This window comes from Lysobacter yangpyeongensis, from assembly GCF_042655745.1.
Taxonomy (GTDB): domain Bacteria; phylum Pseudomonadota; class Gammaproteobacteria; order Xanthomonadales; family Xanthomonadaceae; genus Agrilutibacter; species Agrilutibacter yangpyeongensis.
In genome coordinates this window covers 1-55,897 of record NZ_JBHSNM010000007.1, presented here as the reverse complement: position 1 = coordinate 55,897, position 55,897 = coordinate 1, and the positions used below count along the sequence as shown (strand labels likewise).

Genomic DNA, 55,897 nt, shown 5'->3' with positions numbered 1-55,897 from the left:
CGCTCACCCACCCAGGGCGAGGCTGACCCCCACCGCGACGAGGAACGCCGCGAACACCCGCTTCAGGCTGGCACCGTCGAGGCGATGGGCCAGGCGCATGCCGTACGGCGCGGCGAACACGGACGCCGCCGCCACGCCGATCGCCGCGGGCAGGTACACGTAACCGAGCGCGAATTGCGGCAGCGCACCATGCGGTGCATGCAGCGCGTAGCCCACCGCACTGGCCAGGCCGATTGCCACGCCGCAGGCGGACGAGGTGCCCACCGCACGCACCGGCGCCACGCCTCGCCACACCAGCAGCGGTACGGTCATGCTGCCGCCGCCGATGCCGACCACCGCCGAAACCGCGCCGATCGCGGTGCCGGCCAGCGTCATCGCCGCGCCGCGCGGCGCCGGCACGGGGCCGTCGGCGGGCGCACGGGTACGGCCGAACAGCAATTGCGCGGCCGCGAGCAGGCAATACCCCGCCACGATCCAGCGCAGCGCGTCGCCATCGATGCGCACCGCGATGCCGCTGCCCAGCCAGCCGCCGACCAGCAGGCCCGGCACCATCCAGCGCACCGTCGGCCACAGCACGCTGCCGCGCCCGTGGTGCGCGCGAGCGGAGGCCGCCGCCGTCAGGACGATACTCGCCAGCGAACTGGCCAGCGCCGCATGCATCGCCGCTTCCTGCGGCACGCCGACGCCCGGCAGCAGCCAGGCCAGGGCCGCGACCAGCACGAGCCCGCCACCGACGCCGAGCAATCCGGCGAGCACGCCGGCTACCGCGCCGAGCGCGAGGAACAACAGCAGCGACAGCAACATGGCCACTCCATCATCGAATCGCGGAAGGCCGGCGATCGTAACGCGCGACGCGCGTGCATCGTCGGTACGCGCGGCCGACGGCGCCGTAGTGCGCGCTGCAGCGGGCACCGCGCATTCACATCGCTCCGCTATAGTCGGTCGCCATGTCCCCCCGCATCCTCTCCACCACGCTGCTGGTCGTGGCCGGAGCCCTGCCCTCCGTATCCGGCACCGCACTGCGCTGGAATCCGCAGGCGCAGGCCGCGCCGATGGCCGCCACCATCGTCGACGCCGATCCGCAACTGCTGCGCGTGCGCGCCGCGATCGAAGCGGCCGAGCGCGGCGACTTCGATGCCGCGCAGTACGCCGATCTCGCACGGCATCCGCTCTACGCCTGGATCGAATACGCGAACCTGCGCCGCAACATCGACGATGTCGGCGCGCAGCAGGCGCAATCCTTCCTCACGCGCTACGACGGCCAGGCCGCGGCCGAAGCCTTCCGCGAAATCTGGATCGCCGAAACTTCGCGACGCGAGGACTGGGCCGCGCTGCTCGCCGCCTGGAAGCCGTCCGTGCGCCGCACCGAGTTGCGCTGCGCGCAATGGCAGGCGCGCCGCGCGCTGGGCCGCGACGATGCGCAATGGACGGAGGAAGTGCAGGCGCTGTGGCGTAGCGCCGACGAGCCGTTGCCGTCCAACTGCGACACGGTGTTCGCCGCGCTCGCCGCCAAGGGCGGTCTGACGCCCGAGCTGCGCTGGCAACGCATCGATGCCGCCGCGGCCGCCTGGCAACCCGCAGTGATGCGCAGCGCGGCCCGCGGCCTGCCCGCCGACGAGGCCGCGCTCGCCAACGACTACGCCGCCTTCCTCGAAGCCATACACACGCGCGCGCTGGGGTGGCCGAAGACCGAGCGCAGCCGGCGCGTGGCGTCGTACGGACTCGCGCGCCTGGCCAAATCGGTGCCGCTGGCGGCCGAGGCGCAACTGCCGCAGTACGCGCAGGCACTCGAATTCACCGAGGAAGACCGCGCCCGCGTGCTGTACCAGATCGCGCTGTGGACCGTAGCCTCGTACGAACCCGAATCGGCGCAGCGCCTCGCCGCGGTGCCGCCGTCGGCGTACGACGAACGCCTGCACGAATGGCGCGCGCGCGAAGCGATGGCGCGTTCGGACTGGCGCGCGGCGCTCGAGGCGATCCGCCACATGGGCGAAAAGCAGCGCGGCGAATCGCGCTGGCAGTACTTCGAGGCACGCCTGGCCGAACTCACCGGCGACAGGCCGACCGCGCAGCGCCTGTACCGCGAGGCGGCGAACAAGCCCGAGTTCCACGGCTTCCTCGCCGCCGACCGCATCGACGCGCCCTACACGCTGTGCCCGTGGCTGCCCACCGATGCCGATGCGCAACGCGAAGCGGTGGCGCGCGATCCCGCGCTGGTGCGGGCGGTCGGCCTGTACCGCATCGATCGCCGCGGCTGGGCCACGCGCGAATGGGACGACGCACTGCGCCGTTTCGACGACACGCAACGCCGTCTGGCCGTGGAAGTGGCGCAGTCGCACGGGTGGTTCGACCGCGCGGTGTTCGCGCTGGGCAAGACGCCGGCGGGCGAAGCGCGACCCGACGAGTCGCGCCTGTACACGCTGCGCTTCCCGCTGCATCACGACGCCACGATCCGTCGCGAAGCGGCCCGCAACCGCCTCGACCCGGCGTGGGTCGCCGCGGAGATCCGCGCCGAAAGCGTGTTCGATCCGCGCGCGCGTTCCGGCGCGAACGCGATGGGGCTGATGCAGATCCTGCCGGGGACGGGCGCGACCGTAGCGCGCACGCTCGGTCTCGACTGGGGCGGCGCGGATTCGCTCTACGACCCGGACACCAACATCATCCTGGGCACCGCGTACCTGCGACAGCTGCTGGACAAGTACGGCGGCCAGCCCTACCAGGCCATCGCCGGCTACAACGCCGGCCCCACCCCGCTGGCGCGCTGGCAATCGCAACGCCCGGGCATGGATCCGGACTTCTGGATCGAGACGGTCAGCTACAAGGAGACGCGCGATTACGTCGCGCGCGTGCTCGCCTTCAGCGTGCTCTACGACTGGCGCCTCAACGGCAATGCGCTGGCGCTGACCGAGCGCATGCGCGGTCGCCTCGACGGTCCGCGCAAGAAGTTCGTCTGTCCGCTCGCTGCGGCGCCGACGCCCGCGCCTGCCACTCCACCTGCATCCACCACACCCGCATCGCCGCGCACGCCGACGAAATCGCGTTGATGCGCCCCGCACGCAGAGGACACCCGCCATGGGCCTGATCGACACCCTGCTCGGCCATGCCAGCGAGAAGGACCTCGGCCGGATCGCCGAGGACTTCGCCCCGCTGCTCGCGCCGGGCGAGAGCCTGCAGCGCGCGTTCGGCCTGGTGCGCGATCTGATCGTGTTCACCGATCGCCGCCTGGTGTTCGTCAACAAGCAGGGCGTCACCGGCAGCAAGGTCGAATACCTCAGCGTGCCCTACCGCAGCATCGTGATGTTCTCGATCGAGACCGCCGGGCATTTCGACCTGGAAGCCGAACTGCGCATCTGGGTCTCCGGACAACCCGCGCCGCTGACGCGCAGCCTGGGCCGCAACGCCGGCGCGCAGGACATCGTCGCGCTGCTCGCGCAACACGCCCCACCGGCGCGCTGACTGCGCCCGCGGCGTGCGGCAACGGCACGCCCGGCGCTTCCCTTAAACTTGCGCGATGGAGATCTATCTCGTCGGTGGCGCCATCCGCGATCGCCTGCTCGGCCTCGGGCACGGCGATCGCGATTTCGTCGTCGTCGGCGAGACGCAGGCGTCGATGGAAGCGGCGGGCTTCAGGACCGTCGGCCGCGATTTTCCGGTGTTCCTGCATCCCGATACCGGCGAGGAGTACGCGCTCGCCCGCACCGAACGCAAGTCCGGGCGCGGCTACCGCGGCTTCGTCGTCGATGCCGATCCGTCGGTGACGCTGGAGCAAGACCTGCAGCGGCGCGACTTCACCATCAACGCGATCGCGCAGGACGCCGGCGGCAACCTCATCGATCCCTTCGGCGGCCAGCGCGACCTCGCGGCGCGGGTGTTGCGCCACGTCGGCTCGGCCTTCGCCGAGGATCCGCTGCGCGTGCTGCGCGCGGCGCGCTTCATGGCCCGCTTCGCCGGACTCGGCTTCACCGTCGCGCCGGAAACCATGGCGCTGATGCGGGAGATGGTCGCCAGCGGCGAGCTGGCCGAACTCACGGCCGAACGCGTGTGGCAGGAACTGCGCCGCGCGCTCACCAGCGCGACGCCGTCGGCGTTCCTGCGCACGTTGCACGAGTGCGGTGCGCTGGAAACGGTGCTGCCGGAAGTCGAGGCGCTGTACGGCGTGCCGCAACGCGCCGAGTACCACCCGGAGATCGACACCGGCGTGCACGTCGAACTCGTCTGCGACATGGCCGCGCGCCTGGCGCCGGGCGACGAACTGGTGGCGTTCGCCGCACTCACCCATGACCTGGGCAAGGCGCTCACGCCCGAACACATCCTGCCCAAGCACATCGGCCACGAAAACGCCGGCATCGCCCCGCTGCGCGCGCTGTGCGAGCGCCTCAAAGTGCCGGTGGAACACCGCCAGCTCGCCGAGTGCGTCTGCCGCGACCATCTCAACGTGCATCGCGTGGCCGAACTGCGCGCCTCGACCGTGTACGAACTGATCGCGCGTTGCGACGGCTTCCGCCGCCCCGAGCGCATCGAGCGCATCGCGATCGCGTGCGAAGCCGACAAGCGCGGCCGCGCCGGCCTGGCCGACGTCGAATACAGCGCCGGTCCGCTGCTGCGCCTGGCGCATGCCGCGGCGATGTCGGTGCGCGCGGCCGACCTGCCGGGACAATTGCAGGGCCCCGAGCTCGGCGAGGCGTTGCGGCAGGCGCGCATCGTCGCGATCGCGTCGGCGACCGGCAAGCGGCCCTGAGCTGAGGCTGCGGCCGCATCCGAAGCGCATTCGCACGCGTTCCGTTCCCGGGGAGAAGAAGTGCAAGCGCCAATTCGCTGTGCTCGCACCCGGCATCTGCCTCCCATCTCGCGTATGCATTCCTCTCCCCGCTCGCGGGGAGAGGTGCCCCGAAGGGGCGGTGAGGGGAGCGAGCGCAGCGAGCGGCTTTGGCTTTTGTTCTCCAAGGGTGAGGAGCAAAAAGCAAAGGCAGCTCGCTGCGCTCGCCGCCCCTCATCTGCCCCCCGATTTAAGCATTCGGGGGCAGGCTCTTCGGGCATCTTCTCCCCGCAGGCGGGGAGAAGAAGAGCAACACCCCACTCGCTGTGCTCGCCGCCCCTCATCTGCCCTTCGGGCATCTTCTCTCCGCGAGCGGGGAGAAGAAGAGCAACACCCGACTCGCTGTGCTCGCACCCGGCATCTGCCTCCCATCTCGCGTATGCATTCCTCTCCCCGCTCGCGGGGAGAGGTGCCCCGAAGGGGCGGTGAGGGGGAGCGAGCGCAGCGAGCTGCTTTGGCTTTTGTTCTCCATCGGGTGAGAAGCAAGAAGCAAAGGCAGCTCGCTGCGCTCGCCGCCCCTCATCTGCCCTCCGGGCATCTTCTCCCCGCAAGCGGGGAGAAGAAGACCAAAAAAACGGGCGGCCGAAGCCGCCCGTCGTTACCACCTTGCAGTCGCTCCGCTCAGAACTCGAAGCCGACCTTCACGTACCACTCGCCGCCATTGAAGCCGTACGGCGACGACAGCGGGTACTGCGCGCCCAGGAAGTTGAGCACGGAGTTGGGCTGCTTGTCGGGGTACTCGTCGAAGATGTTGTTGCCGCCGACGGTGACGTGGGCGCGGTCGTCGAACAGCTTGAACGTCACCGCCAGGTCGAACAGCCACTTGGCGTCGAACGAAGCGGTTTCGCCGAACGTCACGTCTTCCCAGCCGTCGTAGCGGTTGGCGCGCGCGGTCACGTCGAAGCTCCACGGCGAGCGCCAGTCGAAGGTCAGCACCGAGCGGTTGTTCGGCAGCTGGTTCTCCAGGTCGGCGACGCGTTCGCCGTCGAGCACCGGGTTGCCGTCGAACGGATTGGTGTCGACGTGATCGACTTCCTGCTTGTTCCAGCTGTGACGCAGGTCGAAGGTACCGGTGCCCCAGTTGCCGAAGTCGGCCTTGTAGATCGCGACCAGGTCGATGCCCTGCACGGTGCTGTCGAAGCCGTTGGTGAAGTACGACACCTGGCCCGGCAGCGCGGACAGCGGGATGCCGGCGTCGATCAGCGCCTGCTGCTCGGCCGAGCCCGGGGCGATCGCGATGTTGCGCAGCGCGATGCGGTCGTCGACCTTGATGTTGTAGTAGTCGACGGTGAGGCTGAAGTTGTCGCTCGGCGTGTAGACGAAGCCGGCCGAGTAGGCCTGCGACTCCTCCGCCTGCAGCGGCACCGCGCCCAGGGCGATCGCGGCGGGGCTGTTGACCGGGAAGGTGCCCTGCGGGATCAGATTGCCGTTGGAGTCGGCGGTCGTGGTGACGTCGAGCGTGTTGATCTGGCCCGGCGTCGGTGCGCGGAAGCCGGTGTTGACCGTGGCGCGCACGGCGAACGTGTCGGTGGCCTGGAAGCGGCCCGACAGCTTCCAGTCGAAGGTGTTGCCGAACGAGGAGGAATCCTCGAAGCGGCCGGCCACGCCCATCGTGAAGCGTTCGACCACGTCGGCTTCGAGGTCGATGTAGGCCGCGCGGCTGTACTGGCTGAATTCACCCGCTGCATCCGGCGCGTCGCCCTGGAAGCCGTCGGAACCGAAGCCGAACAGCGCCGCGGTCGGACCGATCTGCCACGACGGGAAGTCGCCTTCGGCGATCTTGTAGGTCTCCTCGCGCCACTCGGCGCCGAAGGCCACGTTGATCGGCGAGGCGAAGACCGAGTTCTCCCACGGGAACGAGAAGTCGGCATTGGCGCCGCGCTCGAGCTGGGTCAGGAAACCGGGCTCGAACGTGGTCGGGCTGAGCGCGCCCAGACTCGGGTTGATCGAGTCGATCAGCTTGTAATACACGCGGTTCTCGCCCTGGCGCAGGCTGAGATCCCAGTTCAGGCCGTTGCCGAACTTGCCGCGGGCGCCGAACACGCCTTCGTAGTCCATCAGGTCGGCGGCGATCGTCGGCGTGTAGCCGCCGGGGAACTGCGTGTAGATCGGATTGAGGGCGACGAAGCCGGACGGGCTGGTCGCGTCGGCGGTGAGGTAGTCGTTCGGATCCAGGCCCTGCGCGATGATGCTGTCGACCAGCGCCTGGTCGACGTTGTCGGGCAGGCCGTCGGCATTGGCGTCGACCATCAGCGTGCCGCGCGGCGCGACACCCGGCACGCCCACCGGTGTGCGGTAGAAGAAGCTGGAGTTGTACTTGGTATCGGCGTAGCTGCCGAAGCCGTACAGGCTCACGCTCTCGTTGAGCGGAATCTCGGCGTTGAAGAAGGTGCGCAGGCCCTTGCCGTTGGGATCGCCCCAGCGCTGGCCCAGGCCATCGAACGGCACCTGCTCGCGGCCGATCGCCGCGCCGACCAGCGCCGCGTTCGCCTGCGGAATGCCGCGCGAGGTGAAGTCGCTTTCGAAGTACTCGGCGGTGAGGTTGAAGAAGCCGTCTTCGGTCAGCGGCAGGCCGAGGTTGAACGAGGTGCGCCACTTGTCGCCGTCGCCCTTGAAGGTCGAGCCGTACTGGGTATCGACGCGCACGCCTTCGGCGTTGTCGTTGAGGATGATGTTGACCACGCCGGCGATGGCGTCGGAACCGTACTGCGCCGACGAACCGTCGCGCAGCACTTCCACGCGCGAGATCGCGGCCGAGGGAATCAGGCCGTAGTCGACCGCCTGCGAACCCTGGTTGACCGTGCCGAACGGCTCGGCCTGCAGGTTGACCAGCGCGGAGCGGTGGCGGCGCTTGCCGTTGATCAGCACGAGGGTCTGGTCGGGCGGCAGGTTGCGCAGGTTGGCCGGGCGGATGAAGGCGGTGCCGTCGGCGATCGGGAAGCGCTGGGTATTGAACGACGGCGCCACCACCGACAGCTGGTCGGTGAAGTCGGCCGAGGCCTGGCGTTCCAGGTTGGCCGGGCGGAACACGTCGATGGGGGACAGCGACTGGGTCGGCGAGCGGCCCTGGACGCGGGTACCGGTGACGACGAGCTGGTCGAGCTCGACGGCTTCCTTGGCGGGTGCGGCCTGCGTGGCGGCGGGAGCGTCGGGCTGAGGCGCCGGCGGGGTCTCCTGGGCGAACGCGGGCGATGCGAGGCCGGCGGTCAGCGTGGCGACCACGGCCAGCGCCAGGCGATTGCGGTTGAAGTGCGGCATGGCGGGAATTCCTTTCTTGTAGTGGAGAGGGCTGCCCCTGAAAGCCCCGGCCGAGCTTCATTAATTTTTAACTTTTGCGCAAGCAGTTCTCTCGCTTTGCCGAATCCGGGTGCGGACGCGCATCGCCGCGGGTGCCGTGGTCGCGCGCCAGGCGCGGGAAAAAGACGCGAGTAACCGGTCATCGCAAGCCGGATGGCTGCGACCGGCCGCGCCGCCCGCCGCGTGGTTGCGGCGATGCAGCACGGTCCGCTCAGCGCAGACGGGCGTCCAGGCGCTGCAGCCAGCGCGCGGCGGGCGTCAGCGCCAGCAGCAGCCCGAGCGCCACGCCGGTGGCATTGGCGAGCGCGTCGGCCGGGTCGGCCATGCGCGTGCGGGTGAGCAGCGCCTGCGCGAATTCCAGGGCCACGCCCAGCGCGACCAGGCCCAGTCCCGCGCGCACCTGCCCCCGCCAGCCGGCGAACAGCAGCACCGCGAACGCGGACAGGCCGCCGTAGCCAACCAGGTGTTCGACCTTGTCGAAGTTGCGCGGCACCGACATCGCCGGCGGCGGCGTGAGCGACAGCACCACGACCGCGGCGATCGCCAGACCCCACACGGCCAGCCACAGGCGCGGCCGGCGGAAGGCGCGCAGCGAGGACCCGCGCGCCGCGCTCACAGGCGGAAACTCAGGTCGCCGGCCAGGAAGGCGACGCCGAACTCGACGTCCTTCTCGAAGCCCATCACCTGGAAGCGTTCGCCCATCTCGCTGGGCAGGGTGAGTTTCTTCACCTCGTTGCGCCGGCGCTGCTGCTCGCTCGCGTCGTGCATGCGTTCGATGCGTTCGAGCACGCCGGCCATGCCGTTGCCCAACAGGAAACTGGCCTGCGAGCAGTAGCCGGCGAAATCGAAACCGGCGGCGACCCCCGCTTCGGCCAGTGCGGTGAAATCGACCGAGGCGGTGAGGTCCTGCAGGCCCGGCCACCGCAAGGGTTCGTCGTGCATGCGGTGGCGGTAGTAGGCGCGCAGCGTGCCGTCGCTGCGATCGGCCTGGTAGAACTCGCCGCGCGGATGTCCGTAGTCGACGAACAGCATCGCGCCGCGGCGCATGCCGCCGGACACGGCCTGGACCCAGTACGGCAGCTGCGGCAGCACTTCCGAGCGGTAACCATCGGCGAAGTTGCGCTCCAGGCCGCGTTCGACATGGCGCACGGCATTGGCCAGGAACGCGTCCGCCGGGCGCAGGGTGCGCGCGAACCCGTCGCCTTCGACCGTCACGTATTCCTCGTACACCTCGCCGTCGCGGATCGCGAAGCGCGGCGTCGGCAGCGCATCGATCACCTCGTTGGCGAACAGCACGCCGTCCCACGCGTCCGGCAGCGGGCCGTTCAACCATTCCACCAGTTCGAACAGCGTCGGCGGCAGGTGCTGCTGCAGGCGTTCGCGCTGGCGTTCGCGCAGGTCGGCGCTGGGTTCGAGGATCAGGTAGCGGTCGGGCAATGCGTCGAGTTCGAGCAGCCGCTTGAGCGCGACTTCGGCGAATGCGCCACTGCCGCCGCCGAGTTCGAAGAACAGCGCGCTCGCACCGAGCTGCTGCAACACCGACGCCACGCTCTCGGCGATGCAGGCGGCGAAGATCGGGCCGAGTTCGGGTGCGGTGACGAAATCGCCGCCCTCGCCGAACTTGCGCGCGCCGGCGCTGTAGTAGCCCAGGCCCGGCGCGTAGAGCGCGAGTTCCATGAAGCGCGAGAACGGGATGGCGCCGTCGTTGGCGGCGATTTCCTGGCGGATCAGCGCGGACAGGCGCGCGCTGTGGGCCAGCGCATCGGCATCGGGCGCGGGCAGCGCGGCGGTGGGGTCGGGGGACATGCGGCCGGAAGTCATGCGGCATTATCCCCTGCGCCGCGTGCACAATGCCGCGACCCGAAGGAACCGTCCGGCATGAATTCCGCCCGCCCCGTCGCCCTGGTCACCGGCAGCGCGCGCCGCCTCGGCGCGGCGATCGCGCGCACGCTGCATGGCGCGGGCTACGATCTCGCGCTGCATTGCCGGCATTCGCGCACCGAACTGGACGCGTTGGCCGCGCAGCTGGAACGCGTGCGGCCTGGCAGCACCTTCGTGCAACAGGCCGAGCTCGCCGACTTCGATCGCCTGCCCGAACTGGTCGCGCATACGATCGGCCGCTTTGGCCGCCTCGATGCGCTGGTCAACAACGCCTCGGGCTTCGCGCCGACGCCGATCGGCACGACCACGCCGGCGCAATGGGACGCGTTGTTCGCCAGCAATGCGCGCGCGCCGTTCTTCCTTGCGCAGGCGGCGGCGCCGCACCTGGCGGCGACGCGCGGCGCCATCGTCAACCTCGCCGACATCTACGGCGAACGCCCGCTGCGCGAACACACCGTGTACTGCATGGCCAAGGCGGCGCTGCTGATGCTGACGAAGTCACTGGCACTGGAACTGGGGCCGGACGTGCGCGTCAACGCCGTGGCGCCGGGCGCGATCCTGTGGCCGGAAGACGGCGGCGACGCGAACAAGCAACAGGCGATGCTCGCCCGCACGCCGCTGGGCCGCACCGGCACCCCGGAGGAAGTGGCCGAAGCCGTGCGCTGGCTGCTGCAGGACGCGCACTACAGCACCGGGCAGGTGCTGCATCTGGATGGCGGGCGGTTGCTGAGCTTGTGATGTCTTCCTTCTCCCCGAACGCGGGGAGAAGGTCGAAGCAGGCGACAGCCTGCTGAGGGAAGGGCGGATGAGGGGCGCCGGCGAAGCCGGCGGCTGCTGCAACACGTCCCCTCACCCTGCGTCGCTTCGCGACGCTATCCCTCGCTCTGCCCCCGGCCCTCGCGCACAGCGCGAGGGCGGCGTGCACGCGCCAGTGGCGCGTCAGCAGCACGCTTGCTCCCCGCAAGCGGAGCGAGGGGAGTGGAAGGCGAGTGGTAGGACGACGCCTACTTCGCCTGGAACGCGCTTTCCAACCGCAAAGCGCGGAACGCCGGCGGCGCCTCGCCCTGCGTCGCATAGCGGTACAGCGCGGCCGAATAGATGCCGCTCAAGGCCGCCTGATACACGCCGAGCAGCAGCAGCGCGATCACGAACACCACGCCCACCGCGATCGCCAGCGCCATCGACACCTGCGCGGCCAGGTACGCCAGCAGCGCGCCCACGAGGACGATGCCCAGGCTGATGAAGCCGAACACCAAGCCGATGCCGACGTTGCCGATCGCGTTCTCGCCCCAGGTGCGCCTGAGCAGGCCCGCGCTCTTCTTCAATGCCTCGACCGGCCCGACGTTCTCGGCCACCAGCACCGGCACCACCAGGAACGTGGCCAGCGTCCACGCCGCGCCCAGGCCGCTGCCGAGCAGCCGGACCAGCAGGTTGTCGTCGTCCTTCATGCGCTTGAGGAACAGGCCCACGGTCGCGGCGATCGCCGCATAACCGAGGATCGCCGGCAGGCGCGCCTTCGCCGCATTGAAGCCGTCGGCGAGGGTCGGATCGCCGCCGTCGAGGCGGATCATCGCCGCGCCGACCAGCGCGCAGTTGCAGAACAGGATCACCGCGTACTGGCAGAAGTAGAACGCGAAGACGACCACGGCACCGACCACGCTGAAGCCGTCGGCGAACATGCGCGTCGCCCACACCGGCAACAGGAACGTCGCCAGCACCACCAGCGTCAGCAGGCCCGAGATGATCGGGAACAGCATCAGCTCCTTGTCGGAGCGCAGTACCGCGGCGCTCGCCCGGGCCAGTTCCCAGCTGCGCGAAAACCTGTCGAACATCGTCCTGTTCCCCGTGGATGCCTCATGGCACCGCGCATCCTCGGACCAGAATGCGCCTCGTGCAAGTCGGGCGGCAGCAGCGGCATGGAAGCGCAGCGGGCGCCGCTTCGCCAAGCGCGCGATACCGGTGAGACATCTGAATTTGCACCGTTGCCCGTGCGCCGCAGCCGGGCGTGACCGGTCGTGTGCTGCGCGCCGTCGCGCCAATTCGAGCGGCCCAAGCGCGTACGCCACGCGATTGGCAATGGAACGCGATTGCGGAGCTACAGCTCGATCCGCGCCATCACGGCATGCCGATCCGGATGCGCGTCCCACAGCTGCGCCAGCGTGCGGCCCGTGCCCGGCACCACCGTGTCCGGCGCGATCTCGGCCAGCGGCCGCAGCACGAATGCATGCTTCAGTTCGTCGCGCGGGATCTGCAGGTGCCCTTCACCCTGCAGCACGCGGTCATCGAACAGCACGATGTCGATGTCGAGCGTGCGGTCGCCGAAGCGCGGCCCGCTCCGGTCGCGGCCGTGCGCGTCTTCCAGCGCATGCAGCCAGGCGTTCAGTGCGAACGGATCGAGTGTGGTTTCGATGATCGCCGCGGCATTGAGGAAGTCGCCGCCATCGAAGCCGACCGCGCGGGTGCGATACACCGGCGACAGCACCATCGCGCCGAAGTGCCGGCGCAGCGCGGCGATCGCTTCACGCAGGTGCTGCTCGGGATCGCGATTGCTGCCGAGACTGAGGTAGGCCTTGCTCATCGGTATCCGGGTCTGCGGTTCTCCTCCCTGTTCGCCGCAGGCGAAGGGGAGGCCGGGAGGGGGTGTTGCGGTTGGCGGTTCCGGGCGGGAGTCAAAAGCAAAAGCACCCCTCCCCAACCCTCCCCTGCGCTACGCGCAAGGGAGGGAGTCAAAAGCAAAAGCCCCCTCCCCAACCCTCCCCTGCGCTACGCGCAAGGGAGGGAGTCAAAAGCAAAAGCCCGCTCCCCAACCCGCCCCTGCGCTACGCGCAAGGGAGGGAGCCAAGTCTGGCGCAGCTGCGCGCAAGGGAGGGAGTTGAGTCTGGCTTCGGCGCTAACGGCTGCGCTCGATGATCACGCCCACCGCGCGCGCGCCGCGCACCGCGCCGGGCTTGCTGAGCTTGAGCCGCACGTGCTGCACGCCGAATTCGTCGAGGATGATCGCGGCGACGCGCTCGGCCAGCGTCTCCACCAGGCCGAAGTCCGACTGCGACACGTACTCGATCAGGCGCTTGCTCACCGCCTTGTAGTTCAGCGTGTCCCCGATCGCGTCGCTCGCCGCGGGCACGCGGTTGTCGAAGCTCATCTCGACGTCGAACAGCAGCGGCTGGCGGATGCGCCGCTCCCAGTCGTAGATGCCGATCAGCGCCTCGATCTCGAGGGCTTCGATGAAGACTTTGTCCATGGGGAAAGGCGGAACGGGGAATAGGGAATGGGGATCGCTGCTGTGGAACGGACGCGTGGGAAGGATAGAGGGTCGGTGGATGCGGACGCGCGATGCTGCGGCGTTCCCTATTCCCCGTTCCCTGTTCCCGCTGCTGCCGGCACCGCCGGCAGGCTCGCCATATCCCAGCGCGGCGTCACCCGCACCGCCGCATCGCCGTGCTGGCCGGCCTGCAGGCGCAGCGCGCCGGCGAACGCGATCATCGCGCCGTTGTCGGTGCAGAACACGGGACGCGGGAAGCTGACGCGGCCGCCACGCTTTTCGGCCATCGCCCGCAGTTTCGCGCGCAGGCGCTGGTTGGCGCCGACGCCGCCGGCGATCACCAGGGTGTCGAAGCCGGTGGCGTCCAGCGCGCGTTCGCACTTGATCGCGAGCGTGTCGACCACCGCATCCTCGAAGGCGCGGGCGATGTCGGCGCGGGTCTGCGCGCTCCGGTCGCTGTCGCGCCAGGCCAGCAGCACCTGCGTCTTCAGCCCGCTGAAGCTGAAATCCAGCCCCGGGCGATCGGTCATCGGCCGGGCGAACTTGAACACACCCGCGCGCCCCTGCTCGGCCAGTGCCGCCAGCTGCGGACCGCCCGGATACGGCAGGTCCATCAATTTGGCGGTCTTGTCGAAGGCCTCGCCGGCGGCATCGTCGAGCGTCTCGCCCAGCAGGCGATAGCGGCCGATCGCATCGACCGCGACCAGCTGGGTGTGGCCGCCCGAGACCAGCAGCGCGACGAACGGTGGCTGCGTGCTCGCGTCCTCCATCAGCGGCGCGAGCAGGTGGCCTTCCATGTGGTGGACGCCGATCGCCGGCACGTCCAGCGCCCAGGCCAGCGACCGCGCCACGCCGGCGCCGACCAGCAGCGCACCAACCAGGCCCGGGCCGGCGGTGTAGGCCACGCCGTCGATGTCGGCGACGGACAGGCCGCTCTCGGCCAGGGTCTGGCGGATCAGCGGCAGCAGCTTGCGCACGTGGTCGCGGCTGGCCAGTTCCGGCACCACCCCGCCGTACTGCGCATGCAGGGCGATCTGGCTGTAGACGGCATGCGCGCGCAGGCCGGCTTCGCCGCCGCCCATGCCGGTGCTGTAGACGGCGACACCGGTTTCGTCGCAGCTGGTTTCGATGCCAAGGACGTTCATGGGGGGAAGAGCGTGAACGGGGAGCGGGGAACGGGGGACGGGGAGCGGGGAACTAAAGCGAGGTATCCGAGGGCCTGTGGGCCCTCGGAATATGGGGGTGCCGCCAGTCGCGAACCAATGCCGCGGGAAATGGCCCGGGGTCTCGTCCGGGAAACCTCGTTCCCCGCTTCCGGGTTCCCTGTTCCCCGTTCCCGCTGCTGCCCGCTTGCACCCACCTGCGGGGCGCCGCTATCATACGCGGCTCTTCCGGCCTGCCCGCCCATTCCGGGTGCGCGAACCGGGTCGGTCCCTCAACGAGATTACGTATGCCCAGCGTCAAAGTCCGCGAAAACGAGCCCTTCGAGTTTGCGCTCCGCCGCTTCAAGCGCACCTGCGAAAAGGCCGGTGTCCTGGCCGAGACCCGCAAGCGCGAGTTCTACGAGAAGCCGACGCAGGAACGCAAGCGCAAGGCTGCCGCCGCGGTGAAGCGCCAGGCGCGCCGCACCTCGCGCGACGTCACCAAGCGTCAGCGCCTGTACTGATTGCCCGGCGGGCAGGCCCTTTCGGCCCTGCCGCGCTGCAATCACGCAGAAGCCGGCCGCGCATTGCGCCGCCGGCTTTTTGCATTTCCAGAGCCGGGAATCGGGAATGGAGAATCGGGAATCGCCGCAAGCCCGTCCAGCAACCGACCCAGCCCTTACGATTCCCTATTCCCCACTCCCGATTCCCGGCCATGAATCTCAAGCAACGCCTCACCGACGACATGAAGGCCGCCATGAAGGCCGGCGACAAGGACACCCTCGGCGTGATCCGCCTGATCAACGCCGCGATCAAGCAGCGGGAAGTCGACGAACGCATCGAACTGGACGACGCCGGCGTGATCGCGGTGCTGGAGAAGGCGGTCAAGCAGCGCAAGGACTCGATCTCCCAGTACGAATCGGCCGGCCGCGAGGACCTCGCCGGCGTCGAACGCGCCGAAATGGCCGTGATCGAGCGCTACCTGCCGGAAAAGATGGGCGAAGCCGAAGTGCTGGCCGCGATCGACGCCGCCATCGCCGAAACCGGCGCGAAGGGCCCGGCCGACATGGGCAAGCTGATGGGCGTGCTCAAGCCGAAGCTGGCCGGCCAGGCCGACATGGGCCAGGTCTCGGCCCTGGTGAAGCAGCGCCTCGCCGGCTGACGGTCGCAACGCGTGTTGCGTCGGCTGTTGTCGGGCCTGTTCCGCCGTAGCATCCCGGTCGAGGACCGGGTCTGGATCGACGCGGACGCCCGCACGCGCGGCCTCCGCGCCCAGATCGAACGCAGCCTGCAGCAGCGCACCGCGGTGCTGCTGCTGGTGCGCTCGCAGACCGACCGCGAGGACCTGGCCCGCGACCTCGCAGCGCACGCGCCCCGGATCGGCGGCGACCGTTTCGCCGCCCCCGACCTGCAGCGCCACCTGCGCACGCCGGGTGCCCTGGGCGTGGCCTGCGCCGACGACCTGCGCCCGCTCGCCGCGCTGCCCGGCACCCCGCCCGCCCTCGACATCCACGTGCTGGGCCGCGGCGCCCGCCGCAGCGAGGACGCCGCCCTGATCGCGCTACTGGCCGCCTGGGCCCCGGCGCGGATCGTCTTCCATCCTTCGCTCGACGACGCCCTGCTGCGCCCGCACGCCGGCCGGCTGCAGCCCTTGCTGGAAAAGCTCGGCCTGCGCCGCGACGAACCGATCACCAGCCCCCTGCTCACCCGCGCCATCGGGCGCGCGCAACGGCCCTGACATGACTGCGACTGCTCCGATCGCCACGAACCGCCCCGGCGTCACCCTGCGCCCCGCCACGCGCGAGGACGTGCCGCTGATCCTCGCCCTGATCCGCGAACTGGCCGAGTACGAGCGCGAACCCGACGCCGTGCAGGCGGATGAGGCCACGCTCGCCGCCAACCTGTTCGGCGCGCGGCCCGGCGCCGAAGTCGTGATCGCCGACGCCGACGGCGAGCCCGCCGGTTTCGCCCTGTTCTTCCACAACTTCTCGACCTGGCTGGGCCGGCGCGGGCTGTACCTGGAAGACCTGTTCGTGCGCCCACGCTTCCGCGGCCTCGGCGTCGGCCAGGTGCTGATGGCCTATCTCGCCCGGCTCGCGGTCGAACGCGATTGCGGCCGCTTCGAGTGGTCCGTGCTGGACTGGAACACGCCGGCCATCGACTTCTACCGGCGCCTGGGCGCGGTGCCGATGGACGAATGGACGGTGCAACGCATGACCGGCGACGCGCTGCATGCGCTCGCGGCGAGCTTCGACGCGCCACGCGGCTGAGCGCTCGCGTAGCATCGCCCTGCCATGGCGCGCATTCCCGACGCTTTCATCGATGACCGCGCCGCTGCAGCTCCCGCTCGCAGCGGTCCGCGCCGCGCCGCCGCGCGCCGATCGGGTCGGCGTGCCATGACCTTGCCGCGGAGTCGCTGAGAAGATGGCGCGCATCCCCGACGCCTTCATCGACGATCTGCTCGCACGATCCGACATCGTCGAGATCATCGGCGCGCGCATCCCGCTGAAGCGCCAGGGCAAGGAGTATTCGGCGCGCTGCCCGTTCCACGACGAGCGCTCGCCCTCGTTCACCGTCTCGCCGACCAAGCAGTTCTATCACTGCTTCGGTTGCGGCGCGCACGGCACGGCGATCTCGTTCCTGATGAACTACGAGCGCCTGGAATTCCTCGATGCGGTCGAGGAACTGGCCAAGCGGCTCGGCGTCGAAGTGCCGCGCGACACGCAGCAGCGCAACGCGAATCCGGACACCAACGATCTCTACGGCGCGGTCGAAGCCGCGGCGAAATTCTTCCGCAAGCAACTGGGCGGCAGCGCGAAGGCGCAGGCCTATCTCGACGGCCGCGATGTCAGCGCCGCGATCCGCGAGCAGTTCATGATCGGCTACGCGCCCGACGGCTTTTCCGCGTTGAAGGATGCGCTGGGCGGCGACGAGCGCCGCATGCGCCTGCTCGAGCGCGCCGGCCTGTTCTCGAAGAACGAGCGCGGCCACGTCTACGACAAGTTCCGCGACCGGGTGATGTTCCCGATCTTCGACCGGCGCGGCCGCGTGATCGCCTTCGGCGGCCGCGTGCTGGAGAAGGACGACTCGCCCAAGTACCTCAATTCGCCGGAGACGCCGCTGTTCCACAAGGGCCGCGAGCTGTACGGCCTGTGGCAGGTGCGCCAGGCGAACCAGAAGATCGAGCGCCTGCTCGTGGTCGAGGGCTACATGGACGTGGTCGCGCTGTTCCAGCACGGCGTCACGCAGGCCGTGGCCACGCTCGGCACCGCGACCACGCCGGACCACGCCGAGCTGCTGTTCCGCAACGCACCCGACGTGTTCTTCTGCTTCGACGGCGACCGCGCCGGCCGCAGCGCCGCGTGGAAGGCGGTGGAATCGGTGCTGCCGCGCATGAAGGACGGGCGCCAGGCGTTCTTCCTGTTCCTGCCCGAGGGCGAGGATCCCGACACGCTCGTGCGCAGCGAAGGCCGCGACGGTTTCGAGGCGCGCCTGCGCAATGCGACGCCGCTGTCGCAGTTCTTCTTCGATTCGCTCGGCGCCGACGTCAACCTCGCCACGCTCGAAGGCAAGGGCCGCCTGGCCGAACGCGCCAAGCCGCTGCTCGCGCAGATTCCCGACGGCGCCTTCGGCGACCTGATGAAGCAGCGCCTGACCGAACTCACCGGCGTGGGCGCGCGCGCGGCCGCGCCGGAAACGCACGTGCCCGCGCAGCGCGCCAACGCGCGCATGCCCGCGCCGCAGGCGAACAAGCCCTCGCTGGTGCGCACCGCGATCACCCTGCTGCTGCAACAACCCGCCGTCGCACTCGCGGTGCCGTCGTCGCTGCACTTCGCCTCGCTCGAGCAGCCGGGCATCGACCTGCTGGTGGAGATGATCGAGCTGGTGCAGCAGCGTCCGGACATCTCCACCGGGCTGATCCTCGAACACTTCGCCGACCGCGCCGAAGCGGGTGCGTTGACGAAGCTGGCGATGACCCGCGGCGTGGAATCCACCGCAGTCACCGCGGCCGACGCGCGCCTGTTCGAGGACGAGGAAAAGCATCGCCAGAGCTTCGTCGACAACATCGCCCGCCTGGAGGCCCAGGCGCTCCAGCAACGCATCGACAATCTGCAAAGCCGTCGCCGCGAACTGGTCGAAGCCGAATTGCAGGAGTTGCGCGAACTGTTGATGCTGCGCGCGCAGAACGTGCGTTGACGAATCCGCTGCCGGATGCGCACTCCACACACGCCGGGAGAGGTCCGAAGGATGCCGACGGCTTTTCCCTCTTCCCGGGTGTGCCGGCGAGCTGTTGCCCCTGATCGCGGCAAAAGCAACAGCCAACAGCAACTCACTGCGCTCGCCGCCCCTCATCTGCCCTTCGGGCATCTTCTCCCAGCAAGCGGGGAGAAGAGGAAGAAGGAACGCAGCACGCGGTGGCTCAGCGCGCAGCCCGGGTGAGCGCAGCGCACCCGGGATCGCGGCAACCGTAACTCGCCACAGAGGCGAAAGCCTTTGATCCTGTTCTTGCTTCGACGCTTCGACGCTTCGACGCTTCGACGCTTTAACGCTTTAACGCTTTAACGCTTTAACGCTTCAAAGCAAAGTCACTGGATCCCCGCCTTCGCGGGGATGACGAGCGAGAAGCTTCAAGGAGAGTCACTGCATCCCCCGCCTTCGCGGGGATGACGAGCGAGGAGCTTCAACGCAGAGTCACTGCATCCCCGCCTTCGCGGGATGACACCCGCGTCCGTCAGCCCTGCGCTTGCGGTTCCCGTCCCCGCAGGCGGATATGCCGATCGGCCTGGTGCGCCTCCTTCAAGCGCCGCGCATGCGCCGCAAGCAGGTCGCCGCGGGTGAGGATGCCCTGCAGCGGATGCGGGGCGGTTTCGCCGACCACGATCAGGCGGCCGATGTCGTTGGCGACCATGTGGTCGGCGGCTTCGCGCAGCGAATGGTGGCCGTGCACCACGACCGGTTCGCGCAGCCCCATGTCGCCGATGCGGCGGATGTTGGGGTGCGCCGGATCGAGCAGCGCGCGCCGCGTCACCACGCCGCGCACGCGACCGCTGTCGTCGATCACCGGATAACCCTGGTGTTGCGCTTCGGCCTTGCCCGAGTGCATCCACGCGCGCACGTCGCCGAGCGCATCGGAGGTGCGCAGCGAGATCACCTCGCGCGTGCATGCGTCGCGCACCAGCACCTGTTCGAGGAAGTCGGCCGCGTATTCGCTCGGCACGCGCACACCGCGGCGCGCGATCTTCTCGGTCATGATCGTGTTGCGCATCGACAGCGCCGAGATCAGGTATGCGGCGGTGCAGCCGCCGAGCAGCGGCAACAGGCCCGCGCTCTGGTGCGTGGTCTCGAACGCGAACACCACCGATGCCAGCAGCGCGCGCGAGGCACCGGCGAAGATTGCCGCCATGCCGACCAGGCCGGCGATGCGCGGATCCACGCCCAGCTGCGGCGCGATCGCGACGATGCCCACGCCGACGATCGCGCCCAGCGCGCCGCCGATGGTGAACAGCGGCGCCAGCGTGCCGCCCGACGTGCCGCTGCCCAGCGCGATCGACCACGAGAGAAATTTCATCGCGCACAGGAACACGAGCGCGCCCAGCGCGAGATGCCCGCCGATGATGTCGACGATGTTGTTGTAGCCCACGCCCAGCGTCGCCGGTGCGACGTAACCGACCAGGCCGACCACGACGCCGCCCAGCGCCGGCCACCACATCCAGTGGATCGGCAGCTTCTCGAACGCGTCCTCGATGCCGTAGACGATGCGCGTCACCCAGACGCTGACCAGGCCGATCAGGGCGCCGATCGCGACGTAGCAGGCAAGCGCGGCCAGTCCCGGCTCGGCGACATCGGGCATCGGGAACGCCGGCGCGGTGCCGGCCAGCGCGTAGCGCACGCCGGTGGCGGTGACCGCCGCGAGCGCGACCGGGATGAGCGAGCGCGGGCGCAGTTCGAACAGCAGCAGCTCCACCGCCAGCACCACCGCCGCGACCGGCGTGCCGAAGATCGCGGCCATGCCGCCGGCCGCGCCCGCGGCGAGCAGCACCTTGCGCTCGTTGCCGGTCACGTGCAGCAGCTGCCCGAGCAGCGAACCCAGCGCGCCGCCGGTGGCGATGATCGGGCCTTCGGCGCCGAACGGCCCGCCGGTGCCGATCGCGATCGCGGAGGACACCGGCTTGAGGAAGGTCATGCGCGGCGGGATGCGCGACTCGTTGAGCAGCACCTGCTCCATCGCTTCGGGAATGCCGTGGCCGCGGATCGCGCGCGAGCCCCAGCGCGCCATCGCGCCGACGATGAGGCCGCCGATCACCGGCAGCACGATCACCCACGCGCCCAGCGCGTGCTGCGCCGGCGAAGCCTCGTCGATCGAAAGTCGGCCGAAGAAGGCGAGATTGGTGACCAGCGCGATCAGCGCGACCAGCACTTGCGCGACCAGCGCGGCGACCACGCCCAGGGCGATCGCGAGTGCCGCGATGCGCAGGATCCGCGCATCCACGACGGTGGAGCGGCGCGGCATGCGCGCGGCATCGAGGCTGATGCCCAGCGAGGGCGCGACGGGCAGTGCGTCGGTGCTGCCTTCCTCGCGCAGCTCGGGATGCGGGGTCGCGGTGGTCATCGACGCTCCGGCGGAAAATGCGGGGCCGCCATGGTACGCGGCAGGCGCCGGAATTTCAGGTGCGCTGCGCACGAACCGGCGGAGTTCGCCAACCGTCGCGGCGTGGGGCGCGCATTCGCTCCATCCACCGCAGCGGTAGCCCGCGCGAAGCCGGCGCGTGCCGTGTGCGCGCATCGATGCGCATCGCCTCCATCGCGCAGGCCCGTTCATCGCCTTCCCCAGAACAGGGCCCACCACGCATTCCCACCGATTTCCGACATGTCCCGCCGGACGCTGCCGCGACCTCGTCTTCGCGATCGGACACACATGATCACGGACTCCACGAAATCTCCTGCGGCGCTGGCCAAGGTGCCCGAGATCACGCTGGGCTTCTGGGCCCTCAAGGTGCTGGCGACCACGCTGGGCGAAACCGGCGGCGACGCCGTCTCGATGTCGATGGGCCTGGGTTACCTGGTCGGCACCGGCCTGTTCATGGCGCTGTTCGTGCTCGCAATCGCCGCGCAGGTCGCCGCCCGGGGCTTCCACCCGTTGCGGTACTGGGGCGCGATCATCGCCTCGACCATGGTCGGCACCACGCTCGCCGACTTCGCCGACCGCTCGCTCGGGATCGGCTATCCCGGCGGTTCGCTGCTGCTGCTCGGGCTGCTGCTGGCCACGCTGGCGGCCTGGCACCGCGCGATCGGTTCCGTGGACGTGCGCTCGGTCGGCACGCCCGGCGGCGAATGCTTCTACTGGCTGACGATTCTGTTCTCGCAGACGCTGGGCACCGCGCTGGGCGACTGGACCGCGGATACCGCCGGACTGGGCTACGTCGGCGCGATGTTCGTGTTCGGCGGCTTGCTGCTGATGGTCACCGCGCTCTACGTCTGGAGCCGGATCCCGCGCACCGCGCTGTTCTGGACCGCCTTCATCCTCACCCGCCCGCTCGGCGCGGTCGTGGGGGATTTCCTCGACAAGCCGGTCGCGCAGGGCGGCCTCGCGCTGAGCCGCTACACCGCGACGCTGGTGTTGCTCGGGCTGATCGCCGTGGGCATCGCGCTGCTGCCGCAGCGGGCGGCCCGTTCGGCGCACTAGTCGCGCCGGCGCACGGCTGCGCGGCTAACCCCACACCTCGCCCATCACCCGCGCGAAATTGCGGCCGAGGATCTTCTCGATGCGCGCATCGCTGTGGCCGCGCGCCGACAGCATCGCGGCGAGCACCTCGAAGCGGTTGGGCACGTTGAGATCGGGCGGGAACAGCGTCAGGTGCGGATCGCGGTCCGCGGCGAAGATGCCGTCCTCGATCATGCCCCTGATCTGCTCGAGGTTGTCGCGGGTGAACTCGGGCGTGACCTCGATCGGCGAGATGCCCAGGTCGGTGCCGATGCCGACATGATCCTCGCCGCAAACGTCGATCGCGTGCTCGATGTGGCGGATCACGTCGGCCGCCATCTGCTGGCCCTGCGCGCGGATGTAGGGCCAGAAGATCATCCCGGCGACGCCGCCGCGATCGGCGAGCAGTTTCAGTTCGGCATCCCAGGCCAGGCGCGGCGCGTCGACGAGCGAACGGCAGCCGGTGTGGCCGATCAGCACCGGCGCCTTCGAGGCGAGGATGCCCTCGCGGATCGTGCGCGGCGAACCGTGCGCGAGATCGACGACGATGCGCTGCGCGTTGAGGCGTTCGACCACCTGGTGGCCGTAATTGCTGAGGCCCGCGTTGCCGGGTTCCATGCAGCCGTCGCCGACGAGGTTGCGGCGGTTGTGGGTGAGCTGGATCACGCGCACGCCCTGCTGGTGGAACTGCGCGATGCGGTCGAGGTCCTCGCCCAGCGATTCGGTGCCCTGGAAGGTGAGGATCACGCCGACGCGATGACTGTCGTGCGCCTGCTGCAGGTCGGCGCGATTGCGCACGAGCAGCATCGCGTCGGGATGCCGATCGATGCGCGCCTTCCAGTCGTCGATGCGCTGGCGCGTGGCGTGGTACGCGGCATCGTCGAACCAGAAGCGGCCCTGCGGTGCCGCGGTCATCATCACCGCGGTCAGGCCGCATTCGCGGATGTGCTGCAGCATCGCCGGTGCGGCCGGGTCGTCTTCGGGAACCATCAGGTAATCGACGCCGCCCAGTCCGTCGATCGCCATCGCCTGGCGGTACGGCGGCCAGCGCGGCGGCGCTGCCGCCAGACCCGGCACACCCGTGGCCGCGCTCATCGCGACCAGACCCGCACTCCCGAGAAAACGACGCCGAGTGATCATCCCGATACCTCCCGTGGCCCGCGCGCACTGTAGCGCGGTCGTGGCGAAGCGTTGCGTCGGGAGGCTGGGATTGGGTTCAACGGGGAAGGCCACGGGTTCAAGAAGAAGGCCAACAGCATCTACTACGGCGCAGCGACGATCCTGTTCTGGCAGCAGCACCTGCTGGGCGACGGCGAGCGGCAAGCCATTCCGGCTCCGCCACGACGAACGGCCCGTCGGTGCGGGCCGTTCGTTGTGCGGATTTGCCGCGCCGGCGGCACGGCGGCAAGATGCCGCGCACTACGGGCGGCGGAAGTCAGGCCATGCACACCGTGTACGTGATCGTCGGCGGGTTGATGCTGCTGGGGCTGTTCGTGCTGTTCGCCCGGGCCCTGTCCGATCCGAGGCAGACGCGGCGCCGGTGCCTGCTGCTCGCCTTCGTGCCGGTGTGGCTGGCCTGCGCGACCTGGAACCTGTGGGTCGGCGTGTCGCGGGCCGGCTACGGCCTCGGCGAGGAACTGCCCGTCTGCGTGGTCGTGTTCGCTGTTCCTGCCGCGCTCGCGTTGTGGCTCGCGCACCGCGCCGGCAAGGAGCACGCATGAATACCGGGGCCACGCTGCTGCGCGTGCGCGGCGCGCACGACGGCGACAAGGTGGGCATGGTCGAGCTGTTCTTCGACCTCGTCTTCGTCTTCGCGGTGACGCAGCTCTCGCACACCCTGCTCGCGGACCTGGATGTCGCCAACGCGCTGCGCGTGGCGCTGCTGCTGCTCGCGGTGTGGTGGGTGTGGATCTACACCTCGTGGGTCACCAACTGGCTCGATCCAGAACGCCTGCCGGTGCGCATCGCGCTGTTCGTGCTGATGCTGGCGGGGCTGCTGCTGTCGGTGTCGATCCCGCAGGCGTTCGGCGCCCGCGGGCTGGAGTTCGCCGGCGCGTACGCCTTCATGCAGGTCGGCCGCACGCTGTTCTTCCTGTGGGCGATCCGCGGCAGCGAGCGCGCGCGCGTGCGCAACTTCCAGCGCATCCTGGTGTGGCTGCTGCTGTCGGCGGTGTTCTGGATCGACGGCGGCTTCGCGCAGGGCGATGCGCGGCTGGCGTGGTGGACGACGGCATTGCTGATCGAAGTCGTCGCCGCGCTGGCGTACTTCTGGGTGCCGGGACTGGGCCGTTCGTCCACCACCGACTGGGACATCTCCGGCGCGCACCTGGCCGAGCGCTGCGCGCTGTTTGTGATCATCGCGCTGGGCGAATCGCTGCTGGTGACCGGCGCGACGTTCGCCGAACGCGCCTGGGATGCGGCGACCGTCACCGGGTTCCTCAGCGCCGTGGTCGGCAGCATCCTGATGTGGTGGATCTATTTCGACACGGGCGCGCAGCGCGCGGAGCACCGCATCACCCATTCGGACGATCCGGGCAAGCACGCGCGCCGCGCCTACACCTACCTGCATTCGCTCATCGTCGCCGGCATCATTGCCTGCGCCGTCGCCGACGAACTCGTGCTGGCGCATCCGCACCACGGCGAAACGGCGGCGCTGGTGGTGATCCTCGGCGGTCCCGCCTGCTATCTCGCCGGCACCGCGTTGTTCAAGTGGAGCACCAGCGAGCGGCGCGGGCCGCCGTTGTCGCACCTGGCCGGCCTGTTGCTGCTGGCGCTGCTGGCGTGGGCGACGTTCGCGCTGCACCTGTCGCCGCTCGCGGCCGGCGTCGCTGCCACCGCGGTGCTGGCGGTAGTGGCGACGTGGGAATCGCTGGCGCTGCGGCGCGCGTAGCGCCGCTCAGCCGGCCGGCGCGGTCTCGCAACGCGCGAACAGGTCGCGCGCGGGCTGATATTCCGGCGTGCGCACCTGCAGCAGTCCGAGCACCGAGGAGAACAGGTTGTCCTGGCTCACCGGTTCGGCCGCGTGCGCGCGCAGACACGCGGTGTCGACGCCGCGCGACGCGGCGAAGCGCGGCGACAGCCACACCAGCAGCGGCACGCGCGTCTGCGTTGCCGGCGCGATCGCGTACGGCACGCCGTGCAGATACAGGCCGCCCTCTCCCAGCGATTCGCCGTGGTCGGACAGGTAGATCAGCGCGGTGTCGCGATCGGCCTGCGCCTGCAGGAAGCCGATCGTGCGCGCGAGGAAGTCATCGGTGTACAGCACCGCGTTGTCGTAGGCATTGACGATCTGCTCGCGGCTGCAGCGATTGAGATCGGGCGTGTCGCAGGTCGGCGTGAAGCGGCGGAGCCGCGCGGGATAGCGCGCGTAGTACGCGGGCCCGTGGTTGCCGAGCTGATGCAGCACCACGACCTGGTCGCCCGGATGGGCGGCGATGCGATCGGCCAGGCCGTGCAGCATCGCTTCGTCGAGGCAACCCTCGGCGGTGCACGCGCCCGGCACGGCGCCGTGTTCGAACGACTCGAACGCGAGCCCCTCGCACACGCCCTTGCACCCCGTCTGGTTGTCGCGCCACAGCGTGGGGATACCGGCGTGCTCGAGCACATGCAGCAGCGACTCGGAATGCCTGATCCGGTCCTTGTCGTAACGCGCGCGGCCGTACATCGAGAACATGCACGGCAGCGAGACCTCGGTGGCCGAGCCGCAGGCGGTGACGTCACGGAAATTCACCGGTCCATCCGGCGCCTGCGCGAGCGAGGCGAGCTGCGGCGTGGTCTGGCGCGCATAGCCGTCCAGGCCCCAGTTCTGCGCGCGCACCGTCTCGCCGACGACGAGCACGAGCAGGCGCGGCCGCGCAGTTGCCGGGCGACCGATCACCTTCGCGTGCGTGCCGATCGGTTGCCGGGGCTGGTGGCGATCCCGGTTCGCGTCCTGCGCCACCTGCACCAGCGACACCAGGTAGTTGCCGGGCGTGACCAGGTAGCGCAGTTCGCGATGGTTGCGCATCAGCGCGGCGATGCCCTGGAAGGAGACGGCGAGCGAAGCGGCGGCAATGGCGATGGCGAGCAGAACCAGCGCCGCGCGCGTGGCCAGCGCACGCAACCACGGACGCGACGGCGCCAGACGCACGCGCCACACCAGCACCGAAGGCAACGCGCCGTACCACAGCAGCGAGGGCAATGCCGCCAGCGAAACCAGCTCGTGCGATTCCTTGCCGTCCGTATGCAGGATGTTGCGCAGCATGTCGGCGTCGAAATACACCGTGTACGCGGACGTGAAATAGGCCGCGGCGGCACTGGCCAGCAGCAGCACGATCAGCAGCGGCTTCGCCGTCCAGCGGTTGAACAGCACGCCGAACAACGCCGCATGCAACGCGGCGATGGCGACGAACAGACTCGTTGCCGTCAGCATCCCGCGCGCGCCGTGCAGCGCGCCCGTCGCCGCGACCGCGTGGAAGAAGGCGCGATTGCTGGCCAGCGCGAAATACATGCCGGCAGCGAGCGCCAGCGCCTCCACGCTCAGGACGGGACGCAGACGCAGCAGGCGCGCGCCTTCGCGGGCCAGGCGCGGGAAACGCCCGGCGGAGAGGATGGACACCGCACTCATGGATTCGATCGCGTGACGGGGGGCGCCGCCGCCGCGGGCATGGGCACTCCGGCCCGCCAGAACACGCGCTGCAGCAGCAGCGCGCACGTCCAGCAGATGGCGACGGCGGCCAGGTCGTGCGAGAGGAAGTGCGCACCGCGCAGTTGCTGCGTCACGCCGAACAGCAGGCCGGCACCGAGCCCGATGCCCAGGCCGAGCCAGCGCAGCCGCGGCTTCACCGCCTTCAGGAAGAAGTACAGCGCCAGCCAGGTGTAACCGCCGCCCGCGTGCCCGGCGGGGAAACACACACCGCGGCCCAGGCCCGCGGGGCGCGATTCGAACAGCCCCACGTAGGGACGCGCGCCGCCGTAGCGCACGAGATCCCAGGGGCAATCGACGTTCGACCACGACTTCACCCAGGCCACCAGCAGCGTCGACAGCGCCGTGGCCAGCAGCAGGTACGCCAGCGGCCGCCGCAGGTGGCGCCACTCCGGACGCGCGTGGGCGGCGAACAAGGCGATGCAGGCGGTCAGCCAGGCCGCAATACTGACGTCGCGACCGACCAGGTGGATCAGGTCCTGCGTCACCCAGGTGTGGCGCAGCGCCCACGCGTGGCCTTCCCAGGCATAGAGGCGATCGGCCAGCCACAGGTCGCCGCGCAGCGCGGTCCACAGCGCGAAGACGACGGCCAGCGCCAGCAGGGGCCACAGGTCACCCCGCACGCCGGGTAAGGCGCCTGCGCGGGCCAGGCGCTGCACGATCGGCGCCGCGGGGAGCATACGCACACCGGCGGGCGCAGCGCCCGGCGCCAGGGCCGGCATGGACAGGTCGGAAGCGGTGTGAGGCATGCGGCTCGCGCAGAACTTCGAAGTGCGGCGATGGTCGGCGCCGCGCTGTCGGAGAAGGGTCGGAGCGGCATTGCCAAGGCGTTAAGCGGCGTGCGCGCGTTCACGTTTCATCGCGGCCGCATCGGCGTCAGCCGTCTTCCCCGGTGCTATGGTCGCCTCGCTCCGACGGCGCTCCGACGCCGCCGGCGGCAGACTGGCCGGCCGGCATCGCGGAGCCGGTGCAAACAATGGAAGCCGACGCATGCGCGTGCTGGTGGTGGAGGACAACCGGAATCTGGTCGCAAACCTGTTCGAATACTTCGAGGCACGCGGCTACACGCTGGACGCCGCCCCGGACGGCCCCACCGGCCTGCACCTGGCCCTGACTCAGGACTACGACGCGATCGTGCTCGACTGGATGCTGCCGCGCATGGACGGTCGTGAGGTGCTCGGCGGCCTGCGCGCCGCGGGCCGTTCGACCCCGGTGCTGATGCTCACCGCGCGCGCCGAGCTCGACGACAAGGTCCAGGGCTTCCGCAGCGGCGCCGACGACTACCTCACCAAGCCGTTCGAACTGCCGGAACTGGAAGTGCGCCTGGAAGCGCTGGCCGCACGCGGTGCGGGCCGCGGCCAACGTGTCCTGCAGGTCGCCGACCTGCGCTACGACCTCACCACGCTCGAGGCCACACGCGCAGGTCGGGCGCTGCATCTGTATCCCGCGGGCCGCAAGCTGCTGGAACTGCTGATGCAGGCCAGCCCCGCCGCGGTGTCGCGCGAACGACTGGAACGCGCGCTGTGGGGCGACACGCCGCCCGACGGCGACATGCTGCGCTCGCATGTGTACGAGCTGCGCCGCAGTGTCGACGGCCCCTTCGCCACCAAGCTGATCCACACCCTGCCGCGCATCGGTTACCGCCTCGCCGCGAGCGACGCGGGCGATGGCACGGAGCCCGGCGAATGAGCCCCACCCCGCCCCGTCGGCTGCGCAGCCTGCGCAGTCGCATCCTGCTCGCGCTGTTCGGCTACGTCGTGCTGCTGTCGCTGGTGGTGATCGCGCAGGGCAACCTGGTGCACGAGCGCGCCGAACGGCTGGTATGGCGCACGATGCTCAATTCCGAGCTCGACCACGTCGTCGAGCGCCGGCGCGACGAACCCGGCTACCGCTGGACCGATACCAACACAATGTCCCTGCGCGACGGCAGCGACCCGAAGCTCCCGGCGCCGCTGCGCGCGATGGGCGCGGGCCTGCACGACGACGTGGAAATCGACGGACGCGATTACGCGGTCATGGCGCGCCGCGTCGACGGCCGCATGCTGCTGCTCCTGCTCGACGTCACCGACTTCGAGCAACGCGAGGTGCATACCGCGGTGAACGTCGTCTCGGTGGCGCTGGGCCTGATCGTGCTGCTGGGCCTGATCGTGGCGTGGATGGCCAATCGCCTGGTCGGCCCGCTCAGTCGCATGGCCCAGCAGATCGGCGGCCTGCGCCCCGACCTGCCGGCGCAACGCATCGACCTGCGCGATTCGGCCAGCGCGGAACTGCACGTGATCGCCGACGCGCTCAACGACTACCTGCAACGCAACGCGCACTTCGTCGAACGTGAGCGCGCCTTCATCGCCACCGCCAGCCACGAGTTGCGCACGCCGCTGGCGGTGATTGCCGGCTCGACCGAGATCGCCCTGCAGCAATCCGGCCTGCCGGCGCCCGCGCAGCAGCAGCTCGGTCGCATCCAGCGCACCACGCGTGATGTCGAGCAGCTGATTTCGCTGTTGCTGGTGCTGGCGAAGGACCCGGCGCGGCTGGCGCGGTCCAGCGAACCCGTCGCGCTCGACCGCCTGTTGCCCGGCATCGTCGACGACCATCGCTACCTCACCCGCGACAAGGCGCTGTCGATCACGCTGGCGCCGATGCCGCCGCTGGAAATCACCGCGCCGCTGCCGATCGTGCAGGCCGCGATCGGCAACCTGCTGCGCAACGCGATCGAACACAGCGACGGCGGCGAGATCCGCATCCGCGTGGAAGCCCCGGCGACCGTGGTGATCGAGGATCCGGGCCACGGCATGAGCCCGGAGGAAATCAGCGCGATCTACGCCCGCATGGCCCGCGGCGGCGAAGGCGACCGCGGCGGCGGCATCGGCCTGGAGCTGATCTCGCGCCTGTGCGAGCACCTCGGCTGGCGCCTGAGCATCGCGTCCAACGCGGGCAGCGGGACGACGACGACGTTGACGTTCGGGTAGCAAGGCCCTCTTGCCCGTCATCCCCGCGAAGGCGTGGATGCATGGACTGGCTTTGAAGCTTTGAAGCTTTGAAGCTTTGAAGCTTTGAAGCTTTGAAGCTTTGAAGCTTTGAAGCTTTGAAGCTTTGAAGCTTTGAAGCTTTGAAGCTTTGAAGCTTGACGCTTCTCGCTCGCCATCCCCGCGGAAGCGGGGATCCAGCGACTTTGCTTTTGCCCGTCAGCCTCGCGGCTTTCAACGGACGAATGTCCGGTCAGGCGGGAATCCAGCGACTTAGCTTTTCTCGCCATCCCCGCGAAGGCGGGGATCCATGGACTTGTCCTGAAGTCGTGAAGCTCCTCGCCCGTCATCCCCGCGGAAGCGGGGATCCAGCGCCTTTGCTTTTGCCCGCCATCCCCGCGGCTTTCAACGGACGAATGTCCAGTCAAGCGGGAGTCCAGTGACTTAGCTTTTCTCGCCATCCCCGCGAAGGCGGGGATTCATGGACTTGCCCTGAAGTCGTGAAGCTCCTCGCCCGTCATCCCCGCGGAAGCGGGAATCCAGCGACTTGGCTTTTCTCGCCATCCCCGCGAAGGCGGGGATCCATGGACTTGCCCTGAAGTCATGAAGCTCCTCGCCCGTCATCCCCGCGGACGCGGGGATCCAGCGCCTTTGCTTTTGCCCGCCATCCCCGCGAAGGCGGGGATCCATGGACTTGCCCTGAAGTCATGAAGCTCCTCGCCCGTCATCCCCGCGGACGCGGGGATCCAGCGCCTTTGCTTTTGCCCGCCATCCCCGCGAAGGCGGGGGGATCCATAGCCTTTGTTTTGAAGCCTTGAAGCTTCTCGCTCGTCATTCCTCGGCTTTCAACAGACGAGTGTCCAGTCAATCGGGAATCCAGGGATTTTGCTTTTCCAACAAGCCATCCGCGGCGTGACTGAAAGCGGCGCATAACCGCTCCGGAGGAGGTCACGGAAGAGCCGTCGCTCGCGTGCTTGATCTGTAGAGGCATGTACGGAGCGGGCCAAGGCGCCTCCAATCCATCCTGCCGCTGTCGCCAACGGAAAGACAACGCCCCCGGATCCCCGCCTTCGCGGGGATGACAAGCCAGCGAAGGCGCATTGCCCAGCCGGTTGCTCTTGAAGTTGCTCTTGAAGTTGCTCTTGCAGTTGTTCTTGCTGTTTCTATTGCAGTTGCTCCAGTTGCGCGGTCGCCCTTGTTCTTGTTTTTGACATTGAACTTGCCGGGGCCCCGTAGCGCAGCGGCGGGCGGGACGGATCAGGCCCGCAGGGCGCGCGGCAGGGATGCCGCGCGTTTTTCGACAGGACAGGGATGTCCTGTCGAAAAACCCCGGCCCGTCCGCGGACCCGGAGCGAAGCGTAGGGCGCGTAGCTCCGGGGTGCCCTTTCTTTTGGTTATCTTTTCTTTGGGCAAGCAAAGAAAAGTAACTCGCCCCGCAGGGGCGAAAGCCTTTGATGTTGTTGTTGCTTCAAAGCTTCAAAGCCTCAAGCCTCAAAGCCTCAAAAGCAAAGTCACTGGATCCCCGCGTTCGCGGGGATGACGAGCAAAGGCAAAGCAAAGCCCCTGGATCCCCGCTTGACTTGACATTCGTCCGTTGAAAGCCGCGGGGAGGATGAGCAAAAGCCAAGTCGCTGGATCCCCGCTTCCGCGGGGATGACGAGTAAAGGCAAAGCAAAGCCCCTGGATCCCCGCTTGACCGGACATTCGTCCGTTGAAAGCCGCGGGGATGACGAGCAGAAGCCAAGTCACTGGATCCCCGCTTCCGCGGGGATGACGGGCGAGAAACGCAAAAGCTTCAAAGCAAGGTCACTGGGTCACGCATTCGCTGTAATGGCGAGCAAAGAGCAGGTTCAAAAGCAAACTCACCTTCGCGGGATAACCAACCCATTACTCCCCGCGCGCATCCTTCACCACGTCGCCGCCCTTCATCACGAACGGAACGGCCTCCAGCAACGTCACGTCCTGCGTCGGATCGCCCGGCACCGCGATCAGGTCGGCCAGACGGCCGGCCTCGATCGCGCCGCGATCGTTGCGGTCGAGCGCCTGCGCGGCATTCACGGTCGCCGCCTGGATCGCTTCGGTCGGCGTCATGCCGTACTTCACCATCCAGCGGAACTGCCGGCCGTTGTCGCCGTGCGGGTATACGCCGGCGTCGGTGCCGAAGATCATCTTCGCGCCCGCGGCATGCGCCTTGCGGAAGTTCTCGCGCTGCACATCGGCGATCTCGCGGTCCTTGCGCAGGTTGTCCTCGAGCACGCCGTTCTTCTTCCCTTCCGACTGCGTGTACTCGGTGTTGTAGATGTCCATCGACAGCCACGCGCCGCGCTGCTTTGCGAGCTTGATGCCCTCGTCGTCGATCAGGCTGGCGTGCTCGATGGTGTCGACGCCGGCGCGGATCGCATCCCGGATGCCGGCGGCGCCATGCGCATGCGCGGCGACCTTCATGCTGGCCATGTGCGCCTCGTCCACGATCGCCTTCATCTCGTCGAGCGTGAGCTGTTGCGCGCCTGGTTCGTCGCCGTGCGAGAACACGCCACCGGTCGCGCAGATCTTGATCACCTGCGCGCCGTACTTGCGCAGGGTGCGCACCGCCTTGCGGCCCTCGTCGGGGCTGTCGACGTTGAAGGGTGCCTTCTCGTCCATCGACGGCGGGAAGAAGGTGGAATCGCAGTGGCCGCCGGTCGCGCCGATCGCGTAGGTCGCGGTGACCAGGCGCGGACCGACGACCTTGCCCTCGTCGATGGCCTGGCGCAGGCCGACGTCGTTCCATGCATCGGAGCCGACGTTGCGCACCGTGGTGAAACCCGCCTGCAGCGTCTTCAGCGCATGCGGCACGGCCAGCATCGACCAGAAGCGGTCGCCGTACTGCAGGCCGGTGTAGCCGCCGTAGCTTGGATCGCTGTCGAGGTGCACGTGCATGTCGATCAGGCCCGGCAGCAGGGTCATGTCACCGAGGTCGTAGCGCGGCGTATCGGTGGACACGATGCCGTTGTCGCGGCCCTCGAGCACCTGCGTGATGTGCCCGTCTTCGACCTGCACGGTGACGTCGTGGAGCATGCGCCCGCTGCGCACGTCGAGCAGGCGTGCCGCGGTCACGATCGCGTTGCCGTGATCGAGCGCGTGGGCGGCGCCGACAGGCAGCAGACACAGCAACGACAGCGTCAGGTGGCGCAGAGCGGGCATACCGGTGACCTCGTGGGTGGCGGCCGGCGTCAGCCGACCTTCTGGAATTCGAACGGCGATGCCGGCTGCAGCCACGGCAGCAGCCAGTGGTCGAGCAGCAGGAAGGCGAACAGCGCCATCAGGTACACGATCGAATAGCTGAAGACCTTCATCGCGTACAACTCGTCCGGCGGATTCATCAGCTTCCATGCATGCCAGAGGAACACCGCGCCGAGCACCAGCGCGCCGCCGAGGTAGAACCAGCCGCTCATCCCCGCGGCGAACGGCAGCACCGTCACGACCACCAGCAGCACGGTGTAGAACAGGATCTGCCAGCGCGTGTACTGCACGCCGTGCGTCACCGGCAGCATCGGCACCATCGCCTTGCGGTAGTCCTCGCGGCGGAAGATCGCCAGCGCCCAGAAATGCGGCGGCGTCCACACGAAGATGATCAGCACCAGCAGCAGCGCGTGCGACCAGTCCCATTCGCCGCGCATGCCGGTGATCGACGCCCAGCCCAGCAGCGGCGGCGCCGCGCCGGCGATGCCGCCGATCACGATGTTCTGCGGCGTCGCGCGCTTGAGGAACACGGTGTAGACGACCGCGTAGCCGATCAGCGAGGCGAAGGTCAGCACCGCGGTGATCAGGTTCACCCACAGCCCCAGCACAAGCATCGACAGCACGCCGAGCACGAGGGCGAAGGCGAGCGCCTGCTTCGGCGTGATCTGTCCGGCGACGATCGGCCGCCACGAGGTGCGCGCCATCTTCGCGTCGATGCGCGCGTCCAGCAGCTGGTTGATCGCCGCCGCGCTCGAGGCCGCCAGCCAGATGCCGAGGAAGCCGAGCAGGCCGCGCCGGGTTTCCTCCAGCGTCGGCAGTCCATCGATCGCCAGCAGCATGCCCACCAGCGCGGTGAACACGATCAGCGCGACCACGCGCGGCTTGGTCAGGTCGAAGTACTGGCGGAGGGTGGACATCAGGTGGGCAAGGCGGGAATGGGGAATGGGGAGCGGGAATGGGGAATGAAAGGGCGCGGGCAGCGTGAGCTGTAGACGGCAGCGGGACGTCCGAAAGCGCGGAACGATCGCGATCGGCTCCCGCTCCCCATTCCCCATTCCCCTTTCCCGCTTTTCGCCTTCACATCAGTGCTCCGGCGCCCGCAACCGCGCCAGCAGCGACACCAGCACGAACAGCAGCAGCGCCGCGCCCGCGTTGTGCAGCACCGCCACGGCCAGCGGCAGGCCCAGCTTGACGTTGGCGATGCCCAGCGCGACCTGCGCCAGCACCAGCGTGGCCAGCAGTCCGCCCCAGCCGCGCATGCCCGGCGTGCGCAGCAGCTTCGTCGCGAACCACAGCAGGTACACGAACACGATAACGGCCATCATCCGATGCACCAGCTGGATCGCGATGCGCGACTGGCCATCGAGGATGCCGCCTTCGTAGTCGACGCCGATGCCGCGCCACAGGACGAAGCCTTCGCGGAAATCGTGCGGCGGCCACCAGCGGCCCACGCAGGTCGGGAAGTCGTTGCCGCAGGCGAGCGCGGCGTAGTTGGCGCTGGTCCAGCCGCCCAGTGCGATCTGCAGCGCGAGCACGATCAGGCCGACCACGACCCAGCGCCGCATCGTCTGCGCATCGGCGAGACGGATCGGCTGGTCGGTGGCGCGCCACGCCATCCACGTCAGCAACGAGAAAGTGGTCAGGCCGCCGATCAGGTGCCCCATCACCACGATGGGCTTGAGCAACCAGGTCACCGTCCACATGCCCAGCAGCGCCTGGAACACGATCACCGCGAGGGTCAGCGCGGCGACGCGCGAGAGGTCGAGGTTGTTCCAGCGCAGTGCCGCGAACAGCAGCGCGGCTTCGCCGAGCACGGCCAGCACCGAGGCGGCGGCGTGCTGCCCCAGGATGTAGAGCACCACCGCGATCGCCACGAGCGCCGCGGCGCCGAGCACCTGGACCACGCCGCGCGCGCGGCGGCGCGCCGCCAGCAGCGCGAGGCTGAGCACCAGCAGGCCGAGCACGCCGGCGATCATGCGATGCACCTGTTCGCGCCAGGCCTTGTGCGTCTCGAACGGACGGATCGCGCTCGCGGCGTGTTCGCTCACTTCCTGCGCCGCGGACGGCCAGGTGGCGCGGCCGTAGCAGGTCGGCCAGTCGGGGCAGCTCAGGCCGGCATTGGACAGGCGCACGAAGGCGCCGAACACGATCACGCCCAGCGCGAGCGCGACGGCAAGCCACGCGATGCGGTGGAAGTGGCGATGGAGGACGGTGCGGGTCGGTTTGTTCGGAGCAGTCATGCGCGGCGTGCCTTACTTCAGCTTCAGCAGCTTGGCCAGGTCGGAGCGCAGGTCGCCCGGGTCGGCGCCGGCAGCGTAACGCAGAATCACGAACCCGTTGGGATCGATCAGGTACAGCGGTACGCCGCGGCCGCCGCTCCACGTCACGGCGTCCACGCGCGGCAGCTTCGCGCGCAAGCCCGCATCGGCTTGCAACAGGCGCAGGTTGGGCAGCGGCGGCGCGCCGGCCGGCAGCGCGCACGGCGTCGCTGCGCACAGCCACAGCACATCCACGCGCGTGGCCTCGCGGCCCTGCAGTTCCCACACCTTGTAGAGATCGTTGGCCACCTTTGCGCATTCGGCGGCGCAATCGGCGGGCGGCGCCAGAACGATGCGCCAGGTGCGTGCGACGGGATTCCAGCGGTAGTCGCCGCCGTCGAGCAGCTTCGGCGTGAGCGCGCGCAGGTCCGCGGGCGGCTGCAGCAGTTCGCCCTTGTTCTTCATTCCCGCCGGGCGCCAGCCGGAGAAGCGCAGCACGCCGGCAAAGAACAGGCTGCCGAAGAACAGCGCGAAGATCACCAGCAGCATCATCCGGTTGCGGTTGCGCGTGGCGGTGTCGGGCGCAGCGGAATGTTTATCGGTCATGGCGGGGCTTTCGGAACGTCAGGATCAGGGCGGTCGCCAGCACGGCGGTGGCCAGCGCAAACCACTGCAGCGCGTAGCCGCGGTGGCGTTCGGGCGGCAGGGTGTTGGCGAGCAGTTGCAGGTCGCGCTCGTAGCCGAAGTGCAGCGCGGGATCGAGGCGCAGCACGCGCGGGGCAAGCGGCGTCGACAGGTGCAGCGCGCGCGAGATCGCATCGGTGTCGATGCGCGTGAGCACCCAGCCCTCGCCCTGCGCGGCGATGCCCGCGCCCAGCGCGAGTCCCGACGACGGCGGCGGCGTCAGCAGTCCGCGTACTTCGAGGCGGCCCGCCGGCAACGCGACTGTGGGCATGACCCGGTTGGCGGGCAGCGGCAGCCAGCCCAGATCGACCAGCAGCGGCGGCGCGGCATCGGGGACGAACACGCGGTACGCGTGCACGCCGGCGCGGCCGTTGCGCTGCTGGTTGTCCAGCCACAGCGGACCGCGTGCGGCGAACTGGCCGCGGCCCGCGCTCCAGTCGTAGGCGTGCGTGCGCGCGGCATCGGCGGCCTGCGCCAGCGGCAGCGGGCGGCGCTGCGCGAGCACCTGCGCGACCGCATCGAGCATGGCCTGCTTTTCCACCGCGCGCTGCGACTGCCACAGGCCCAGGCGCGCGAAACCCGCGATCGCCAGCACGGCCAGGGTCCAGCCGACGACGAGGTTGCGCCGGCGGCTCACGCCTGCCTCCGCGCGGACTGCGATAATGCGTGAACGGGTGCGCAGGCCGCGCGCCGGAGCGTCGCCATGAAGACTCTGCTGATCGTCGCCGTCCTGATCCTCATTCTCTGGAACCTCGGTGCCGGCCTCTACTACATGCTCATCGACAAGGGCGAGGGCAAGCGCACGGTGAACGCGCTGACTCGCCGCATCGCGCTCTCCATCGCGCTGATCATCGGCGTCGTCATCGCCGCCAAGATGGGGTGGATCGAATTCCACGGAGTGGGCAGGAGCCCCTGAAACCCTGGATTCGGATTAGGGATTCGTAAAAAGCAAAGAGCGACGGGGGCACCGTCGCTTTTTGCTTTGGGGCTCGTCTTCGCTTCTAACGGATCACGAATCCCGAATCACCAATCCCGGCTTACAGCACGTAGACGAACAGGAACAGCCCCAGCCACACCACGTCGACGAAGTGCCAGTACCAGGCCACCGCTTCGAACGCGAAGTGGTGTTCCTTGTTGAAGTGGCCGCGCGCGCAGCGCAGCCAGATGATCGCCAGCATGATCGTGCCGAGCGTCACGTGCGCGCCGTGGAAACCGGTGAGCATGAAGAAGGTCGAGCCGTAGATGCCCGAGCCGAGCGTCAGGTTGAAGTGCTTGTAGGCCTCGATGTACTCGCTGGCCTGGAAGTACAGGAACAGCGCGCCCAGCAATACCGTCGCGCCAAGGAAGGTCAGCAGCGTCTTGCGCGCACCGGCCTTCAGCGCGTGGTGCGCGATGGTCACGGTCACGCCTGAGGACAGCAGGATCAGCGTGTTGAGCAGCGGCAGGCCCCAGGCCGGCACGGTCTGGAAGGTGCCGCCCACGCCGCCGGGACCATTGGTCGGCCAGCCGGCGGTGTAGCCGTTCCACAGCAGCGCGTTGGTCATCACGCCGTCGCCTTCGCCCGACAGCCACGGCAGCGCGTACTGGCGCGCGTAGAACAGGGCGCCGAAGAACGCGGCGAAGAACATCACCTCCGAGAAGATGAACCACACCATGCCCATGCGGAACGAGGTGTCGACCTGCTTGTTGTAGTTGCCCTTGATCGACTCGCGGATCACGTCGCCGAACCAGCCGAACAGCACGCCCGCCATCAGCGCGATGCCGAAGAAGAACACGGCCTTGCCCCAGCTGACCTGGTTGAACCAGCTGGCCAGGCCGACCATGGTGGTGAACAGCGCGATCGAGCCGAGGAATGGCCAGCGGCTGCTGTGCGGCACGAAGTAATGGTGGGCGTCTGCGTGTGCTTGAGCCATGGCGGGTGTTCCAGTCAGGGTGCTATGCAATGAAAACTCAGGGCGCCGCGTGCGAAGCGGCGGCGCTACCGGCCAGCTTCGACGTCAGCACGTCGTTCTTGAAGAAGGTGTACGACAGGGTGATCGTCTGCACGTCCGGCGGAAGGTTCGGATCGACGATGAAGCGCACGGGCATGTCGCGCGTTTCGCCGGCCTGCAGGGTCTGGGCGGTGAAGCAGAAGCACTCGGTCTTGGCGAAATAACCCGACGCCCGCGCCGGCGCCACCGACGGCACCGCGCTGCCGACGATGGCGCGCGTACTGGTGTTGGTGGCCTTGTAGCTCGCCGAGTACTGCTCGCCCGGGTGCACCTTCATCGTCAGCTGGTTGGGCGCGAACTGCCACGGCAGCTTCGAGTTCACACCGCCGTCGAACTGCACGGTGACCACGCGCGTGTTCGTCGCCTTCGTATCGGCCACGCCCTGCGCCGCGGTGCGTTCCAGGCGGATCCCCAGCACCTTCTCGCAGGCGATGCGGTACAGCGGGATCAGGCTGAAGCTGAAACCGAAGGCGGCGATCGCCACCACCACCATCTTCGCGATGCCGCTGGTCGGCTTGCGCGTCGTGTTGTCCGGTGCCGCGGTCACTTCGACAGTCCCACCATCGCGATGAAGCCGACATAGACCAGCACGGCGATGACCGCGATCCACAACGCGGTGCGGCGCGCGAGCTTGCGGCGCGCGTCGACGTCCCGTGGCGGAAGCTGTTGTGGATTCATCGCGACCGGTCCGGCCTGTTCAGTGCGTGATGTCGCCGTGGGCGAGGTCGCCGTCGCGGATCACCGGCGGCACGCTGAAGGTGTGGTGCGGCGCCGGGCTCGGCACGGTCCACTCCAGGCCACGGGCCGATTCCCACGCGCGCGCTTCGGCCTTGGCGCCGTTGCGCAGCGAGTGCCACAGGATGAAGCCCATCAGGAACGGCGTGACGAACATGCCGAAGGCGCCGATCGAGCTGACGAAGTTCCAGTCCGCGAACACCACGTTGTAGTCCGGGATGCGGCGCGGCATGCCGGCCAGGCCCAGGAAGTGCTGCGGGAAGAACAGCAGGTTGACGAACACGACCGTCCACCAGAAGTGGAACTTGGCCAGCGGCTGGCTGTACATGCGGCCGGTCCACTTCGGCCACCAGTAGTACACCGCGGCGATGATGCCGAACAGCGCGCCGGTGACGAGCACGTAGTGGAAGTGCGCGACGACGAAGTAGGTGTCGTGGTACTGGAAGTCCGCCGGCACGATCGCGAGCATCAGGCCCGAGAAGCCGCCGATGGTGAACAGGATCACGAAGGCGATCGCCCACAGCATCGGCGCTTCGAAGCTGATCGAGCCGCGCCACATCGTGGTGACCCAGTTGAACACCTTCACGCCGGTCGGGACCGAGATCAGCATCGTCGCGAACATGAAGTAGATCTCGCCACCGAGCGGCATGCCGACGGTGAACATGTGGTGCGCCCACACGATGAACGAGAGGAAGGCGATCGCGGCGGTCGCGTACACCATGGCCTGGTAGCCGAACAGCGGCTTGCGGCTGAAGGTCGGGATGATCTCCGACACCACGCCGAAGGCCGGCAGGATCATGATGTAGACCTCGGGGTGGCCGAAGAACCAGAAGATGTGCTGGAACATCACCGGGTCACCGCCGCCGGCCGCGTTGAAGAACGAGGTGCCGGCGTACTTGTCGGTCAGCAGCATGGTCACCGCGCCGGCGAGCACCGGCATCACCGCGATCAGCAGGAACGCGGTAATCAGCCACGTCCAGCAGAAGATCGGCATCTTCAGCAGGTCGACGCCGGGGGCGCGCATGTTGAGCACGGTCGCGATGATGTTGATCGCGCCCATGATCGAGCTGATGCCCATCATGTGGATGGCGAAGATCGCGAAGGCGACGTTGTTGCCGCCCTGCAGCGACAGCGGCGGGTACAGCGTCCAGCCGCCGGCCGGCGCGCCGCCGTCCATGAACAGGGTCATGAGCAGCAGGGTGAAGGCGAACGGCATGATCCAGAAGGACCAGTTGTTCATGCGCGGCAGCGCCATGTCCGGCGCGCCGATCTGCAGCGGCACCATCCAGTTGGCCAGGCCGACGAAGGCCGGCATCACGCCGCCGAAGATCATGACCAGCGCGTGCACGGTGGTCATCTGGTTGAAGAACTCGGGCTTGACGAACTGCAGGCCCGGCTGCATCAGCTCGGCGCGGATGATCACCGACATGGCCGCGCCGATGATGAACATCACGAACGAGAACACCAGGTACAGCGTGCCGATGTCCTTGTGATTGGTCGAGAAGAACCAGCGCTCGATGAAGCCCTGCTTGTGCTCGTGGGCGTGGTCGTCGTGGTGCACGGGCGCGTGCGTGGCTTCGTAATGCGTCGACATGGTCGTGCCTCGGTAACTCGTTCGGATCAGCCGGCGACCGCGGCGGCGGTCGGGGCTTCGATGGCGGCAGCGGCGGGCGCGGCTTCGGCCGGCGCTTCAGCCGGGGCGGGAGCCGCAGGCGCGGCCGGCGTCGCCGGCGCGTTCTTCGCCTTCTGCTCGGCCAGCCACGCGGCGTATTCGTTCTTCGGCAGCGCGCGCACGACGATCGGCATGAAGCCGTGGTCCTTGCCGCACAGTTCGGCGCACTGGCCGCGGTACACGCCCGGCTCGGTCACTTCGGCCCAGGCCTCGTTGACGATGCCCGGGATCGCATCCTGCTTCCAGCCCAGCGCCGGCACCCACCAGGCGTGGATCACGTCGTCGGCGGTGATGACGAAGCGCACCTTGGTGCCGACCGGCAGCACCAGCGCGTTGTCGACGTCGAGCAGATAATTCGAATGGTCGGCGGTCCGCGCGTCGACGCCGCTCTGGCGGATCTCGTCGCTCTTGCGGTCCAGGCGGCTGGTGAAGCTGACGCCCTCGCCGAGGTACTCGTACTTCCACATCCACTGGTAGCCGGTGACCTTGACGGTCATCTGCGATTCGCGGGTGTCGTACATCGCGATCAGCTTGCTGGTGGCCGGGAATGCCATCAGCACCAGCAGCACGATCGGGATTACCGTCCAGATGATTTCCAGCTTGGTGCTGTGGGTGAAATCCCGGTCCGGCACCGCGCCCTGGGAATGGCGGAACTTGAACATGGCGACGAACATGGCGCCGAACACCAGCACGCCGATGCCGACGCAGATCCACAGCGACAGCATGTGCGCCTCGTAGGCGTTGTGCGCCAGCGGCGTGGCGCCCTCGCCCATGTTGAGCTGCCAGCGGTGTGGCGCGTGGGACCATGTATCGCTGGCGGCCTGGGCGAAGGCGAGCAGCGGAGCGGCCATCGCGGCCACGCCCATTGCCCACTGTCCCGCGGTCCGAAGCTTGCTACGACCGGAATTCATCAGTTCGAGCCCCGAAAAGATCAGTTGATTCGTGGTGTCGCTCCGCGGGCTGCCTCGGTCGTGCCGCTTCGGTGCGAAGCGGCGTCGGCTCCGGCGGGGAGCCGCGCGGAACGAGGTGGCTGGCAGGTCCGGACCGGATCGTCGACAAAGTCCGATCGATCGGCCGGAACCCATCACGCCGGAGGCATGCCCAGGCGGGCGGGAGCTTCGCGGACGCTACGGAATAACCGCGAAATGGTAGCGACCGGGCCGCGAGCGGGCAACCCGCGGCACGCACGGCGGCGGACCGGTTCAGGGCGAAAAACCGGCAAATCCGGCACAAAACCGCTCACCCGACCCGCCGGACCGGACGACCCCGGGGCCGCGCGTGCCGGCGCCGAAGCTCTAAACTATGGGGCTCTCCACCGCAGCCGCGGACCCGATGAACCCAGCCACCCCCGCCACCGTCCCGGCGGACGCCGCGCCGCCGGCGCCCGACCAGGTCAACCGCGACCTGATCAGCCCCGAACTTCCCGCCCCGCCGTCCGGGCCGCGTGCCGCGATCACCGCCGGCTGGGTTCGCGACGAGGCCGACCACGTCCGCACGCTGCTCGCGCAGGCCCGCCTGCCCGAATCCGAACGCCTGCAGGCCCAGGCCACCGCCGCCGACCTGGTCCGCCGCGTGCGTGCGCGCGCCAAGGACCAGGGCGCGATCGAGGCCTTCATGCGCCAGTACGACCTGGGCAGCGAGGAAGGCGTGCTGCTGATGTGCGTGGCCGAGGCGCTGCTGCGCATTCCCGACGAGGAAACCGCGGACAAGCTGATCCGCGACAAGCTCGGCGACGCCGACTGGAAAAAGCACCTCGGCCAGTCCGATTCGATCCTCGTCAACGCCTCGACCTGGGGCCTGATGCTGACCGGCCATCTCGTCGATCTCGCCGACGAAACCAAGCGCGACGTGCACGGTGCCTTCAAGCGCCTGCTCGGCCGCGTCGGCGAACCGGTGATCCGCCTGGCCGTGCGCCAGGCGATGAAGATCATGGGCCACCAGTTCGTCATGGGGCGCACCATCGGCGAGGCGCTCGCGCGTTCGCAGAAGGGCGACAACGCGGCCTACCGCTATTCCTTCGACATGCTCGGCGAAGGCGCGCTCACCACGAAGGACGCGCTGCGCTACCTGCAGGCCTACCGCGACGCGATCCACGCCATCGGCAGGAGCGGCGAGTGGACCAGACGCGAGGTCTTCGGCGTGCCGTCGATCTCGGTGAAGCTGTCCGCGTTGCATCCGCGCTACGAGCACGCCAAGCGCGAACGCGTGCTCGCCGAACTGACGCCGCGCGTGCTGGAACTGGCGCAGCTGGCGAAGTCGCACGGCATCGGCTTCACCATCGATGCGGAAGAAGCCGATCGCCTGGAACTCTCGCTCGACGTGATCGCCGCGGCGTATGCCGATCCGTCGCTCGCCGGCTGGGAAGGCTACGGCCTGGCCATCCAGGCCTACCAGAAGCGCGCGCCGGAGGTGATCGACTTCATCGCCGACCTCGCCCGCCGCCACGGCCGCCGCATTCCGGTGCGCCTGGTGAAGGGCGCGTACTGGGACAGCGAAGTGAAGCGCGCGCAGGTCGATGGCCAGCCGGGCTATCCGGTGTTCACGCGCAAGCCGAACACCGACGTGTCGTATCTCGCCAACGCGCGCCGCATGCTGGAGGCGAGCGACGCCATCTACCCGATGTTCGCGACGCACAACGCGCACACGATCGCGACGATCTGGCAGCGCGCGAAGTCGATGGGTCGCGCGAAGCACTTCGAATTCCAGAAGCTGCACGGCATGGGCGACGACCTGTACGCCGAAGTCATTCCGGCCGATCGTCTGGACGTGCCCTGCCGCGTGTACGCGCCGGTCGGTTCGCACGAGGACCTGCTGCCGTACCTGGTGCGCCGCCTGCTCGAGAACGGCGCCAATTCCAGCTTCGTCAACCGCATCACCGACGAGGACATCGCCATCGACGACCTCATCCAGGATCCGGTCGAGACGGTGTCCGCCTTCGAATCCATCGCGCATCCGCGCATTCCCCAGCCGGTCGACCTGTACCGCAGCTACGGCATTGAAAGGAGCAATTCCATGGGCGTGAACCTCGCCAACGACGACCAGCTGCGCGCGCTCGCCGAGCAGGTCAACGCCGCGACGAAGCAGGGCTGGCGCGCCACGCCGCTGGTGCCGGGCGCGAAGGCGGGGGGGCCGGACATCGCCGTCACCAACCCGGCCGACCGCCGCGAAACCGTCGGCCAGTGGCAGGCCGCCGACAGCGCCACCGTCGAGGCTGCGCTGAAGAATGCGGTCGCCGCGTTCGACGGCTGGAATGCCACGCCGGCCGCCTCGCGTGCCGCGATCCTCGAGCACGCCGCGAACCTGCTCGAGCAGCGCATGCCGCAGTACATCGCGCTGTGCACGAAAGAAGCCGGCAAGACCATCCCCGACGGCGTCGCCGAGGTGCGCGAAGCCGTCGACTTCCTGCGCTACTACGGCGCGCAGGCGCGTTCGATGTTCAAGCCCGAAGCCCTGCCCGGACCGACCGGCGAATCCAATACCCTGCAGCTGTCCGGTCGCGGCGTGTTCGTTTGCATCTCGCCGTGGAACTTCCCGCTGGCGATCTTCATCGGCCAGGTCTCCGCCGCGCTCGCCGCGGGCAACACGGTCATCGCCAAGCCCGCCGAGCAGACCAACCTGATCGGCTACTACGCCATCAAGTTGCTGCACGAAGCCGGCGTGCCGGAAGCTGCAGTGCAATTCCTGCCGGGCGACGGCGCCACCGTCGGCGCCGCCTTGACGCGCGATCCGCGCGTGGCCGGCGTCGCCTTCACCGGTTCGACCGACACGGCGCGCGCGATCAACCGCGCACTGGCCGCGCGCGACGCCGCGATCGGCGTGCTGATCGCCGAGACCGGCGGGCAGAACGCGCTGATCGCCGACTCGTCCTCGCTGCCGGAACAGGTGGTCAAGGATGCGATCTCCTCGGCCTTCACCTCCGCCGGCCAGCGCTGCTCGGCCGCGCGCGTGCTGTTCGTGCAGGACGACATCGCCGACAAGGTCACCCACATGCTCGCCGGCGCGATGGCCGAGCTGAAGGTGGGCAACCCCGGCCTGCTCTCGACCGACGTAGGCCCGGTGATCGACGAGGACGCGCTGAAGATGCTGCGCGAGCACGCCGAACGCATGGATCGCGAGGCGACGAAGATCGCCGAAGTGCAGCTCGACGACGCGACCGCCCACGGCAGCTTCTTCGCGCCGCGCGCCTACGCCATCAAGTCGATCGACGTGCTGCACAGGGAGGTCTTCGGCCCGGTGCTGCACGTGGTGCGCTGGAAGGCGGACCAGCTCGACAATGTGATCGATGCGATCAACGGCACCGGCTATGGGCTCACGCTCGGCATCCACTCGCGCATCGACGAGACCGTCGAGCAGATCGCCTCGCGCATCAAGGTCGGCAACTGCTACGTCAACCGCAACCAGATCGGCGCGGTGGTCGGCGTGCAGCCGTTCGGCGGGCAGAATTTGTCCGGCACCGGCCCCAAGGCCGGCGGCCCGCACTACCTGCCGCGCTTCACCACCGAGAAGACCATCACCATTAACACCACCGCCGCCGGCGGCAATGCCTCGCTGCTGACGCTGGGCGACTGAGGGACGCCGCGCGGCGACGCATTCGCATCGCGGCAGAACAGGAAAAAGCCCCGCATTTGCGGGGCTTTTTCGTTATTGCCGTGCGATGGAGCCGATCAGAACTTGAACTGGCCGGCGATGCCGTACAGGTTCGCCGAGCCTTCGGCTTCGCCCACCAGCAGCGAACCGCTGGAGGAGACGACGTTGATGCGAGGGTTGTCGACTTCGATGCGCTGGAAGGCGGCATCGACCGAGAACGCATCCGTGACCTGCCAGGTCAGGCCGATCGAGTACAGCTTGCGATCGTTGTCGGGCAGGCGCGGCGTGCGGGTTTCGTCGTGGGTCGGGGTCTCGTCCATGCCGAAACCGGCGCGCAGCGTGAGTGCATCGTTCATGTCCCACTCGGCGCCGAGCGAATAGAACTCGGTGTCCTTCCAGTCGAACTCTTCGGCACCCAACGAGATGCCGTTGCTGCGACGCACGTCCACCGTGCGCAGCGACGACCAGTCGGTCGCCTGCCAGTCGGCGAGGAGGCGGAAGTTGTCGGTGAAGTCGTAGCGCAGGCTGATGGTGTCGATGCTCGGCGTGGTCAGGTCGGCGCCGCCGGGACCGTCGGCGAAACCGGCCGCAAGCGGGCCCAGGCCGGCCTGGACGGCCGCCGGCACGGTGAAGTCGATGTCGCCTTCGATCTCGTGGTCGATTTCCGAACGGTGCGAGTAACCGATCGTCAGCGAATCGGTCGGCTGCCACTGCACGCCGGCCAGCCAGCCGATGCCGGTGCTGTCGCCGTCGATGCTGATCGCGCCGTCATGGCTCTGCGGATGGAACGGGAACGCCGGGTTGAAGCAGTTCAGCGGATTGCCCGAGCCGGTGCACAGCGCGGTGCCGAAGTCGATCGCCTTGGTCAGGGTGGCGTCGGCGCGCTCGTAGATGAAACCGCCGCCGACCGAGAAGCGCTCGTGCAGCTTGACCGACGCGGACAGGGTGAAGTCGACGGTCTTCACTTCCGACTTCAGCGCGTGGTAGCGGCCGACCCAGCCGTCTTCGTATTCGGTCTTCAGGCCGAACGGCGCACCGATGCTGGCGCCGATGGTCAGGCCTTCGAGGGCACCGTGCATCGGGAAAATCGCGGAAATGTTCGGCACCGGGGTGAGGTCGCCGGCGTCGCCACCGTCACTGCCGGTCAGCGCCGGCGCCGCCGGGCCGAAACCGGCCGCAGCCACGCCGCCGCCCTTGAACTTGAAGCTCAGGTCGATCGCCGTGACGTCGGCGCGCACGGTGGTCTTGTCGAAGCCCGACATCGCGGCGGGGTTGCCCGTCACCACGGTGGCGTCGTCGTTGTTCACCGCGCTGCCGGCGTTGGAGCGACCGAGGTTCTTCACGCTCGATTCGCGCAGCTGGAAGCCGCTGGCGTGCGCCTGGCCCATGGCCAGCACGCCGGCGATGCCGAGCGCGAGCGCGCTGAAGGTGATGCGATTTGCATGATTCATGTGTGTACTCTCTCCGATGGAGTGCGTGTTCTTTTTTGAGTCTTCTTCTTGGTCGTCTGCGCGGCGCCGGCCAGGCCGTGCCGTCGCGCGCCGAGACCCCCTCCCGACGTACGACACCGTATGCACTATAGCGTGGGCATTAACCGGATGCTAACAATGCCAGGACGGCCCGCCGGAGCGTCCGCGACGGCTTGCGCCCCCTTCCGGATCGCGTCCGGGCCATGAGCGTTTTCGTGTCCCTGCCCTCGCGTGACCGGACGCCCCGCCGCTGGGCGGTGGCGCTGCTGTTCGTGCTGCTGTGGGCCTGTTTCCTGGCGTTCGCGACGCTGCCCAACCCGCAGCAGCAGCGGCTGATGCTCGACTGGGGCACGTTGTCCGGCGCGCTGGCCGCGCCCTCGGACTGGATGGCCTGGCTGCGCGACGGCCGCGTCCTGCGCCTGTTCACCGCGCTGTTCCTGCACGCCGACTGGGCCCACCTGCTGGGCAATCTGGTGTTCCTGCTGATCTTCGGGCTGTCCGCCGAGCGCGCGATGGGCCCGTGGCGCCTGCTCGCGTTGTTCCTGTTGGGCGGCGCCGTCGCCAACCTGGCGGCGGCGATCGCGATCGGCACGCCCGACCGCCTGATCATCGGCGCGAGCGGGGCGGTGTCCGCGCTGATCGGCGCCTACCTCGCGCTGTTTCCCGGGGCCAAGCTCGGCGTGGTCGTGCCGCTGGGCCTGTTCCTGCAGTTCGTGAAGGTGCCGGCCGCGCTGCTGATCGGCGTGTGGGCGCTGCTGCAGCTGGTCTTTACCTTCATCGGTCCGGCCTTCGGTGCGGTGGCGTGGTCGGCGCACCTGGCCGGTTTCGCGTTCGGTGGCGTCTTCGCACTGATCGCGAAGGCGGGCATCGCCCGGCGGATGCGGCGCCGGCGCGGCTATTGAGTGCTTGAGAAGCGCCGGATCGGACCCATCGTGGTGAACTGCACGTCCATTGCGTCCCTGCCCCGCCCATGAAGCCGCTCTACAAGGTCACCTTCCACAACGCCGGTCGCATCTACGAGTTGTACGCGCGCAAGGTCGCGTCGGGCGCGCTGTGGGGTTTCACCGAAGTGTCGGAACTGGTCTTCGACGTCCACGACGGCATGGTGATCGATCCGACCGAGGAACGCCTGCGCGACGAGTTCGCCGCGACGCGCGTGCTGCACCTGCCGATGCAGAGCATCGTCCGTATCGAGGAAGTCGAGCGGAAGGGCCAGTCGGCGATCCGCGACGCCACTACGGGCGAGAAGGTGGTGACGCCGTTCCCGATGCCGGGCAAGCCGCGCTGAGCCGATGCGGTTGCGTCCGCAGCGGCAAAGATCGCTGCGGCTGCGCGGCACCATAAATTCTCGCTGTCGATCCTGGGCGCTGATCGGCGCGATCACGCGCACGCCCGACCGCCCAGTCGCGATGCCGCTCAGCCCTTGGGCGGCGTTTCCTTCTGCGCCACGCTGGGCTTCTTCAATTCGCTCAGGGCCGCAGCGATCGGCGCGTCGCCTTCCAGCACTTCGCCCGCGTTGGTGCCCGGCGCGTCGTCCTCGTCGCCGCGCAGGTGGCCGCGCAGGCTGGCTTCGGTGTAATCCGCCTTGCCGCCGTTCTGCGCGTCCTTGCCGGCGTGCAGCTCGACGTCGGGCACGATGCCCAGGGCCTGGATCGACTTGCCGCTGGGGGTGAAGTAGCGCGCCGTGGTGAGCTTGACCGAATCGCCGTTGTCGAGCGGCAGCACGGTCTGCACCGAACCCTTGCCGAAAGTGCGGCTGCCGACGATGCGCGCGCGCCGGTTGTCGTGCAGGGCGCCCGCCAGCACTTCCGACGCGCTCGCCGAACCGGCATCGACCAGCACCACCACCGGCGCGCCGCCGCTGCGATCGCCCGGCGTCGCGCTGAATTCGGCATCGCTGATCGGCACACGGCCGCGCGTGCTGACGATCTTGCCCTTCTCCAGCAGGCTGTCGGCGATCTGCACCGCCGAGGTCAGCAGGCCACCGGGGTTGCTGCGCAGGTCGATGACGAGGCCACGCAGCGTGCCGCCGGCCTGCTCGCGCAACTTGTCGAGCTTGCGGTCGAAATCCGCCGCCGTGTCGGCCTGGAACGAGGCGATTCGCAGGTAGCCGTAACCGGGCTCGAGCATGCGGCTCTTCACGCTGACGATGCGGATGGTTTCGCGCGTGAGCACGACGTCGAACGGCTTGGGCTGGTCCTCGCGCACGATCGTGAGCGTGACCTTGCTGCCGGGCTCGCCGCGCAGCGGTCCGGAGGTATCGCCCTCGTCGGGCTTGAAGGGTTTGCCGTCGATCGCGGTGATGAGATCGCCCGGCTTGATGCCGGCGCGTGCCGCGGGCGTGTCGTCGATCGGCGCGATCACGCGCAGCGAACCGTCGGGCTGACGCTGCAACTCCACGCCGACGCCGCCGTAGGAACCGCGCGAGGCTTCGTCGAATTCTTCCGCGGTGTCGCGTTCCATGTACACGCTGTGCGGATCCAGATCGAACAGCAGGCCGCGGATCGCCGACTGCATCAGCGTCTTGTCGTCGATCGGCTCGACGTAGGCTTCCTTCACCGCGTTGTAGATAGCGACGTAGCGGCGGATCTCGGCCAGCGGCACCTTCGAGGCGCTGGTGTCCTCGGCGTCGGGCGCTTCGATCGGCGCGTGCGCACTGTCCGGCGCGTCCTGGCCCGGCGCGTCCTGGGCGAAGACAGGCGTGGCCGCGAGGGCGAGCGCGAGCGGCAGAAGGCGCAGGGTGGCGCGGCGGACAGGCATGGGGCGGATACTCCGGAGGGCAGCGGACGTTGGACCGCCGGCGGCGACGCGGGTTCGACGGTCGCCCGATTATGGACACATCGCGCCGGCGGCCGGCGAAGGAATCATTAAGTCCGCGGCCGGCGGCGCGCCCTGTTCAGCGCAACCAGGTGTTCGGATTCACCGGCTGGCCGTTGCGGCGCAGTTCGAAGTACAGGGCGGCACGGCCGTGGCCGCCGGAGGTGCCCACGGTCGCCACCGGATCGCCACGCCGCACCTGCGCGCCCACGTCCCGGAGCAGGGCGTCGTTGTGCGCATACAGGCTCATGTAGCCGTTGCCGTGATCGATGATCAGCAGCAGGCCATAACCGGTCATCCATTCGGCGTAGACCACGGTGCCGTCGGCGACGGCCTTGATCGGCGTGCCCGCATTCGCGGCGATCAGCAGGCCCTGGCTGCTGCGTCCGTCCGGCATCGTCCCGCCGTAACCCGCGAGCAGTGCACCCGACAGCGGCCAGCCCAGGCCGCCGACCTGCAACGGCGCAGCGCGCGCGACCACCGGTGGGCGCGTCGCCGCACGGTTGCTGCCGGCGCCGCGCCTGGCCTCGCGCGCCGCCTTTGCCGCCGCCGCGCGGCGTTCGGCCTCGGCACGTGCGGCGGCCGCGCGCAGTTTCGCCAGCAGTTGCTCCAGGCCCTTGGCGTCGCGACCGAGCGCCTGTTCGCGCTGGCGACGGTCCTGGTATTTGCGGTCCAGTTGCGTGAGCAGCGCGGCACGCGAGCGGCGATCGACCTGCAGCTGGCCCAGTTGCGCGCGCAATTGCGCGCGCGTGCGGACCAGGTCGCTGCGCCGGGCGACGATGTCGGCTTCCAGCGCGTCGAGCTCGCGCAACTGCGCCGACAGTTCGGCGATCCGGCGCGCGCGATCGGCCTGCACGTAACGCTGGTAGACGCGCAGGCGGTTGGCGTCGGCGATGCGGTCCTGCGCCAGCAGCGCCTTGAGCGGGCCGGCCTCGCCCTGCGCGTAGGCGGCGCGCAGCAGGCGTGCGAGTTCCTCGCGGCGCGCGCCGAGCGTGGCCTGCGCGGCGGCGCGTTGCTCCTGCAATTGCGCCAGCGCCTGCTCGTCCCGCGTGAGGCGCGATTCGGTTTCGCGCAGCACGCGGCTGGAACGGCCCACTTTCTCGTCGGCGGCGCGCAGCTGCTGGGTCGCGTTGCCGCGCTCGCCTTCGATCCGACGGCGCTCCGCCGCTACTTCCTGCAGTTCGCGCTTGACGCGTTCCAGGCGACGCTCGGTTTCGCCGCGGCTCTTCGTCGCGGATTCCTGCGCAGTCGCCGGCGCGATCGACGCCGGCAGGATCGCGCCCAGCAATGCGGCGAGGACGAAGACGCGGGCGCTCATCCGGCCAGCAGGGTTTCCGCCTGGGCGACGCTGGCCAGCGTGTCTTCGACCAGCAGGCTGCTGCCGGTCATTTCGGCAGGTCGCGGCAGATCGAGGAGGTCGAGGATGGTGGGGGCGACATCGCGCAGGGCGCCGCCGCTGCGCAGCGTGGCCGCGCGCGGCCCGGCGTAGACGAAGGGCACCGGGCCCACCGTGTGCGAGGTGTGCGGCTGGCCGGTTTCGGGATCGCGCATCATCTCGACGTTGCCATGGTCGGCCGTGACCAGCAGCGCGCCGCCGACCTCGCGAACGGCGCGGGCGACTTCGCCGATGGCGACGTCCACGGCTTCGGCGGCGCGGATCGCGGCGGCGAGGATTCCGCTGTGTCCGACCATGTCGGGGTTGGCGATGTTGCAGATCGCCACGTCGATCTCGCCGGAGCGGATCGCGGCCACCAGCTTCGCGGTGACTTCCGGGCAACTCATTTCGGGCTGCAGATCGTAGGTCGCGACTTTCGGGCTGGGCACCAGCACGCGGGTTTCGCCGGCATACGGCTCTTCGCGGCCGCCGCTGAAGAAGAAGGTGACGTGCGCGTACTTTTCGGTTTCGGCGATGCGCAGCTGTTTCAGGCCGGCATCGGCCAGCACTTCGCCCAGCGTGTTGCGCAGGTCGTCGGGCGCGAAGGCGACCGGGGCGGGCAGCTTCGCGTCGTATTCGGTGAGGCAGACGAAACGCGACAGGCGCGGGCGGCGCGCTTCGAACCCGTCGAAGCCGGGCGCGACGAAGGCGGCCGTGAGCTGGCGCGCGCGGTCGGCGCGGAAGTTCATGAACACGATCGCATCGCCGTCGTCCACGCGCGCGCCGGCGCCGATCAGCGTGGGCACGACGAACTCGTCGTTCTCGCCGCGCGCGTAGGCCTCGCGCAGGGCGGTCAGCGCATCGGCGGCGCGGTGTTCGGCGCTGGCCTCGACGATCGCGTCCCAGGCGCGGCGCTGGCGGTCCCAGCGCTTGTCGCGGTCCATCGCGTAGTAGCGGCCGCTGACCGTGGCGATGCGGGCATTGCCGACCCGGTCGCATTCGGCCTGCAGCCGCTCCAGGCTCGGCTGCGCCGACTGCGGCGGCATGTCGCGGCCATCGAGGAAGGCGTGTACCGCGACGCGCGGCACGCCCTCACGGCGGGCCAGTTCGAGCATCGCGAAGATGTGGTTTTCGTGGCTGTGCACGCCACCCGGCGAGAGCAGGCCCATGACGTGCAGCGTCGCGCCCCCGGCCGTCGCGGCGGCGCAGGCCGCGCGCAGTTCGGCGTTGGCGAAGAAGCTGCCGTCCTCGATCGCGCTGTCGATCCGGGTGAGGTCCTGGTAGACGATGCGGCCGGCGCCCAGGTTCATGTGGCCGACTTCGGAATTGCCCATCTGCCCGTCCGGCAGACCGACGAAGCCGCCCTCGGTGTGGATCAGGGTATGCGGATTGGCGGCCAGGAGCGCGCGCCAGTTGGGCAGGGTCGCCTGCGCCAGGGCGTTGTCGGTCGGATCGTCGCGGTGGCCCCAGCCGTCGAGGATCAGCAGGACGACGGGCTTGGGACGCGGATTCGGCGACACAGCGGCTTCCGGTGACTTCGGGCAGGGGCGGATTGTAGCGGAGCGCGGTATTTAGACGGTTCGCCCTGGACGGCGCGACGGCATCTAAACCCGATCCCGCCCCGCCGCATCCGATAGGGCAACCCCCAATGGAGTCCACCATGATCCGTACCCGTATCGCCCTGGCGCTGCTCATCGCCCTCGCCGCCGTCTCCGCACACGCGTCGGAACACGACGTCTCCAAGGTCAACGGCAGCATCACGGTGGCCGAGGGCGAACAGTACGGCTCGCTCGACACCGTCAACGGCGGCATCGAGATCGGCGCCAACGCGCGCGTCGCCAGCGCGGAAACCGTCAACGGCGGCATCGAAGTCGGCGCTCGCGCGCAGACCGGCTCGCTCGAAACGGTCAACGGCGGCATCCACATCGATGAGCACGTCACCACGTCCGGCGGCCTGAGCACGGTGAACGGCGGCATCTTCGTGGGCCGCGGCGGCACCATCAACGGCACGGTGGAAACGGTCAACGGCGCGATCGGCCTGGTCGACACCGATGTGAGCGGCAGCATCGAAACCGTCAACGGCGACGTCACCGTCGGCATCGGCTCGCATGTGCGCGGCGGCCTGCACTACAGCAAGCCGGGACGCTCGTTCATCCTCATCGGCAAGAAGCGGATTCCGCGCGTGATCATCGGCCCCAACGCCCAGGTCGACGGCCCGCTGCGCTTCGAGCGCGAGGTCGTGCTTTATGTGCACTCGACCGCACGCACCGGCGCGATCAGCGGCGCGACCGCGATCCGCTTCGACACGCCGCAGCCGCCGGAGCAGTAAACGGTTTCATCGCCCGAACTGAACGGGACCGCGTCACCGTTCCGCGATCGGGCGTCCAAGCCGGCAATTTCGGCACGGCCGGCCCACCGCGGGCCGTGCCTAGAATGGGACTCCAATGGGTTGGGAGATCCCATGTCACATCGTTCCATCGCCTGCCTGCTGGCCGTTGCAGCACTGGCCGCGTGCAAACCGGCATCCCGCGATGCGGATGTCGCCAACAACGCGGGCCCCGCGTCGGCTTCACCTGCCTACCACGCCGGCATCGATGCCGACGATTTCGCGCAGCATGTGCGAACGCTGGCGTCCGATGAGTTCGCCGGTCGCGGACCGGGGAGCGACGGCGAAACGCGCTCGGTGGCGTACCTGGAAGCGCAGTTCAAGCGACTCGGGCTCCGCCCCGGCAACGGCGACAGCTTTTTCCAGACTGTGCCGATGGTGGAAACCGTCGCCGACGAGAACGTCACGCTGAAGCTCGATGTCGCCGGCAAGCCGCGCGAGCTGCGGTTCGGCAGCGACATGGTCATCGGCACGCGCACCGGAAAACCGGAAGTGCGGCTGGACAACAGCGAACTGGTGTTCGTCGGCTACGGCGTCAACGCGCCGGAATTGGGCTGGAACGATTACGCCGGCGTCGACGTGAAGGGAAAGACGGTCGTGATGTTCGTCAACGACCCCGGATTCCACCAGCAGGATCCGTCGCTGTTCGAAGGCAACCGGATGACCTACTACGGGCGCTGGACGTACAAGTTCGAGGAGGCCGCGCGTCAGGGCGCCGCGGCCGCGCTGATCGTGCACGACACCGAAGGCGCCTCGTACGGCTGGGAAGTCGTGAAGAATTCCTGGAGCGGCGCGCAGTTCGATCTGCGCGCAGAAGATGATCCCGCGCCTCGCGTGCCGTTGCAGGGCTGGATCAGCGGCGAAGCGGCGCGGTCACTGTTTTCCGCGCTCGGCCAGAACCTGGACGCGCTCTACGCCGCGGCCGGCAAGCGCGGCTTCAAGGCGATGCCGCTGGATGCCCGGGCGTCGATCGACCTGCGCAGCCGGATCAGCGAGAAGGCGTCGCGCAACGTGATCGCGCGGCTGGATGGCGCCGCTCATCCGGACGAGGCGATCGTCTACATGGCGCACTGGGACCATCTGGGCGACCACGGGCACGAGGCCGACGAGCACGGTGGCGCGACGCAAGCGCAGTCGGGAGACACGATCTACAACGGCGCCGTCGACAACGCCACCGGCGTGGCCGGCATCCTCGAAATCGCCGACGCCTTCGTCCACCAGCAGCCGCGTCCGGATCGCTCGCTCGTGTTTTTTGCGCCCACGCTCGAAGAGTCCGGACTGCTCGGGTCGCGCTACTACGTCGCGCATCCCGTGGTGCCGCTCGCGAAGACGGTGGCAGTTATCAACCTCGATGCCATGCCGGTAATCGGCAAGGCCCGTGACATGACCGTGGTAGGTTTCGGCAGCTCGCAGCTCGAGGACCTGCTGCGGACGATCGCGCAACGTCAGGGCCGCACGTTGCATGCCGAAGCTACGCCGGAAGACGGCTTCTATTTCCGTTCGGATCACTTCAACTTCGCGCGCGCGGGCGTACCGGCTCTGTACGCCAAGGGCGGAGACGATCTGATCGACGGCGGGACCACCGCCGGCCGACTCGCGCAGGTCGACTATCGCGACCGCCGATACCACAAGCCGACGGACGAATACGACCCGGCGTGGAAACTCGACGGAATCATCCAGGACCTGGAGGCGCTGTACGGAGTCGGCCGCGAACTCGCCAGCAACGGGCAATGGCCCCGCTGGTACGAGCGCAATGCATTCCGGCGTGCGCAGGACCGCTTGCGCGCGGAAGCGACCTCGCGCTGATTCTCCGGAGTTCCAGCGAGTTTTCCATGCCTACCGCGGGGTGACCGACGCGCTCCGCGGTTCATCTTCACCGCAACGGCTTTCCAGTGACATGGCAGCCGTTGCGGAAGGCGCGTCGGGCGCTGCGCCTCCTTGTGGAGTAGGCTGCTTTCAGGCCAACCCGATGGAGACATGCCATGAGTCTCGCGATCGCCTATTGGTGCGTGCTGATCGCCGCCTTGCTGCCCTACGTGTGGGTCACGATCGCCAAGGCGAGCGGCGAGCGCTACGACAACCGCGATCCCCGTGCCTGGACCGCCAGGCAGACCAATCCGCGCGTCCATCGCGCGAACGCCGCGCAGCTCAACAGCTACGAATCCTTTGCTCCATTCGCAGCCGCCGTGATCCTCGCGCAACTGGCGGGGGTGGCAGCGGAGCGGATAGCACTGCTGGCCATGCTGCACGTGCTGTTCCGCATCGTCCATGGCGTGGTGTACATCGCGGGCCTGCCCCACGGGTTGCGCAGCCTGGCGTGGGGCGTCGCGTTCGCCTGCACGCTGTTGCTGGTGGGGCAGGCGGCGGTGCAGGTGGCGTGAGGAGTGTTATGGGTACTCTCGGAAGTTGTGCCAGTTGGAATTTCACTTCGGATGAAAAGCGCATGGCCACGGTTGTCTGCGCGCGAACCGACTTGACCAGGAAACCTTAGGAGAGCGTCATGGTGCTGCATTCGATGCTCGCTCATAGCCCGACTTTTCTTTTCCTGATGTCCGGCCTCCTGCTGGTGCTGTATGTGGTGGCGCGCTTGGTCCGGCGCATGGGGCGGCACATGCTTGAGCGTTTCCGACGGACCTGATGATGCGGCGAGGTGTCGCGCACTAACTGTTCGGCGCGACCTTTTCCCCGAGCGGCCAGCGTTCTCGCGGGATGTAAAGGGGTCGCGATCAGGGGGCCTTTTTCATGTGGCACCTTGCGGGTGCCGAGCGTTGGCCGGCGCCTTGCGGGTGAGGGGCTGCGAATCTCGCGCGATCTCAAGGGGACGCAATCCGGGGAGTTCTTCGTGTGGCACATCACAGGAGCCGAGCGTTGGCCGGCGCCTTGCGATGAGGGCTTGCCGAACGAGTAGGCAAATGCCTTGACGACGTGATTGCGCTCGGCCGCCGGGAGGTATG

Annotated in this window: 48 protein-coding genes; 22 read left to right on the top strand and 26 right to left on the bottom strand. The window is 68.8% G+C overall.

Going from position 1 to position 55,897, the window contains the following annotated elements:
- Positions 1-3: 3 nt before the first annotated feature.
- On the bottom strand, positions 4-804 hold the full coding sequence (locus ACFPN1_RS14725) for a sulfite exporter TauE/SafE family protein (protein WP_386755922.1): 801 nt from the start codon (positions 802-804) through the stop codon (positions 4-6).
- 179 nt (positions 805-983) lie between these two features.
- Between ACFPN1_RS14725 and ACFPN1_RS14720 the strand changes: the two genes are divergently transcribed.
- Genes ACFPN1_RS14720 through ACFPN1_RS14710 form a run of 3 tightly spaced genes read left to right on the top strand, consistent with a single transcriptional unit; the run spans position 984 to position 4,738 of the window.
- A complete protein-coding gene (locus ACFPN1_RS14720; protein WP_386755987.1) occupies positions 984-3,044 on the top strand; it encodes a lytic transglycosylase domain-containing protein in 2,061 nt (686 codons plus the stop codon).
- Between the two features lie 28 nt (positions 3,045-3,072).
- The gene (locus ACFPN1_RS14715; RefSeq protein WP_386755921.1) at positions 3,073-3,456 is read left to right on the top strand and encodes a PH domain-containing protein; all 384 of its coding nucleotides are present in this window, start codon (positions 3,073-3,075) and stop codon (positions 3,454-3,456) included.
- Positions 3,457-3,511: 55 nt separating this feature from the next.
- A complete protein-coding gene (locus ACFPN1_RS14710) occupies positions 3,512-4,738 on the top strand; it encodes a multifunctional CCA addition/repair protein (protein WP_386755920.1) in 1,227 nt (408 codons plus the stop codon).
- Positions 4,739-5,437: 699 nt separating this feature from the next.
- Here ACFPN1_RS14710 and ACFPN1_RS14705 read toward each other — a convergent pair.
- From ACFPN1_RS14705 to ACFPN1_RS14695, 3 genes are all read right to left on the bottom strand, one after another.
- Positions 5,438-8,074 (bottom strand): TonB-dependent receptor plug domain-containing protein, encoded by a 2,637-nt coding sequence (locus ACFPN1_RS14705; RefSeq protein ID WP_386755918.1) that lies wholly within the window; start codon positions 8,072-8,074, stop codon positions 5,438-5,440.
- 250 nt (positions 8,075-8,324) lie between these two features.
- The gene (locus tag ACFPN1_RS14700; protein ID WP_386755917.1) at positions 8,325-8,729 is read right to left on the bottom strand and encodes a VanZ family protein; all 405 of its coding nucleotides are present in this window, start codon (positions 8,727-8,729) and stop codon (positions 8,325-8,327) included.
- Positions 8,726-9,934: a class I SAM-dependent methyltransferase gene (locus tag ACFPN1_RS14695; protein ID WP_386755916.1), complete on the bottom strand. Its 1,209-nt coding sequence runs from the start codon at positions 9,932-9,934 to the stop codon at positions 8,726-8,728. Before ACFPN1_RS14695 ends, ACFPN1_RS14700 begins: the two co-directional genes overlap by 4 nt.
- A 57-nt stretch (positions 9,935-9,991) precedes the next feature.
- Here ACFPN1_RS14695 and ACFPN1_RS14690 point away from each other — a divergent pair, with 57 nt between their 5' ends.
- Positions 9,992-10,732, top strand: coding sequence for a pteridine reductase (locus ACFPN1_RS14690; protein ID WP_386755914.1), 741 nt, complete (start codon positions 9,992-9,994; stop codon positions 10,730-10,732).
- 266 nt (positions 10,733-10,998) lie between these two features.
- Here the strand turns inward: ACFPN1_RS14690 and ACFPN1_RS14685 are convergent, their stop codons facing one another.
- The 4 genes from ACFPN1_RS14685 to tsaD all read right to left on the bottom strand — a co-directional run bounded on the left by ACFPN1_RS14685 (position 10,999) and on the right by tsaD (position 14,401).
- On the bottom strand, positions 10,999-11,826 hold the full coding sequence (locus ACFPN1_RS14685) for a DUF6159 family protein (protein WP_386755913.1): 828 nt from the start codon (positions 11,824-11,826) through the stop codon (positions 10,999-11,001).
- Positions 11,827-12,089: 263 nt separating this feature from the next.
- Complete coding sequence (gene folK, locus ACFPN1_RS14680) at positions 12,090-12,572, bottom strand: 2-amino-4-hydroxy-6-hydroxymethyldihydropteridine diphosphokinase (RefSeq protein WP_386755912.1); 483 nt, start codon at positions 12,570-12,572, stop codon at positions 12,090-12,092.
- A 312-nt stretch (positions 12,573-12,884) separates the two neighbouring features.
- A complete protein-coding gene (gene folB / locus ACFPN1_RS14675) occupies positions 12,885-13,235 on the bottom strand; it encodes a dihydroneopterin aldolase (RefSeq protein ID WP_386755911.1) in 351 nt (116 codons plus the stop codon).
- A gap of 107 nt (positions 13,236-13,342) precedes the next feature.
- Positions 13,343-14,401 carry a tRNA (adenosine(37)-N6)-threonylcarbamoyltransferase complex transferase subunit TsaD gene (gene tsaD / locus ACFPN1_RS14670; protein WP_386755910.1) on the bottom strand — a complete coding sequence of 353 codons (1,059 nt, stop codon included), beginning with the start codon at positions 14,399-14,401 and terminating at the stop codon, positions 13,343-13,345.
- A 305-nt stretch (positions 14,402-14,706) separates the two neighbouring features.
- Between tsaD and rpsU the strand changes: the two genes are divergently transcribed.
- The 5 genes from rpsU (at position 14,707) to dnaG (ending at position 18,595) form a co-directional block, all read left to right on the top strand.
- On the top strand, positions 14,707-14,922 hold the full coding sequence (gene rpsU, locus ACFPN1_RS14665) for a 30S ribosomal protein S21 (protein WP_036170822.1): 216 nt from the start codon (positions 14,707-14,709) through the stop codon (positions 14,920-14,922).
- A gap of 191 nt (positions 14,923-15,113) precedes the next feature.
- Positions 15,114-15,560, top strand: coding sequence for a GatB/YqeY domain-containing protein (locus ACFPN1_RS14660; RefSeq protein WP_386755908.1), 447 nt, complete (start codon positions 15,114-15,116; stop codon positions 15,558-15,560).
- Positions 15,561-15,572: 12 nt separating this feature from the next.
- On the top strand, positions 15,573-16,136 hold the full coding sequence (locus tag ACFPN1_RS14655) for a hypothetical protein (RefSeq protein ID WP_386755907.1): 564 nt from the start codon (positions 15,573-15,575) through the stop codon (positions 16,134-16,136).
- A gap of 1 nt (position 16,137) precedes the next feature.
- Entirely contained in the window at positions 16,138-16,668 is a 531-nt protein-coding gene (locus ACFPN1_RS14650; protein ID WP_386755906.1) for a GNAT family N-acetyltransferase, read from the top strand.
- A 154-nt stretch (positions 16,669-16,822) separates the two neighbouring features.
- Complete coding sequence (dnaG, locus tag ACFPN1_RS14645; RefSeq protein WP_386755905.1) at positions 16,823-18,595, top strand: DNA primase; 1,773 nt, start codon at positions 16,823-16,825, stop codon at positions 18,593-18,595.
- A 535-nt stretch (positions 18,596-19,130) separates the two neighbouring features.
- Here dnaG and ACFPN1_RS14640 read toward each other — a convergent pair.
- Positions 19,131-21,008 (bottom strand): chloride channel protein, encoded by a 1,878-nt coding sequence (locus ACFPN1_RS14640; RefSeq protein WP_386755904.1) that lies wholly within the window; start codon positions 21,006-21,008, stop codon positions 19,131-19,133.
- Between the two features lie 306 nt (positions 21,009-21,314).
- On the opposite strand from ACFPN1_RS14640, the gene ACFPN1_RS14635 reads away from it, so the two are divergent.
- Positions 21,315-22,082, top strand: a complete 768-nt coding sequence (locus ACFPN1_RS14635; protein ID WP_386755903.1) for a COG4705 family protein — start codon at positions 21,315-21,317, stop codon at positions 22,080-22,082.
- Between the two features lie 24 nt (positions 22,083-22,106).
- Here the strand turns inward: ACFPN1_RS14635 and ACFPN1_RS14630 are convergent, their stop codons facing one another.
- Positions 22,107-23,240, bottom strand: a complete 1,134-nt coding sequence (locus ACFPN1_RS14630) for a dipeptidase (RefSeq protein ID WP_386755902.1) — start codon at positions 23,238-23,240, stop codon at positions 22,107-22,109.
- Between the two features lie 302 nt (positions 23,241-23,542).
- On the opposite strand from ACFPN1_RS14630, the gene ACFPN1_RS14625 reads away from it, so the two are divergent.
- Both ACFPN1_RS14625 and ACFPN1_RS14620 read left to right on the top strand, forming a co-directional pair.
- A complete protein-coding gene (locus tag ACFPN1_RS14625) occupies positions 23,543-23,821 on the top strand; it encodes a hypothetical protein (RefSeq protein WP_386755901.1) in 279 nt (92 codons plus the stop codon).
- Positions 23,818-24,990, top strand: a complete 1,173-nt coding sequence (locus ACFPN1_RS14620) for a low temperature requirement protein A (RefSeq protein ID WP_386755900.1) — start codon at positions 23,818-23,820, stop codon at positions 24,988-24,990. Before ACFPN1_RS14625 ends, ACFPN1_RS14620 begins: the two co-directional genes overlap by 4 nt.
- 6 nt (positions 24,991-24,996) lie before the next feature.
- Here the strand turns inward: ACFPN1_RS14620 and ACFPN1_RS14615 are convergent, their stop codons facing one another.
- Together ACFPN1_RS14615 and ACFPN1_RS14610 are read right to left on the bottom strand one after the other, a co-directional pair.
- Complete coding sequence (locus tag ACFPN1_RS14615; RefSeq protein ID WP_386755899.1) at positions 24,997-26,706, bottom strand: phosphoethanolamine transferase; 1,710 nt, start codon at positions 26,704-26,706, stop codon at positions 24,997-24,999.
- Complete coding sequence (locus ACFPN1_RS14610; protein ID WP_386755898.1) at positions 26,703-27,533, bottom strand: phosphatase PAP2 family protein; 831 nt, start codon at positions 27,531-27,533, stop codon at positions 26,703-26,705. The genes ACFPN1_RS14615 and ACFPN1_RS14610 overlap by 4 nt, the downstream gene beginning before the upstream one ends.
- Before the next feature lie 241 nt (positions 27,534-27,774).
- Between ACFPN1_RS14610 and ACFPN1_RS14605 the strand changes: the two genes are divergently transcribed.
- Together ACFPN1_RS14605 and ACFPN1_RS14600 are read left to right on the top strand one after the other, a co-directional pair.
- On the top strand, positions 27,775-28,473 hold the full coding sequence (locus ACFPN1_RS14605; RefSeq protein ID WP_386755897.1) for a response regulator transcription factor: 699 nt from the start codon (positions 27,775-27,777) through the stop codon (positions 28,471-28,473).
- Entirely contained in the window at positions 28,470-29,750 is a 1,281-nt protein-coding gene (locus ACFPN1_RS14600) for a sensor histidine kinase (protein ID WP_386755896.1), read from the top strand. The genes ACFPN1_RS14605 and ACFPN1_RS14600 overlap by 4 nt, the downstream gene beginning before the upstream one ends.
- A 1,884-nt stretch (positions 29,751-31,634) precedes the next feature.
- Here ACFPN1_RS14600 and ACFPN1_RS14595 read toward each other — a convergent pair.
- The 5 genes from ACFPN1_RS14595 to ACFPN1_RS14575 form a co-directional block, all read right to left on the bottom strand.
- A complete protein-coding gene (locus ACFPN1_RS14595) occupies positions 31,635-32,930 on the bottom strand; it encodes a Xaa-Pro dipeptidase (protein ID WP_386755895.1) in 1,296 nt (431 codons plus the stop codon).
- Positions 32,931-32,959: 29 nt separating this feature from the next.
- Positions 32,960-33,889: a heme o synthase gene (gene cyoE, locus ACFPN1_RS14590; protein ID WP_386755986.1), complete on the bottom strand. Its 930-nt coding sequence runs from the start codon at positions 33,887-33,889 to the stop codon at positions 32,960-32,962.
- Positions 33,890-34,051: 162 nt separating this feature from the next.
- Entirely contained in the window at positions 34,052-35,209 is a 1,158-nt protein-coding gene (locus ACFPN1_RS14585) for a COX15/CtaA family protein (RefSeq protein WP_386755894.1), read from the bottom strand.
- A gap of 12 nt (positions 35,210-35,221) precedes the next feature.
- Positions 35,222-35,833: a hypothetical protein gene (locus ACFPN1_RS14580; RefSeq protein WP_386755893.1), complete on the bottom strand. Its 612-nt coding sequence runs from the start codon at positions 35,831-35,833 to the stop codon at positions 35,222-35,224.
- The gene (locus ACFPN1_RS14575) at positions 35,823-36,548 is read right to left on the bottom strand and encodes an SURF1 family protein (RefSeq protein ID WP_386755892.1); all 726 of its coding nucleotides are present in this window, start codon (positions 36,546-36,548) and stop codon (positions 35,823-35,825) included. Before ACFPN1_RS14575 ends, ACFPN1_RS14580 begins: the two co-directional genes overlap by 11 nt.
- A 66-nt stretch (positions 36,549-36,614) precedes the next feature.
- Between ACFPN1_RS14575 and ACFPN1_RS14570 the strand changes: the two genes are divergently transcribed.
- Complete coding sequence (locus tag ACFPN1_RS14570; RefSeq protein WP_386755891.1) at positions 36,615-36,827, top strand: twin transmembrane helix small protein; 213 nt, start codon at positions 36,615-36,617, stop codon at positions 36,825-36,827.
- A 121-nt stretch (positions 36,828-36,948) separates the two neighbouring features.
- Here ACFPN1_RS14570 and ACFPN1_RS14565 read toward each other — a convergent pair whose 3' ends face one another.
- The 5 genes from ACFPN1_RS14565 to coxB are packed head-to-tail and all read right to left on the bottom strand — an operon-like array spanning position 36,949 to position 41,220.
- Positions 36,949-37,824 carry a cytochrome c oxidase subunit 3 gene (locus ACFPN1_RS14565; RefSeq protein ID WP_386755890.1) on the bottom strand — a complete coding sequence of 292 codons (876 nt, stop codon included), beginning with the start codon at positions 37,822-37,824 and terminating at the stop codon, positions 36,949-36,951.
- 37 nt (positions 37,825-37,861) lie between these two features.
- Positions 37,862-38,449, bottom strand: a complete 588-nt coding sequence (locus ACFPN1_RS14560) for a cytochrome c oxidase assembly protein (RefSeq protein WP_386755888.1) — start codon at positions 38,447-38,449, stop codon at positions 37,862-37,864.
- Positions 38,446-38,580, bottom strand: a complete 135-nt coding sequence (locus ACFPN1_RS14555; protein ID WP_386755887.1) for a hypothetical protein — start codon at positions 38,578-38,580, stop codon at positions 38,446-38,448. The genes ACFPN1_RS14560 and ACFPN1_RS14555 overlap by 4 nt, the downstream gene beginning before the upstream one ends.
- Before the next feature lie 19 nt (positions 38,581-38,599).
- The gene (ctaD, locus tag ACFPN1_RS14550; RefSeq protein ID WP_386755886.1) at positions 38,600-40,231 is read right to left on the bottom strand and encodes a cytochrome c oxidase subunit I; all 1,632 of its coding nucleotides are present in this window, start codon (positions 40,229-40,231) and stop codon (positions 38,600-38,602) included.
- Between the two features lie 26 nt (positions 40,232-40,257).
- Entirely contained in the window at positions 40,258-41,220 is a 963-nt protein-coding gene (gene coxB, locus ACFPN1_RS14545; protein ID WP_386755884.1) for a cytochrome c oxidase subunit II, read from the bottom strand.
- Between the two features lie 421 nt (positions 41,221-41,641).
- Between coxB and putA the strand changes: the two genes are divergently transcribed.
- Positions 41,642-44,878: a bifunctional proline dehydrogenase/L-glutamate gamma-semialdehyde dehydrogenase PutA gene (gene putA, locus ACFPN1_RS14540; RefSeq protein WP_386755883.1), complete on the top strand. Its 3,237-nt coding sequence runs from the start codon at positions 41,642-41,644 to the stop codon at positions 44,876-44,878.
- A 95-nt stretch (positions 44,879-44,973) separates the two neighbouring features.
- On the opposite strand, the gene ACFPN1_RS14535 is transcribed toward putA, so the two are convergent.
- Complete coding sequence (locus ACFPN1_RS14535) at positions 44,974-46,347, bottom strand: OmpP1/FadL family transporter (protein WP_386755882.1); 1,374 nt, start codon at positions 46,345-46,347, stop codon at positions 44,974-44,976.
- Positions 46,348-46,568: 221 nt separating this feature from the next.
- Between ACFPN1_RS14535 and ACFPN1_RS14530 the strand changes: the two genes are divergently transcribed.
- Together ACFPN1_RS14530 and ACFPN1_RS14525 are read left to right on the top strand one after the other, a co-directional pair.
- Positions 46,569-47,267 carry a rhomboid family intramembrane serine protease gene (locus tag ACFPN1_RS14530; protein ID WP_386755880.1) on the top strand — a complete coding sequence of 233 codons (699 nt, stop codon included), beginning with the start codon at positions 46,569-46,571 and terminating at the stop codon, positions 47,265-47,267.
- 68 nt (positions 47,268-47,335) lie between these two features.
- Positions 47,336-47,653 (top strand): DUF1820 family protein, encoded by a 318-nt coding sequence (locus tag ACFPN1_RS14525; RefSeq protein WP_386755879.1) that lies wholly within the window; start codon positions 47,336-47,338, stop codon positions 47,651-47,653.
- A 128-nt stretch (positions 47,654-47,781) separates the two neighbouring features.
- Here the strand turns inward: ACFPN1_RS14525 and ACFPN1_RS14520 are convergent, their stop codons facing one another.
- The 3 genes from ACFPN1_RS14520 to gpmI all read right to left on the bottom strand — a co-directional run bounded on the left by ACFPN1_RS14520 (position 47,782) and on the right by gpmI (position 52,077).
- Positions 47,782-49,125, bottom strand: a complete 1,344-nt coding sequence (locus ACFPN1_RS14520) for a S41 family peptidase (RefSeq protein ID WP_386755878.1) — start codon at positions 49,123-49,125, stop codon at positions 47,782-47,784.
- Positions 49,126-49,261: 136 nt separating this feature from the next.
- Positions 49,262-50,500, bottom strand: coding sequence for a murein hydrolase activator EnvC family protein (locus tag ACFPN1_RS14515; protein WP_386755877.1), 1,239 nt, complete (start codon positions 50,498-50,500; stop codon positions 49,262-49,264).
- The gene (gpmI, locus tag ACFPN1_RS14510) at positions 50,497-52,077 is read right to left on the bottom strand and encodes a 2,3-bisphosphoglycerate-independent phosphoglycerate mutase (protein ID WP_386755875.1); all 1,581 of its coding nucleotides are present in this window, start codon (positions 52,075-52,077) and stop codon (positions 50,497-50,499) included. Before gpmI ends, ACFPN1_RS14515 begins: the two co-directional genes overlap by 4 nt.
- Before the next feature lie 140 nt (positions 52,078-52,217).
- Here gpmI and ACFPN1_RS14505 point away from each other — a divergent pair, with 140 nt between their 5' ends.
- From ACFPN1_RS14505 to ACFPN1_RS14490, 4 genes are all read left to right on the top strand, one after another.
- Positions 52,218-52,886, top strand: coding sequence for a DUF4097 family beta strand repeat-containing protein (locus ACFPN1_RS14505; protein WP_386755874.1), 669 nt, complete (start codon positions 52,218-52,220; stop codon positions 52,884-52,886).
- A gap of 132 nt (positions 52,887-53,018) precedes the next feature.
- Positions 53,019-54,749 carry a M28 family metallopeptidase gene (locus ACFPN1_RS14500; protein WP_386755873.1) on the top strand — a complete coding sequence of 577 codons (1,731 nt, stop codon included), beginning with the start codon at positions 53,019-53,021 and terminating at the stop codon, positions 54,747-54,749.
- Positions 54,750-54,925: 176 nt separating this feature from the next.
- Positions 54,926-55,324 carry an MAPEG family protein gene (locus ACFPN1_RS14495; RefSeq protein ID WP_386755871.1) on the top strand — a complete coding sequence of 133 codons (399 nt, stop codon included), beginning with the start codon at positions 54,926-54,928 and terminating at the stop codon, positions 55,322-55,324.
- A gap of 119 nt (positions 55,325-55,443) precedes the next feature.
- Positions 55,444-55,581: a hypothetical protein gene (locus ACFPN1_RS14490; protein ID WP_386755870.1), complete on the top strand. Its 138-nt coding sequence runs from the start codon at positions 55,444-55,446 to the stop codon at positions 55,579-55,581.
- Positions 55,582-55,897 lie beyond the last annotated feature (316 nt).

Excerpts from the sequence above, each read along its gene's own strand:
- ACFPN1_RS14535 (WP_386755882.1), bottom strand. The coding sequence starts at position 46,347 with ATGAATCATGCAAATCGCATCACCTTCAGCGCGCTCGCGCTCGGCATC.
- ACFPN1_RS14610 (WP_386755898.1), bottom strand. The coding sequence starts at position 27,533 with ATGCCTCACACCGCTTCCGACCTGTCCATGCCGGCCCTGGCGCCGGGC.
- ACFPN1_RS14725 (WP_386755922.1), bottom strand. The coding sequence starts at position 804 with ATGTTGCTGTCGCTGCTGTTGTTCCTCGCGCTCGGCGCGGTAGCCGGC.
- ACFPN1_RS14620 (WP_386755900.1), top strand. The coding sequence starts at position 23,818 with ATGAATACCGGGGCCACGCTGCTGCGCGTGCGCGGCGCGCACGACGGC.
- ACFPN1_RS14525 (WP_386755879.1), top strand. The coding sequence starts at position 47,336 with ATGAAGCCGCTCTACAAGGTCACCTTCCACAACGCCGGTCGCATCTAC.
- ACFPN1_RS14530 (WP_386755880.1), top strand. The coding sequence starts at position 46,569 with ATGAGCGTTTTCGTGTCCCTGCCCTCGCGTGACCGGACGCCCCGCCGC.
- ACFPN1_RS14690 (WP_386755914.1), top strand. The coding sequence starts at position 9,992 with ATGAATTCCGCCCGCCCCGTCGCCCTGGTCACCGGCAGCGCGCGCCGC.
- dnaG (WP_386755905.1), top strand. The coding sequence starts at position 16,823 with ATGGCGCGCATCCCCGACGCCTTCATCGACGATCTGCTCGCACGATCC.
- ACFPN1_RS14695 (WP_386755916.1), bottom strand. The coding sequence starts at position 9,934 with ATGACTTCCGGCCGCATGTCCCCCGACCCCACCGCCGCGCTGCCCGCG.
- ACFPN1_RS14565 (WP_386755890.1), bottom strand. The coding sequence starts at position 37,824 with ATGGCTCAAGCACACGCAGACGCCCACCATTACTTCGTGCCGCACAGC.
- ACFPN1_RS14705 (WP_386755918.1), bottom strand. The coding sequence starts at position 8,074 with ATGCCGCACTTCAACCGCAATCGCCTGGCGCTGGCCGTGGTCGCCACG.
- ACFPN1_RS14490 (WP_386755870.1), top strand. The coding sequence starts at position 55,444 with ATGGTGCTGCATTCGATGCTCGCTCATAGCCCGACTTTTCTTTTCCTG.
- ACFPN1_RS14605 (WP_386755897.1), top strand. The coding sequence starts at position 27,775 with ATGCGCGTGCTGGTGGTGGAGGACAACCGGAATCTGGTCGCAAACCTG.
- ACFPN1_RS14580 (WP_386755893.1), bottom strand. The coding sequence starts at position 35,833 with ATGACCGATAAACATTCCGCTGCGCCCGACACCGCCACGCGCAACCGC.
- putA (WP_386755883.1), top strand. The coding sequence starts at position 41,642 with ATGAACCCAGCCACCCCCGCCACCGTCCCGGCGGACGCCGCGCCGCCG.
- ACFPN1_RS14595 (WP_386755895.1), bottom strand. The coding sequence starts at position 32,930 with ATGCCCGCTCTGCGCCACCTGACGCTGTCGTTGCTGTGTCTGCTGCCT.
- coxB (WP_386755884.1), bottom strand. The coding sequence starts at position 41,220 with ATGAATTCCGGTCGTAGCAAGCTTCGGACCGCGGGACAGTGGGCAATG.
- ACFPN1_RS14515 (WP_386755877.1), bottom strand. The coding sequence starts at position 50,500 with ATGAGCGCCCGCGTCTTCGTCCTCGCCGCATTGCTGGGCGCGATCCTG.
- rpsU (WP_036170822.1), top strand. The coding sequence starts at position 14,707 with ATGCCCAGCGTCAAAGTCCGCGAAAACGAGCCCTTCGAGTTTGCGCTC.
- ACFPN1_RS14600 (WP_386755896.1), top strand. The coding sequence starts at position 28,470 with ATGAGCCCCACCCCGCCCCGTCGGCTGCGCAGCCTGCGCAGTCGCATC.
- ACFPN1_RS14495 (WP_386755871.1), top strand. The coding sequence starts at position 54,926 with ATGAGTCTCGCGATCGCCTATTGGTGCGTGCTGATCGCCGCCTTGCTG.
- ACFPN1_RS14640 (WP_386755904.1), bottom strand. The coding sequence starts at position 21,008 with ATGACCACCGCGACCCCGCATCCCGAGCTGCGCGAGGAAGGCAGCACC.
- ACFPN1_RS14585 (WP_386755894.1), bottom strand. The coding sequence starts at position 35,209 with ATGACTGCTCCGAACAAACCGACCCGCACCGTCCTCCATCGCCACTTC.
- ACFPN1_RS14625 (WP_386755901.1), top strand. The coding sequence starts at position 23,543 with ATGCACACCGTGTACGTGATCGTCGGCGGGTTGATGCTGCTGGGGCTG.
- ACFPN1_RS14715 (WP_386755921.1), top strand. The coding sequence starts at position 3,073 with ATGGGCCTGATCGACACCCTGCTCGGCCATGCCAGCGAGAAGGACCTC.
- ACFPN1_RS14555 (WP_386755887.1), bottom strand. The coding sequence starts at position 38,580 with ATGAATCCACAACAGCTTCCGCCACGGGACGTCGACGCGCGCCGCAAG.
- ACFPN1_RS14650 (WP_386755906.1), top strand. The coding sequence starts at position 16,138 with ATGACTGCGACTGCTCCGATCGCCACGAACCGCCCCGGCGTCACCCTG.
- folK (WP_386755912.1), bottom strand. The coding sequence starts at position 12,572 with ATGAGCAAGGCCTACCTCAGTCTCGGCAGCAATCGCGATCCCGAGCAG.
- ACFPN1_RS14505 (WP_386755874.1), top strand. The coding sequence starts at position 52,218 with ATGATCCGTACCCGTATCGCCCTGGCGCTGCTCATCGCCCTCGCCGCC.
- tsaD (WP_386755910.1), bottom strand. The coding sequence starts at position 14,401 with ATGAACGTCCTTGGCATCGAAACCAGCTGCGACGAAACCGGTGTCGCC.
- ACFPN1_RS14660 (WP_386755908.1), top strand. The coding sequence starts at position 15,114 with ATGAATCTCAAGCAACGCCTCACCGACGACATGAAGGCCGCCATGAAG.
- ACFPN1_RS14520 (WP_386755878.1), bottom strand. The coding sequence starts at position 49,125 with ATGCCTGTCCGCCGCGCCACCCTGCGCCTTCTGCCGCTCGCGCTCGCC.
- ACFPN1_RS14710 (WP_386755920.1), top strand. The coding sequence starts at position 3,512 with ATGGAGATCTATCTCGTCGGTGGCGCCATCCGCGATCGCCTGCTCGGC.
- ACFPN1_RS14630 (WP_386755902.1), bottom strand. The coding sequence starts at position 23,240 with ATGATCACTCGGCGTCGTTTTCTCGGGAGTGCGGGTCTGGTCGCGATG.
- folB (WP_386755911.1), bottom strand. The coding sequence starts at position 13,235 with ATGGACAAAGTCTTCATCGAAGCCCTCGAGATCGAGGCGCTGATCGGC.
- ACFPN1_RS14635 (WP_386755903.1), top strand. The coding sequence starts at position 21,315 with ATGATCACGGACTCCACGAAATCTCCTGCGGCGCTGGCCAAGGTGCCC.
- ACFPN1_RS14500 (WP_386755873.1), top strand. The coding sequence starts at position 53,019 with ATGTCACATCGTTCCATCGCCTGCCTGCTGGCCGTTGCAGCACTGGCC.
- ctaD (WP_386755886.1), bottom strand. The coding sequence starts at position 40,231 with ATGTCGACGCATTACGAAGCCACGCACGCGCCCGTGCACCACGACGAC.
- ACFPN1_RS14685 (WP_386755913.1), bottom strand. The coding sequence starts at position 11,826 with ATGTTCGACAGGTTTTCGCGCAGCTGGGAACTGGCCCGGGCGAGCGCC.
- ACFPN1_RS14570 (WP_386755891.1), top strand. The coding sequence starts at position 36,615 with ATGAAGACTCTGCTGATCGTCGCCGTCCTGATCCTCATTCTCTGGAAC.
- ACFPN1_RS14615 (WP_386755899.1), bottom strand. The coding sequence starts at position 26,706 with ATGAGTGCGGTGTCCATCCTCTCCGCCGGGCGTTTCCCGCGCCTGGCC.